Origin of the sequence: Blautia faecis, assembly GCF_027662325.1 — a bacterium.
Taxonomy (GTDB): Bacteria; Bacillota; Clostridia; order Lachnospirales; family Lachnospiraceae; genus Blautia_A; species Blautia_A faecis.
Window position 1 is genome coordinate 1 of record NZ_JAQDKY010000032.1, and the last position, 52133, is coordinate 52133.

The 52133-nt window shown below is 42.6% G+C and carries 41 protein-coding genes; 38 read left to right on the forward strand and 3 right to left on the reverse strand.

Going from position 1 to position 52133, the window contains the following annotated elements; genetic code table 11:
• The coding region (locus tag PGQ38_RS13915) for an LPXTG cell wall anchor domain-containing protein (protein ID WP_270432185.1) at positions 1-282 on the forward strand (282 nt) is incomplete at its 5' end.
• A gap of 67 nt (positions 283-349) precedes the next feature.
• The gene (gene srtB / locus PGQ38_RS13920; protein WP_270432188.1) at positions 350-1078 is read left to right on the forward strand and encodes a class B sortase; all 729 of its coding nucleotides are present in this window, start codon (positions 350-352) and stop codon (positions 1076-1078) included.
• A gap of 82 nt (positions 1079-1160) precedes the next feature.
• On the opposite strand, the gene PGQ38_RS13925 is transcribed toward srtB, so the two are convergent.
• On the reverse strand, positions 1161-1532 hold the full coding sequence (locus PGQ38_RS13925; RefSeq protein ID WP_118580600.1) for a type II toxin-antitoxin system RelE/ParE family toxin: 372 nt from the start codon (positions 1530-1532) through the stop codon (positions 1161-1163).
• Positions 1529-1837: a type II toxin-antitoxin system RelB/DinJ family antitoxin gene (locus tag PGQ38_RS13930; protein ID WP_118580603.1), complete on the reverse strand. Its 309-nt coding sequence runs from the start codon at positions 1835-1837 to the stop codon at positions 1529-1531. The genes PGQ38_RS13925 and PGQ38_RS13930 overlap by 4 nt, the downstream gene beginning before the upstream one ends.
• 204 nt (positions 1838-2041) lie before the next feature.
• Here PGQ38_RS13930 and PGQ38_RS13935 point away from each other — a divergent pair, with 204 nt between their 5' ends.
• The 15 genes from PGQ38_RS13935 (at position 2042) to PGQ38_RS14005 (ending at position 18920) form a co-directional block, all read left to right on the forward strand.
• Positions 2042-2191 (forward strand): hypothetical protein, encoded by a 150-nt coding sequence (locus PGQ38_RS13935; RefSeq protein WP_226855071.1) that lies wholly within the window; start codon positions 2042-2044, stop codon positions 2189-2191.
• A gap of 408 nt (positions 2192-2599) precedes the next feature.
• A complete protein-coding gene (locus PGQ38_RS13940; RefSeq protein ID WP_177968736.1) occupies positions 2600-3190 on the forward strand; it encodes a single-stranded DNA-binding protein in 591 nt (196 codons plus the stop codon).
• 17 nt (positions 3191-3207) lie between these two features.
• Positions 3208-3600 carry a hypothetical protein gene (locus PGQ38_RS13945; RefSeq protein WP_177968737.1) on the forward strand — a complete coding sequence of 131 codons (393 nt, stop codon included), beginning with the start codon at positions 3208-3210 and terminating at the stop codon, positions 3598-3600.
• Complete coding sequence (gene recD2, locus PGQ38_RS13950) at positions 3597-5819, forward strand: SF1B family DNA helicase RecD2 (RefSeq protein WP_270432234.1); 2223 nt, start codon at positions 3597-3599, stop codon at positions 5817-5819. The genes PGQ38_RS13945 and recD2 overlap by 4 nt, the downstream gene beginning before the upstream one ends.
• Positions 5820-5884: 65 nt before the next feature.
• Entirely contained in the window at positions 5885-7666 is a 1782-nt protein-coding gene (locus tag PGQ38_RS13955) for a P-loop NTPase family protein (RefSeq protein ID WP_270432236.1), read from the forward strand.
• Between the two features lie 16 nt (positions 7667-7682).
• Complete coding sequence (locus tag PGQ38_RS13960) at positions 7683-10238, forward strand: cobaltochelatase CobT-related protein (RefSeq protein WP_270432239.1); 2556 nt, start codon at positions 7683-7685, stop codon at positions 10236-10238.
• A 13-nt stretch (positions 10239-10251) separates the two neighbouring features.
• Positions 10252-10716, forward strand: a complete 465-nt coding sequence (locus PGQ38_RS13965; RefSeq protein ID WP_118580618.1) for a hypothetical protein — start codon at positions 10252-10254, stop codon at positions 10714-10716.
• Positions 10717-10782: 66 nt separating this feature from the next.
• On the forward strand, positions 10783-10983 hold the full coding sequence (locus PGQ38_RS13970) for a hypothetical protein (RefSeq protein WP_270432241.1): 201 nt from the start codon (positions 10783-10785) through the stop codon (positions 10981-10983).
• Between the two features lie 46 nt (positions 10984-11029).
• Positions 11030-11212, forward strand: a complete 183-nt coding sequence (locus tag PGQ38_RS13975; RefSeq protein ID WP_173718716.1) for a hypothetical protein — start codon at positions 11030-11032, stop codon at positions 11210-11212.
• Between the two features lie 17 nt (positions 11213-11229).
• The gene (locus tag PGQ38_RS13980) at positions 11230-13440 is read left to right on the forward strand and encodes a hypothetical protein (protein ID WP_270432243.1); all 2211 of its coding nucleotides are present in this window, start codon (positions 11230-11232) and stop codon (positions 13438-13440) included.
• Complete coding sequence (locus PGQ38_RS13985; protein ID WP_270432246.1) at positions 13440-15857, forward strand: hypothetical protein; 2418 nt, start codon at positions 13440-13442, stop codon at positions 15855-15857. Before PGQ38_RS13980 ends, PGQ38_RS13985 begins: the two co-directional genes overlap by 1 nt.
• Entirely contained in the window at positions 15854-16534 is a 681-nt protein-coding gene (locus PGQ38_RS13990) for a hypothetical protein (protein WP_270432249.1), read from the forward strand. The genes PGQ38_RS13985 and PGQ38_RS13990 overlap by 4 nt, the downstream gene beginning before the upstream one ends.
• 22 nt (positions 16535-16556) lie before the next feature.
• On the forward strand, positions 16557-16832 hold the full coding sequence (locus PGQ38_RS13995; protein WP_195379816.1) for a hypothetical protein: 276 nt from the start codon (positions 16557-16559) through the stop codon (positions 16830-16832).
• A 169-nt stretch (positions 16833-17001) separates the two neighbouring features.
• Entirely contained in the window at positions 17002-17919 is a 918-nt protein-coding gene (locus PGQ38_RS14000) for a tyrosine-type recombinase/integrase (protein ID WP_270432251.1), read from the forward strand.
• 212 nt (positions 17920-18131) lie between these two features.
• Positions 18132-18920, forward strand: coding sequence for a class I SAM-dependent methyltransferase (locus tag PGQ38_RS14005; protein WP_118580645.1), 789 nt, complete (start codon positions 18132-18134; stop codon positions 18918-18920).
• Here PGQ38_RS14005 and PGQ38_RS14010 read toward each other — a convergent pair.
• The gene (locus PGQ38_RS14010; RefSeq protein ID WP_118580642.1) at positions 18887-19654 is read right to left on the reverse strand and encodes a hypothetical protein; all 768 of its coding nucleotides are present in this window, start codon (positions 19652-19654) and stop codon (positions 18887-18889) included. The two genes, PGQ38_RS14005 and PGQ38_RS14010, sit on opposite strands and share 34 nt — an antisense overlap.
• A 904-nt stretch (positions 19655-20558) precedes the next feature.
• On the opposite strand from PGQ38_RS14010, the gene PGQ38_RS14015 reads away from it, so the two are divergent.
• The 21 genes from PGQ38_RS14015 to PGQ38_RS14115 all read left to right on the forward strand — a co-directional run.
• Positions 20559-21236 (forward strand): hypothetical protein, encoded by a 678-nt coding sequence (locus PGQ38_RS14015; RefSeq protein WP_195700027.1) that lies wholly within the window; start codon positions 20559-20561, stop codon positions 21234-21236.
• 17 nt (positions 21237-21253) lie between these two features.
• The gene (locus PGQ38_RS14020) at positions 21254-23605 is read left to right on the forward strand and encodes a leucine-rich repeat protein (RefSeq protein WP_195700026.1); all 2352 of its coding nucleotides are present in this window, start codon (positions 21254-21256) and stop codon (positions 23603-23605) included.
• 67 nt (positions 23606-23672) lie between these two features.
• Positions 23673-28913: an Ig-like domain-containing protein gene (locus PGQ38_RS14025; protein ID WP_195700025.1), complete on the forward strand. Its 5241-nt coding sequence runs from the start codon at positions 23673-23675 to the stop codon at positions 28911-28913.
• Between the two features lie 271 nt (positions 28914-29184).
• A complete protein-coding gene (locus PGQ38_RS14030; protein WP_270432259.1) occupies positions 29185-30795 on the forward strand; it encodes a hypothetical protein in 1611 nt (536 codons plus the stop codon).
• Between the two features lie 163 nt (positions 30796-30958).
• Positions 30959-31480 (forward strand): DUF4430 domain-containing protein, encoded by a 522-nt coding sequence (locus PGQ38_RS14035; protein WP_270432262.1) that lies wholly within the window; start codon positions 30959-30961, stop codon positions 31478-31480.
• 336 nt (positions 31481-31816) lie between these two features.
• Entirely contained in the window at positions 31817-32701 is an 885-nt protein-coding gene (locus tag PGQ38_RS14040; protein WP_177968197.1) for a leucine-rich repeat domain-containing protein, read from the forward strand.
• The gene (locus PGQ38_RS14045; RefSeq protein WP_270432264.1) at positions 32694-33734 is read left to right on the forward strand and encodes an energy-coupling factor transporter transmembrane component T; all 1041 of its coding nucleotides are present in this window, start codon (positions 32694-32696) and stop codon (positions 33732-33734) included. Before PGQ38_RS14040 ends, PGQ38_RS14045 begins: the two co-directional genes overlap by 8 nt.
• Positions 33731-35491 carry an ABC transporter ATP-binding protein gene (locus PGQ38_RS14050; RefSeq protein ID WP_204454522.1) on the forward strand — a complete coding sequence of 587 codons (1761 nt, stop codon included), beginning with the start codon at positions 33731-33733 and terminating at the stop codon, positions 35489-35491. Before PGQ38_RS14045 ends, PGQ38_RS14050 begins: the two co-directional genes overlap by 4 nt.
• Positions 35470-36378 (forward strand): ECF transporter S component, encoded by a 909-nt coding sequence (locus PGQ38_RS14055; protein WP_226855066.1) that lies wholly within the window; start codon positions 35470-35472, stop codon positions 36376-36378. Before PGQ38_RS14050 ends, PGQ38_RS14055 begins: the two co-directional genes overlap by 22 nt.
• A gap of 52 nt (positions 36379-36430) precedes the next feature.
• On the forward strand, positions 36431-37408 hold the full coding sequence (locus PGQ38_RS14060; RefSeq protein ID WP_204454520.1) for a prenyltransferase/squalene oxidase repeat-containing protein: 978 nt from the start codon (positions 36431-36433) through the stop codon (positions 37406-37408).
• A 52-nt stretch (positions 37409-37460) separates the two neighbouring features.
• Positions 37461-38399 carry an AAA family ATPase gene (locus tag PGQ38_RS14065; protein WP_270432271.1) on the forward strand — a complete coding sequence of 313 codons (939 nt, stop codon included), beginning with the start codon at positions 37461-37463 and terminating at the stop codon, positions 38397-38399.
• Positions 38396-39562, forward strand: coding sequence for a DUF58 domain-containing protein (locus PGQ38_RS14070; protein WP_270432272.1), 1167 nt, complete (start codon positions 38396-38398; stop codon positions 39560-39562). Before PGQ38_RS14065 ends, PGQ38_RS14070 begins: the two co-directional genes overlap by 4 nt.
• Positions 39487-41820: a transglutaminase TgpA family protein gene (locus PGQ38_RS14075; RefSeq protein ID WP_226855064.1), complete on the forward strand. Its 2334-nt coding sequence runs from the start codon at positions 39487-39489 to the stop codon at positions 41818-41820. The genes PGQ38_RS14070 and PGQ38_RS14075 overlap by 76 nt, the downstream gene beginning before the upstream one ends.
• A gap of 18 nt (positions 41821-41838) precedes the next feature.
• Positions 41839-43236, forward strand: a complete 1398-nt coding sequence (locus tag PGQ38_RS14080) for a DUF4430 domain-containing protein (protein WP_204454513.1) — start codon at positions 41839-41841, stop codon at positions 43234-43236.
• Positions 43237-45078, forward strand: coding sequence for a hypothetical protein (locus tag PGQ38_RS14085; RefSeq protein ID WP_270432275.1), 1842 nt, complete (start codon positions 43237-43239; stop codon positions 45076-45078).
• 24 nt (positions 45079-45102) lie between these two features.
• Complete coding sequence (locus PGQ38_RS14090) at positions 45103-49065, forward strand: cadherin-like beta sandwich domain-containing protein (RefSeq protein ID WP_270432278.1); 3963 nt, start codon at positions 45103-45105, stop codon at positions 49063-49065.
• Positions 49066-49158: 93 nt separating this feature from the next.
• Positions 49159-49902, forward strand: coding sequence for a sugar phosphate isomerase/epimerase family protein (locus tag PGQ38_RS14095; RefSeq protein ID WP_270432280.1), 744 nt, complete (start codon positions 49159-49161; stop codon positions 49900-49902).
• A gap of 360 nt (positions 49903-50262) precedes the next feature.
• Positions 50263-50724 (forward strand): hypothetical protein, encoded by a 462-nt coding sequence (locus PGQ38_RS14100; RefSeq protein WP_195700016.1) that lies wholly within the window; start codon positions 50263-50265, stop codon positions 50722-50724.
• A 24-nt stretch (positions 50725-50748) separates the two neighbouring features.
• Positions 50749-51033, forward strand: coding sequence for a hypothetical protein (locus tag PGQ38_RS14105; RefSeq protein WP_270432283.1), 285 nt, complete (start codon positions 50749-50751; stop codon positions 51031-51033).
• Positions 51034-51171: 138 nt separating this feature from the next.
• Positions 51172-51735 (forward strand): RNA polymerase sigma factor, encoded by a 564-nt coding sequence (locus PGQ38_RS14110; RefSeq protein ID WP_270432285.1) that lies wholly within the window; start codon positions 51172-51174, stop codon positions 51733-51735.
• Positions 51725-52133: DUF4179 domain-containing protein (locus PGQ38_RS14115; protein ID WP_270432287.1), on the forward strand; the 409-nt coding region annotated here is incomplete at its 3' end. The genes PGQ38_RS14110 and PGQ38_RS14115, both read left to right, overlap by 11 nt.

Genomic DNA, 52133 nt, shown 5'->3' on the forward strand with positions numbered 1-52133 from the left:
AAAGAAATCGAGTACATCCTGGTGGAAACCAAAGCGCCGGATGGCTATGTGAGAAGCGAAAAAGAGGAATCCGTTGTATTTGAATACAAGGACGGTAAGACGAAAGAGATTGAAATTACCAAAGAGCTTACCAATGAGCGGATCCCGACTGGCGGCTATGTAAAATCCCCGAAAACAGGAGATGACACTAACATTTGGCTGCCAATCCTTCTTCTTGTTTTATCGGTGGGCGGAATTGCTGGAATCTTCTGGTACACCAAAAAGAAAAATCACGAGGAATAAGAAAACTGGACTGTCACGTTTGTGGCGGTCCTTTTTTCTTGCAAAAACATTGGAAATGGAGGAAGTTATGAAGCAGGTAAAAGAAATGGGGATTGTAGCGGTGTGCCTTTTGCTGCTTGGCTTTGGTATCTGTATGGGAATCGGAACTTATCTTATGTACCGGGATGGAGAAGAGGAATATGACAACCTGCTGGAATACGTTGCCGTGGAAGAACCAAAAGAAAGGAAAGATGGAGAAACACCAGAGGAAAACCAGGAAGAAACGGTTACCGTGGATTTTGAAGCTCTAAAGAAAATAAATCCAGAGATCATTGCCTGGATACGGATCCCGGACACCAGGATTGATTATCCGGTTGTGCAGGGAACTGACAATGAATATTATCTGAAGCATACCTTTAAAAAGACGGAACATGTGGCAGGAAGTATTTTTCTGGATAAAGATAATAGTCCGGATTTTACCAACCGTAAAACTATTCTATACGGGCATAATATGAAAGATGGCAGCATGTTTCAGGGGCTGCATAAATATGAAAGTGAATCGTATTTACAGGAGCATAATAAGGTATATCTGTATTTACCAGATGGGGAAGCCTTAACCTATACAGTCATAAAATGTGGCTATGTAAAAGCGGATAGTGATACCTTCTGGCTGGGAGAACAGGTGGAGACCAGGACACTTTTGTTATCCACCTGCGGCTCTGATTCTTTAAAACGGCTAGTGCTTTTTTGTGAACTGCCAGAGAAAGGTGAAGAGTCAGAGACAAATGGTGAGGATATAAGTATAGAAGTCTTTTAATTGCAGGAAGTTAAAATGCCATCTTTGATAGCAAAATTATCAAAGATGGCATTGTTTAGAAAGTGAAACTTAATTCGAGTTATTATGGCGTTTCCATATTTGCAGAAAAGGAAGTTATGGTCTCTGATTGCTTTGTGTGAAATTTTAACTGATTTTCAATATCACGTCCAGCGTACATTACTCTAAGAATTGTTACGACTTTCTTATTGGAATCAGGAATATAAAATATCACATAATTATCTACAGGTAATACACGAAGTCCACGACTTTTCCATGGTTCATTTTCATATTTTCGATACCGTTCTGGCATAATATCCAGACTTAAAATCTGTTCTTCAAGACGATCAAGCTGTCCGCTTGCATTTTCAGGGGATTGCAATTCAAATGCAATATATTCAAAAATCCCTCTTAAATCGTTGTCAGCCTGTTCAGATAATTCAACCTCATAGATCATATGCCATAATCATTGCGGATATCTGCAAAGGCTTTTTTCGCATTTTTAGCCCGTCCAGCTTGCATATCCGAATATCCTTTCTCCAATTCTTCATTGAATTCTGTTTCAGATAATGTATGAATGTCAACTGGTCTTGAAGATGGTAATTTCACTTCAAATGGAAGTCCCCTCTGTAAAATAATCTGTTTATAAAACATATTAATAGCACTGGAAGCTGGAATTCCAAGCGTAGACAAAATGTTTTCTGCTTTTTCTTTTACATCTGGTTCGATTCGTGCATATAAATTTGCTGATTTTGCAGCCATATAGATCCGCTCCTTTCAAGAGAAATAAGATATCTATAGTTATTATACACAAATGTCAGTACAATAGCAATACAATCTTGGGATTGAATCAGGTATAAATGGTGAATAGCTACTGTTCTGGAGACGATAAGATATATAGCAGAATATCTTCTTGACTATGATATATATCGCGATATGTACTAAACATAGAAAAGGAGCTTTGCTATGATGACAGCAAAATTGTTTGAAGATGCAGTGCAGAGTGCAACGGTGGAATCTGTTCATGCAGATTATATCATTACAAGAAATTTGAAAGATTTTACCAAAAGTAAAGTTATGGCATTTACACCAACCGAACTTTGGGCAAGAATTTGACTCTTGTGGTAAAAATGAAAAACATATTGTTTATAACACAAAATACAGAAAATGAATTGTTGACGCATACTATATCTTGTGTTATTATGATTTTGAGATTTGTATTTGTACCTGTAAAACAGGTAAGAATTTTTGGTTTCGGAGAAGCCCGAAAGAAAAATATGAGGAACATGGTTCCTGCCTTTTGTGAGAAATTAGGTCATTTAGAATGAAACGTTCTAAGTGGCCTTTTTTTATTGCAAAAAAACAAATACGAATCAACATCTTGAAAGGAGGAAAAATAAAAAATCCAAAAGAAAGGAGACTGGAAGAACTGGTAAGAGTAAAAGAAGGAAAATGATAACGGACATTTGGGATTCATTCTGAATGTTTTTTGTTATCGAATCAAAAACAACAAGGAGTGTGCACATGAATAAGTCTATATTTATCGGACGGATGGCAACGGATCCAAAGGTGATGTCTTCAGCGGGAAAAAAGACAGTCGCGTATTTTCGGATTGCGGTTGAGCGAAATTTCAAGCAGGAAGGAGCTCCGAATGCTGATTACTTTAGCTGTGTCACATTTGGGGAAAGAGCTGAGTTTGTAGCAAAGTATTTTTATAAGGGCAAAAAAATCGCTTTAGAGGGCGAGATGCATAATGATAACTATACAGGTAATAGTGGCGAAAAAGTATATGGTATGAGACTGCTTGTAAACGACATTGAGTTTGTAGACAGTAAGGACGAAAGTGAAAATGTGAGCCAGAACGGACGTACCAATCGGAATTCCTCACAGCCCTCACGAAATAGTGAATCAAATTCCAATGGACGATCCAGCCAGAATCCAGGAAATTCCTATCAAAATTCGCCATACTACAAAAACACGAACCAGGGGAAAACAAACCGTACAGGAAGTAAACCACAAAGAGCCCAGTCTTCACGCCAGAATTCACAAAACCGCTACAACGTAGATGAGAAATTTATGAATATGGGAAATGAAGAGATGGGAGATTTTTGCTGATAACAAAGGAGAAAAAAATGGAACGAGTAAAAAAATGGTGCCAGGCACACCAAAAAGCCTGCCTGATAACTGGAATTATAGGAATGCTTTTGTCACCCTTTTTATGGCCGCTGTTTTTAGCAGTGATTGTACAGAGTCTGACACTGGGCCTTCCAATTGCAGCAGGTATCTATTGTTACAAATATCTGAATGAAAAAAAGGAGAATCCGAATGAGAATGATGAACAAAAACGCAGCCACCCTGAAACCAAGAAACCAGCTCCCGGTAAAGTACGCGGTCATGCTGAAGCGCCCGGTGGCGTTCAAAAGAGTCCGGATGAAACGCGGTCAGAATCGGTAAAACAGAGGAGAAAGCAAGGAAGAAAACAGGGAAGAAAAAGAGGTGTTTCCGGAGGTGATGGACCAAAATGAAATGTAAAGCAGTCCGGTGTATCTATTACAATGCAGGAAATGGATACACCGTTGCCTCCTATGTGACGGAAGAAACCCTTCCCAAGGAAGTAAGCAGCCAGAAAAATGGCAGATATGGCATGTTTATGGCAATTGGAAATGAGCTTCCGACTGAGGATGGCCTTGAAGTAGAACTGAACGGAACCTGGAAAGACGGAAAATTTGGAATGCAGTATAAGGTTTCTTCTTTTCAGATTGTATTACCCACGAGCACAGAAGGAATCAAGGCATACCTGGCCTCTGACATTATTAAGGGAATCGGGCCAGTGCTTGCCGAGCGGATTGTAGACCGTTACCAGGAAAATACGTTTGAAGTTCTTGAAAAAAATCCTGAGAAGTTACTGGAAATCAAAGGCATTACCCGAAAAAAGCTCTCAGAGATTCTGGAAGGATACCGTGGCAGCGAGACTTTGCGGCAGTTAATGGTGACCTTATCTCCCTTTGGGGTGACACCAAGGAAGGTGGCGCAGATCCAGGAACACTTTGGAAATGCAGCCCCACTCATCATTCAGAACACGCCATTTCGTTTGTGCGAGATTCCTGGGTTTGGATTTCTAACGGTGGATCCGATTGCGGTAAAAGCAAAGAATTTTAAGCCAGATGAGCCTATGCGGATCAAAGCAGCGATTCTTCATATTATGTCGGAAGCAGAAGGCGAAGGCCATCTATACCTGACTTGTGAGGAAATCTTAAAGCGGACAGCCCTGCTTTTAAATCATAAAAAGGAAACCGGACTGGTGCCAGAAAGAGCCATCCGGGATGCCGGAAATGAAATGATCCGTAAGGATGGGACCCTGGTGTGTAGTGATGGCGGATTTTATTTAAAGAATAGTTTTCGTGCAGAACTTGGAGCCGCTACATCTCTGGTTAAACTGATCCTGCGAGGTGGGACACAAAGTTATCAGGTGGACTCCATTATAAGCAGCATTCAGAAAAAAGAGAAGATTCTACTAAATGTCAGGCAAAAAGAAGGAATTTTAAGAGCATTTCAATATCCGGTTACCATCATTACCGGAGGACCTGGACGTGGAAAGACGACAGATATCAGCTTTATCATTGAGGTAGAGAAAATTCTTCATAAGAACGCGGAGATACTGTTATGTGCTCCAACTGGTCGTGCCAGACGAAGGATGAGTGATTGTACTGCTTATCCCGCTCTGACGATTCATAAAGCAATTGGGTTAAAAGGAGAAGCGGGTGAGGAAGAATGGGACGAAGAGAGTATGCTGGAGGCATCTCTTATCATTGTGGATGAGTGCAGTATGATCGACATGCCACTTATGGATAAGTTTTTGTCTCGGGTGCCTATTGGAACCCGCCTGGTATTCTTAGGCGATAAAGACCAGCTGGAATCAGTGGGACCGGGAAATGTATTTAAAGAGATGATCGAGTCCGGTGTGATCCCAGTTACAATACTAACAGAGAGCTTCCGTCAGGAAGGAAAATCCACGATTATTCAGAATGCGGATAAGATAAACGAAAGGAAAACCAATCTGTTTTTTGATGATACGTTCCAGTTTTATCCGGCAAAAGATGATGAAGAAGCAGCTGAAATTATCCAGAAGCTCTACCGGGAAGAACTTCAAAAAAACGAAAACCGGGTAGAAGGGGTTCAGGTGCTCTCCCCGCTTCGAAAGGATACGAAGGTAGGTGCAGATGCATTAAATCCTGTCCTTCGGGATATCGTGAATCCGAAGCGGTACGGTTATCCGGAAATTAAGAATGGATCGACTACATATCGGGAGAGAGATCTCGTTATGCAGCTGAAAAATGAGGAAGATGTGGCAAACGGTGACGTGGGAGAAGTCCTAAATATCTATAAAGCAGACGGGAAAAGCAGGATGCGTGTAGATTTTGGGGATGGAAAAATCATGGAATATACCGAAGGGGATATATGGCCGTTAAATCTGGCTTACTGTATCACCGTCCATAAGGCACAGGGCTCGGAATATCCAGTGGTGATCCTGCCGATGCTCACCTGTTTTTATCGGATGCTGCGGAAAAATCTTTTCTATACCGCAGTCACAAGAGCAAGGCGTGGGGTGAAAATAGTAGGAAGTAAAAAGGCAATGGTAATCGCAATCAATAACGATACGGTGAGCAAACGAAATACCATGTTTGGTTACCGGATCAAAAAGATTTACAAAGCTTACCTGGAACAGGAAAAGAAATCAGCATAACAAAGATCAGCAGGATATGAGACGCAAAATGCTCATACCCTGCTTTTCCATATGGAGGAATCAAAATGCCAGAAATCTGTTTTTATGAACCATGGACCTATCAATTGGCATTGCCGGAAAAAATTGAGGCATATTTAAAGTTTGAAAAGAAAAAAAGAATCAGCTATGAAGCGGAAGACTGCTCCAGATATAATACGCGGACAAATGGAAAATCTGCAAAGCTTCATCCGCCTACTTTGGCTGCTATTTTTAAGCTTTTTGGAATGAAAGAGAAAGAAGAAGGTGCTGCCGGAATTCAGCTGGCAGAAAAGTCTGTTCGTTATTTTTGCCTGGAATACCCGGTGGAGAAGGAACTTTGTGTCATGACATACAATTATCAAAACGGAAGATTCTGTGGAATTAGAAAGAAAAATGATCCCGCAGGAGAAACAACAAAGATGCCTGGCGTTTTAAAGGGAAAATCTACCGGGGAGGAGTATCTTGCAATGCTTGTCTATGCAAGTATAGTTCCCGAAAGCCAGTATTACGACGATGAGTTTCATACCTGCTTTGATGAACTGAAACGTGCTATAAAAGCAGGACTGGCGGGGCAGGCACTCAAAATGTCTTTTCGCTGCTGCGATAACCTGTATCTGCGGATGACTGCCACAACGGAGGATGCCATTTCTTTTGACCGGAACCAGTTTGCGGAAGGAAAACTGAAGGATAGTTTTCACCCCTTTGACCTTAACTCCGGAATTTATGCGCCAAATGCCTGTATAATTGGTACTTTTAAGGTGCTGGGAGTAAAAGGGAGGAAGAAAGGTGCTGCTATTTCGGAGTTAAAGATGGAGTATGCAGGACATTTTAATTGCCGGCATAGTGAAAAAGAGAGGATTCCCACGCTTCCAGAGGATTACATTGTGAGCCAGGAGGTGGAAGAAATCCTGGAAATGGTCGTTCATACCCCGGCAAGGCTTTTTATGATGACGGGGGAAGCGGGAACTGGAAAAACCACAGATGCCAGGATGATCGCACAGATATTAGGTCTTCCCTATTATGTATTTACCTGTGGGCCTGGTACAGACGAGCTGGAGCTTCTTGCAAGTACGGTTCCAAACATGGGAACGAAAAAGAAAACGCTTCCAGTGCTTCCAGTCTTTTACGACCTTCAGATGGATCCAGCTTCCGCACTTTGTGTACTTAGCGGAACCTATGAAGAGGGCATTTCAGAAGAAGCTGCATTTGAAAAACTTTTGCGCCTTGCTTATGAAAAAGGATATGAAAGTGCAAGGGCAGAGAAGGATTTTTTGTTGCGGGAATCAGAGATCATAAAAGCGTGCCGTCTTCCTTCCGTTTTGGAAATTCAGGAGCCGTCCATGATTGAAAAACCAGGGACGCTTACAAGACTGAACTCTCTTTTTGATGATGGAGCGGTGACAGATCTGATTAATGGGGAAAAAATAAAGAGAAATAAAGATACCATTGTGATTATGACTACAAACCTGGATTATGTGGGCTGCGGAAATTTTAACCAGTCGGTCTTATCCCGTATGAGCCTGATCCAGCCCAAGCAAAATCTCACAGAAGAGGAAATGAAGCGGCGGGTTATTGCACGTACCGGATATGGGGATGAGAAAGGCTTAAACTTTATGGTTTCGGCCATTCAAAAAATCCATGCTTATCTGAAGGAAGAAGATCTTCAGGATGGTGTGTGCGGCTATCGGGAACTGGAAAACTGGGTGCGTACCTTTCAGGCAATTAAAGATGTCAGGCGCGCGGCACAGGTTGCGGTTATCAGTAAAGCCACAATGGATCCGGAGGAACAGGAACATCTGATGAAGACCTATGTGGAACCGTATTGTTAGAAACAGGAGAATCGAAATGAAGGATACTTATAGAGAGCGGATCAAGGAAGAACAAAAAAAGTTAAGCCCCAGTCAGGTCTTTTTTTCAGAAGGTTATCGGAAACTTTTTCGGGACCTTGCAAATGAAGTGGCAGGGGAAAAACTGGAGCAGCTGCTTTTGTACCAGAGTACAGAAGACGGACTGGCAGGCTGGAATGATGGGAAACGAATCGGCATCAACATTGGCAATCTCATCACAGGCAGCTTTTTAGAACTGGAACAAAAAAGTGACAGCCTGATCGGGATATTAGGACATGAATGCGGCCATGCCAGATTTACGGATTCTGTACTTCGGAAAGTCTATGTGCAGAACATGCTGGCAGGCGTCTGGTATCCGGATACACCAGAGCCGGAAAACGAGGACGAAGAAAAAGCCCTGAATGAGATGGATACCTGTCTGGCCGGGAAAAATCCAGTGGTGGTTCCCCTTCTGACAGAATGTGCGTCTTATATCAGCAACCTTTTAAATGATGTGTACATAGAGGAAAAGATGTGCAGCCTGTTTCCTGGAAGTATCAAAAAAGGAATTCTGATCAACCGGAGACGAAACGTGGAATGGATTCCCCCGTTAAAAGAACTGCTAGAGGGAAATTCAGATCCGGTTTCTGTTTTTTTAAAGGTACTTGTACAGTATGCCCTCCGGGGATATGCCAATTCCTGGAATATGGAAAGCTGTGAGATGCTGGATACCTTAAATGAGGTGAAGCAGTTTGTGGATCTGTCGGTGACAGCGGACAGTGACCTTATCCGTTACCAGGCCACCAACCAGATCCTGCTTAAGATGTGGAAGTATTTTCGGAATCTTTTGGAAGAACTGAAGCAGGAATGTCAGGAACCAGAAGAAAACGAGGAAGAACGACCACAGGAAGAAGAACCGCCGGAAGCAGAAATGCCTCAGGAAGAACCATCAGAAAAAGAGCCGCCAGAAGAGGACGAGCCACAAGAGGAACCGTCGCAGAAAGAACCACCGCAGGAAGAACCGGAAGAAGAAAAATCAGCAGGGGAAGAAAATTCTACAGAGGAAGATAGAAAAGAGGCATCCCAGGGAGAAGGAAAATCCGTGGGAGAAGATGAAGAGGAAGAAACAGAAGAATCCTCCACAGGAGAAAAGGAATCCAAAGAAGAGGAACCTGTAAAAGAAGGTGATACTTCTGGGGACAACAACCGGGAAGCTTCTAAGCAGACCGGGGATGAGGAGTCTCCAAATTCTTCAGAGGAGGAAAATAAATCAGAAACGGTATCTGAGAAAGCTTCTTCAGAAGAGAAATCTAAGGAAGCTGTAGGAGGAAAAGAAGATCCAAAAGATTTTTCTTCGGATTCCTCTGATGAGGATTTTCCGACAGATGCATCCGGAAATGGAAAGGATGAGGCGAAAACAGGGGAACAAAAAGAAGAGCTGACGGAAGAACAACTAAAAAAGCTGGAAGCAGCCATGGGGGAGTATCTAAAAGAACTGACCGAAGATCTTCCAAAATTTATTCAGGAATCGGAAGTGGATGAGACTGCCTTACCGGAACTTGAAAATGCCACTGTGGTCCAGGTTTCGAAAGAGGATAAGGAAGAAAGGGAAGGCGCAGATGAAAAATCCGACCTGATACTGCAAAAAATCCTTTTGGATTTAGTATCAGAAACCGTGGATCAGGACATGGGAGTAGAAGCCCAAACCCGTCTGCAGGAGGAACTGGACGGGATGGAATTTGAAGCAGCCCATAACATGGTAAAAAAAGAGGTCTTGTATAAGAATACCTTCACAGAAACAGAAAAAAGCTGGCTGTCTGCATATGAAGCTTCGGCAAGAAAGGTAGAAAAAAGGCTTCGGACCAGGCTTCTTCCAATCCTGGAAAACCAGAAGGAACGGACGGAACGTCGGATGTATCTTGGAAAAAAGCTGGATATGCGTGCCATTGCTGATCCAGGCGGTGCCGTATATAAGCGGATATTTCCCGGAAAGAAAACAGATGCGGTGGTCTGCGTGTTAGTGGACAATTCTGGCTCCATGATAGGCCATCGTATAGAAGCAGCCAAGGTAGCAGCCCTCACCTTATACGATTTTTGCAGACAAGCCGGAATCCCCATTCTGGTTTACGGACACCATACGGATGGTTACGAACATTGTGATCCAAGTGAGGAAACCGTTTATTTTCACAGTTATGCAGAATTCGAAGAAGACAGAAACGACCGTTTGCGGATCGTCACTATGGAAAACGATGGCAGTAACCGGGACGGGGCAGCCCTTCTATTTATGGCAAATAAGCTTTTAAAACGTCCGGAAAAACAAAAACTGTTATTCCTTATCAGCGACGGACTGCCAAATGCAACCCGTTATTTTGGAAGCTATGCCACAGCAGATTTAAAAAAGATCAAGGAAAAGCTCGGAAAGAAAGGAATTTTGTTTCAGGCTGCGGCGATTGGCTGGGATAAAGAAGCTATCCGGAAGATTTATGGAAATGCCTATCTTGATATATCAAGCTTAGAGCAGCTTCCCATCCGACTGACAAAGCAGCTGGCAAAATTACTTCGAAGAGTAAACTAAAAGGAGGAGCACGATGCAGCATAAAAAAAGAAAAAAGATTTATTCCGAACAGTTGTTACAGATCCATGAGGATTCAAAAAAGATACATCCGGGAAAGGAAATCTACGCAACCGGGTATGTGATCGAGCTGAAAAAAGATTGTTATTTTGCAGGCTTTCAGGATGGAAAAATTCTGTGCCGCTCATTTGAGTATGCCCGTTATTTTTCTAACACCCACAGTGCGGAACAGTTTGTAAAAGAATATCTTGGATATGCAGGATTAAGATGCAATCTTTGCAAGGTGGCCTGGGGGCTTGCCGTTCACGGATTAGAGCCCGGATGGAAGGAAAACCTGAAGCCCTATAAAAACCAGGGGCAGATCCTTCAGTTTTCGTCTTATCACGATGGCGTAAAATATCAAAAAGAAAACCATCTGGAACAGACAACCTATGTTCTGCCTCTTGTGGACAGGGAAAAAGAACTTTATATTGCAGCGTAACTTTTTGGGGGACAAGTCGTCCCCCTTAATTAATAGGAAGAAATAATTTTAAATGGAGGCAATAACATGACCGTAAGGAAAGCTGGAAAAGGAATCGTAAGAAGCGGAGGCGGAACTTACCAGATTGGATATACCGACCTGTATGGAATGGAACAGGAAACGGAACTTAGTGCATTCGGGATGAAGGATCTGGAAGAATTGTGGAGTTCCTTGTGTCCGGAATTTGAATGCCAAAAAAACAGTATCCGCTATATAGAAAGAGCATGAAGATAAAAACGCAGGGTTTTGTACCTACAGAAATGGAGTGAAAAATATGGGAATGTATCATAAAAATCACCTGGTGGGACCTGGTTTTAAAAGAATGGCAAAACGCCAGACTTCAAAAGGCATGAGAAGGGCAGCGAAAAAAAGCTGTCAGGAACATTTTGAGGACAGTATTACATTGACCAGAAAAAGCCATAACCTGCATGGGATTGATGCATTTAAGTTTAGTTGAAAAAGGAGAGGCAAAGAATGGAATGGAACATCTATAAAGACTGGCTGGATCCCGTCTTGTACCGGCAGATGGTATCCATGATCTATCAGCTGTCCTCAAATGCGGACAAAGAAGCATTTTTAAAACAGGAGAGAGAAAACAGCCTGTTTTATGGAATCTGTGAGCACAGCATGGAGGAAGAATATAATCTTCACTATCCCGGAGAAGTATTAGAGCGTATGAAAGAGCGGAGAACCATGACAAAACCGGTTTACCGGGCTCTTGGGCTTGCGCTTGCAGGGACATCCTGCATTCAGGAGACCTGTATGTTTAATGGTACCCAAAAAAGCGGCTTCTGGAAACAGTTTGGCAAGGTACTTGGAGAAAAGGATTTGTGTTACCTTGCAGTCCGGTGTCTGCTTGCAACAAAAGATCGCAAGCTCTGGGTGGATGCCCTGCACCAGTATCCATATGAAAAAGTGGAGGAAATGATCTTTATCCTTTCCGTTTTTCCAGAGTCGGATACGTTATGGCAGAAATTAAAGGGAAAGATCGCGGCCTGCTTTGGAAGGGAACGCAGGCTGTCTGTTTACGAAGACTGGCATTTTTATGCCTGGATTGCCATGAAATATGAGAAACGGCTGAAAAATGACCGGACCAAAGAAACTGCGGTGTTAAAACAGGTGATAAAACTTTCCCAGACAAATGCGGCGAATGCAAACGGGGCGTTGGAGGAACAGCTTATAAAAAATGGATATCAAAAAGAAGAGGTAATTTTTTTAAATGGCATATTGACAGGGGCACGAAGATACCTGAATCCGAACTCATTGACCGCGGAGAAGATTGCAGTAAGGGTATTGAAAACCTTTCTGCCAGGAGAAAAGATGTATCCGGATGTGGTGTATGAGTTATGTGAAACTCTTTTAAGAAAATACGACTGTTTTCCAGTGCGTCTTGGTGGACAGGAAAAAATCCAAAATTGTTTGTATGGAATGAAGGTGGAAAATGTCAGAACCTTCTTAACGCTGTTCCCTTTTCGGAAAAATGGGATGAAAGAGTGGCATTATATTAATTTAAACCAGGAAAAATGGCACTGCCTGGCTGCACAGCTTAAGGAGGAAGAGTTTGAAAAGTGCGTAAATGATACCCTGCGAAATGGGACATTTGAAAAACCAGAGCTGGAATCCTATCTTGCAGCCTATCAAAAGCTGACCGGACGGGAGTATGTGGAAATCTTCTGGAAGAAAATGGATTACGATCTTCGTCATGTCTTTCATCTGTTAAGCGAAAATGGGATCCTGGATGCCGTCGGTCTTATGAAACAATTTTTAAAGGGATACCGGGAAATGAGAAACAAAGAACCAGATCCAGATGCTTTTGAAACGGTTCCCTTTATGGGAGAGCCTGATACCAGGGAGGATCCAATCGGGGAGGCAGAAAAAGTATTTGGGGAGAAATGGGATAGCATGCTGTATTACCTGAAAGCAGATATGGAAGATATAAATACCATGACCAGTTTTTCCATGTTAAAGCTCGTCATTACCCAAATTGGAATAGAGGGAATCCCGGGAATTCTGGAACCATGGAGCATGATCCAGAGAACCTTTTCGTTGTATCCGTATGGAATTAGTCGTGGAGAATGCGAGATCTGCCGCCCGCTGTTGGAAAGAGGTGTACATCAGGAATTATTTATGTGGATCGAGGAACATCTGTTTTTAACAGATGTTGGAAACTACATCAGCTTTTTGAGGAGCATCCTGTTAAAAGACAGTACAGGACTTTGGATGGAACCAAAGGAAGCTATGCAGATGGCAAAAGAAATCCTTCCCTATCTGGAGGACAGTAGTGGGAAAGAAACGCTGCGAAGAAAATACATGTCAGAGGAAGAGCTGCGAAGCCTTGAAAGGGAAAAGGAGTGGAAACAGGTGCAGGAAACAAGGATGAGAAAGCTGGAAGAGGAAAAGAAAATCAAAAAGGAATTTAATCTTCTGCTTCGGAAAAATAAGGGGACAAATCAGCTTTTCGAACAGATCTATAACTTTTATTACTATGGAAGATATACGGAAAATTCCTTACGTGCCAGGATCATTCTTTCCTATATGCGGGATTATCTGGACAGAAGAGGAAAAATTGTAACCAGCAAAGAGGAAATAAAATATCTGTTGTTGCTGTTTCAGAACCTGTATAAAAATGAACAGATAGCGTTAGAGGGCATCAGGCAGATGATAGATTTGATGGAGGTTGCATAATGATAGAAGTGATAAAAAGACATTTAGCGGAACGAAATATGCTAAAAACGGCGGGCCTGTCTCTTTGTTACCTGGCAAAAAAGGGAGAAGAAAAATGTGTACGGGCAGCAGAAGCCATCATTCAAAATGAGGTTATGGATGTGATCCCGTCCTTGTGGGAACAGGTATGTTTGTACATGATGGAAGATCCGGAAACGATTACCTATCTTGGAAACCTGAAAAAAGAGGGATGTGAGCTGAATGCATACCGGTTCCAGCGGATCCTATTGGATGCAGGGATAGATAAAGTTTCAGATTTTTCCTATGAACAGGTAAAAGCCGTGTATTTTGATCCGCTGGTAACCGATGGAACCGCTTATTCTTATATGAAATATTATGGAGAGCAGAATGTAAGCAAAGAAGAAAAAGAACAGCTGGTAAAAAGCATTGCCATGTGTATGGATGTGCTGGACTTTGAGAAGGCAGGGGAAAAAGACCGTATGCTGCTTGTGAATCCGGTATTTTCTTCAGAGCTGCTGCTTGATCTATTGGAAAATGTAAACAACCTTAAAATTCTTCAAGATCAAGATCTGATGGAGCTTGTTAACACGCTTGCCGGGTATGAAGCTGAGATCCGGTCTCTAAATCAGAATCAGTTCGATCAGATGAAGGAAAGACCTGTTGAGATACTGGAAAAGTTAAGGATTGTGACCAGGTACATTGAAAAAGAGAATCTGACAGATGGATTAAACTTATGGCTGTGGAATGAAGCTCTGTATGAGGATTTGTGTAAACTGGAACGGGCATTTACAGATGGCGCGGATCCAGCCGAGGTATTTTCCAGCAAAGTGTCCTATGTGAATACCCTGTACCAGAATCCCGTATCAAAAATTTCCCTGTCCAGTCTAAGTGAAGAAAAGTCCGAGATTCTATTATATGCCATCACACAGAAAAAGAAGGCATTCTTAAATCTGATCAATGAGGAAGCGGAACTTTTTTATGATCTTCCAAATGCTTCCATGCTGTTAAAGAAAGAGGTGTACCAGGAGTATATAAACTTAAATACCCTTAATCGGAAGAATTTAAAAGATAGTGCGGATCTGATTTTATTGCGTGACAGATTTGAACTTTTGGCAAAACGGGAGCATACATTTGAAGAGTTAAAGCTTCTTTGTACTGCAAAAGAGGCGGTGATCCGTTTGTATGAACAGCTGACCTGCAAATGTGATGAAAGACTCCTGGTTCTTCGGGAACTGATAAAACGGGAGTGTGTGCCGTATTCCTTTTGGAAAGGACAGATAGAACCACTTGCAGCTGCGTTATCCCAAAAGCCGTTATCCAGATGGATCCGGGAGGACTTTTGGAACATTCCGGATTTAAGCTACGGAACGGCACTGTGGCTTCTTGTTTACCGGGAGCAGCTAAAAGGCATGGAAAAAGAGATCACCATGGAACAACAGGCCCTCTATCTGTTAAAAGATCTGGCACTGGTAAAAGAGTGTGATTCGTTAAGTGAATTAAAAGAAAAGCTGATCTTAGGGGATGTTTCCTGGGGGCTGCTAAAAGAAAAACTGTCGTTTTCAGAAGAATTTGTACAAAATAATGCTGCTCGGATTGGCAACTTTCTATTTGTAGGCGGGGCTGAGATCATGGAAACTTTTCTGGAACGGCAGCCCTCCAAAATCGAAGAGATCCGGAGGCTGGTGACAGCAGAGCTTCTTGGAAAATTTGACGAACTGAAATATCCATCCGGGGATCTCATGCGTGAGATTGATTTTGAGGTATCCGAAGAAGCGGAAAAAGAATGGAAAAAAGACAGGACTTTTACTAGAGGAAACCTGGTATTAAAAGAGGAAACCGGTCTTCTTCCAGTCATGCAGATTGGAGAGATTCCAAGCTATTCCTGCCTCTCCTACCGTTCAGGGTTAAACAGCGATTGCCTGCTGTCCTGTTTTGATTCGAATAAAAAGTTTTTCTTTATCCGAAAAAATGGACAGGTGGTATTTCGGGCGATGATAAGGCTGACCAAGGGATCCTACGTGGGTGACAGAATGCGAAAAAAGATCCAGTTTGCAGATCTGTCAGGAGCTGGGAAACCAAAAGAAGAGGAAGGGGAAGAACTGGTATTGTTCTTGGAGCGTTATTACGAGAAAAACCTGGCGTATGAGGAACAGGATCAGGCAGTATACCTTGCATTTGTGGCTGCAAAAGAAAAAGCCAAAAAGCTGGGAGCCAGGTTGGTTCTTAGCTGTTACTACCAGGATGATGTGAAAACAAAGGAATATATAAAGAGTAACTACTATTTATATATTTCCAAATCCAAAAACGGCAGCCAATACCTGGATAGCCTATACGGGGAAGCGTCAGTATCGGATTCCGGAGACTATAGCAGCAATATCTTTTTGCTGGAAAATAAAGAACAGGAGGTGGCTGCGTGAGCATTCAGGAACTAAGAAAAGAACAGGCAAGAAATTTAAGGTACAAGAAGCCCATTGCAAAAGGTCTGAACTGGCAGGATATTTGGGATGACCTGTATGAAATGTACGAAGGGTGTACCCTTGTGATCTGGTTCATGGATGATGATAAGGAAACTCTTTTAGAGTCTTTAAATGATGATGAATCCGAAGTTGAGGAATATAAAATTGCATTTTCTACCTTAGAAGCAGACTGTGACCAGCTGATGGCAGCTCTTCAGGAAGAGTGGATTCCCGAGTGCTTCAACCTGTTTTTTGTGGCTGCACAAGCCGGGGATTATCTTGGTTATGATATTTTTGAGCGTGATTATTTCGGAATCAACGGAGAAGAGGCCTGGGCGGAGGATGTGGCAAAAGAAAAGCTCATGCGTCTTACCAAAGAGGAACTGATCGCATCAGTACGCCAGTGCTTTAATGTTTATCGCTCCTACGTCGGGCTTCGGTACCGGTATGACAATCTGACTGCAGCCATGAATTTTATAAAGGGAGAGCACACAGACTATCTGGGAATCGTAAAGCGAATTGAAGATTTATATGAAGGAGCTTGTAAGGAAAAGGGAGCTTATGCGAAGGATACAAAAGCCTGGCGTGACTTTGACAGCTTTGCAAAAAAAGTTCCAAATGAAGTGTGGATCGTATAAAAGGAAAAGTGGGGAAGTGTGTATGGCAAAGGCATTATATGATTTATGTAGAAAGGACGGAACGGTGATGGTTTATTCCATCACCGGACCGGAAGTGGCAGCAGCAATCGGCTGTAAGCTGCAGGATGTTTATAATTCTGCGTGTTATGGACAATTGATCCAGCATACCTATTATGCGGAAGTGATTGACCGTCCGCTTAGCAGGCGAAAGGATATTACCCTCTTAACGGAATATGATCGTGTCCGCAAGGAATTTCTAAAGAGACACAAAAACAGAAGAAAATTGTTTGTTGAATAGGAGAAAGTAAGGGGCTGGAAACAGTCCCTTACAAAAATACTGAGAATTGTGACGTGAAGTGTGTTGTTGGGAATGGCAACTCTTTTGGAAAATCGATCGGGTATTTTATGCATTGGTTTTGACAAAAAATATATTTTACAGTACTGTGATAGAAAAAGGAGTATTGGAAATGAAGCTACAGGATAGATTGGAACAATATTTAGAATATTGCATTTACAGAAAAGAACTGGACTCAAAAACGGTAAAAGCGTACCGGATCGACTTGAATCAGTTCTTTTCTTTTGTATGCTGTGATGCGCCAGAAAAAGAAACGATTGAGTGGTATATTACGGAGCTGCATAAAAAATATAAGCAGAAAACGGTGAAAAGAAAAATTGCATCGGTAAAAGCCTTTTATAGTTACCTGGAAGAAGAGGAACTGTTAGAACAGAATCCGTTTCGAAAAATAAAAGTTAAATTTAAAGAAACAGTAGTTCTGCCTCGGATTATCCCAAGAGATGAGATAGAGAAGCTCTTAAATTATATGTATACTTACCTGAATGGTCTTTCTGGCATGGGATATAAATATGGTTTGCGTGATGTAGCAGTTGTAGAGCTGTTTTTTGCCACTGGAGCCAGAGTATATGAAATATCAAATATTCGAAATGAGAGTATGGATTTGAATTCTGGGCGTATACGAATTATGGGAAAGGGAGGAAAAGAACGGTATATCCAAATCAGCAATAAAACAGTTTTAGAAATTCTGCGGAAATACTATGTAGAAAATGAGAGGGAAATAAAGAAGTGTGGATATTTTTTTGTGAATAATAGAGGAAACAGATACACAGAACAATCTATTCGTTTTATGTTAAAGAAATACACGAAGAATGCTGGGATTGAAACAAAAATTACACCCCACATGTTCCGACATTCCTTTGCTACATATTTGATTGAGGAAGGCGTAGACGTGAGCTGTGTGCAGCAGATTTTGGGGCATTCCTCAATAAAAACAACTCAGATCTATATTCACGTAGCAGCCAAAAAGCAAGCGGATATTTTGCGAGAACGACATCCGAGAAATAATATGAAAATTATGGATGCTGCGTGATATTAATATTTAGAATATTGGAGCAGTAGGCCAGCTGAAAGCAGGTGGCCTTTTTCATGTGCATAAATGTGAAATGCTGGAAATCATGTAATAGCATTTTTCAAAAAATAATTATATAGTATTAAAATATGGAAAATTTGTATGAAATTTGATATAATCTTTATAGATAATTCTTAATTATCTTAATAAATAAGACATTAGGAGGCAGTGAAATGATTTCACAAGAAAATTCGACAGGTAGACCATTGGCAGATGCAAAATGGTTAGAAAATCACCATCGTGCAAAACTACCTGAAAGAACTGCTTTTGCTAAGAAATTAGCAAAATTGAATCCGAAAAATATTGTTGACTTAGGCTGTGCAACTGGTTTATGGCTTGAGCTTTTGAATGATATACTCCCGTCCGATTGTGAATTTATCGGCATAGATAGTGATAAAGAATCTCTAAAATTAGCAACTGAACGAAGCAAATTATGGGACAGAAAAGTTAAATTTCTTCATTTAGATTTGGAAAAGGAAGTTGACAAAATACCTCCCAGTGATATAACTTTAGCCTTTAATATTTTTCCATATATTGACGATCTGGATTCCTTTATAAAGGCGTTATGGAATAGATCTCCACATGGAGTTCTTGCAGTACGGCAGTACGATGGTGCTTCAATTCGTTTTGGTCCAATGGATACAGCTATAAGACAAAAGATGGAGTTGGATTTAAGAATAGCAACTGAAAATAGTCAAAAATTTCACCATTATGATATGGACAGGACATTTTCAGCTTTGCATAAATCCAACTATAATAATTTTGAATATAGTTTCGAATTATTTGAACGAGTGAGTCCGTTTGATGAAAACTTTATTCCCTATTATCAAGGCACGCTCATCTGGACCATTCAGCATTTATCTGAAGTATCTGCAAATAATCTAAAAAAATGGATGGAAGCTGACGCGCTTATGAAAAATCGCTATTTTTATGAAGTTGATTTAGTTGCTCTACTGTCATAATCTTCGACCGCAACACGCCACAGACCTTTGTATTGCGCAGCAAACATATTAAGTATTTCAGTATCTCTAGATAGCAATACAACTGGGTCTTGTGGTATATCTCTAAAATCCCAGTTAAATAAAACTTCTTTAGTACCATCTTTATATGTCAGAATAACAAAACCGATTTGGGGTTCTGATTGTGCAATCAGTTTATATTGGTAATTGCCTTTATGCTTTTCAGATACTTGACTGTCTATTTTTTTGAATCGTTCAAGTGCGGATTTATCTCCAATATCTTTCCAAGTTAGACCTTGATTTACATTTTTGGCAATTTTAGCAAATGATTGTTGATAAGAAGTACCATCATATAAGCGTTCATTCGTTTGAATCTCTTCATCTTCGAAATTAAAAGAAGTATTTTGTACATAATCTAAAACAGGCAATCTATTAATAATATATTCCCAAGCGTATTTTGGGGTTCCCATTTTTGTTACATGTAAATAGTTTTTTACGGTTTCACAAATAAGTTCAGAATCCTCAGATACTTTTTGCACTTCATTGTGAGTAGTTATATTTTGCCCAATAATCAACACAATTATAGAAAGTAAAAATGCTGGCACAGCTGCTAATGATGATTGCGAAGTGTATTTTAATGGATCGATATAATAAGTTATTACAAAAGTTGCAATAGTCAAAACCGAATTAAATATCAACAGAATCAATTGTTTTGTTGATGAATTCATTTTTTTCATATGAGTCCTCTCTCGTATAATTATAGCAGATAATTAAGAATTATCCTGTATTCAGTTCCAAAATATAAAGTATTATGAATTTTGAGGAGAAGTAGACGAAAAACGATCAAAAAAGTCAGAAGGTGAATTATAAAAAAACAGCACAAATTTTCATTTCTCCATATAAACTACATAATATTGTCAGGGAAATCCTGGAGCAGCATAATGCCTGGTATGAAATGACGAATACAAAGGAGGGCGTTTTGTTCCAGTTTAAAATAGAAAACGGAACCTGCACTTTATAAAAAGCAGAATTTGATAAATTGTTTTATATTATCAGAAGAATACGGAAATTATAGGATAATCGGTTTGATAAAATGGTGGATAAGCCCCCGATAGTATGGATCTATATAACTATGCTGTCGGGGCTTTTGTAGTTGCGGATGTATATAAGACATTAAGATACAGATTATAAAATATTTTATCAGATATGCAAATGGTTATTTAGAATTACAGGATCTAAGTAGATTACGAAAAAATGAATCAATAGGTTAATCAAACAAGAAAGTGATTTTCATTTATATGTAAAAATTACTGAAAAGTAAATTAGAGATGTTATAAATATAATAAATTTTTAAAAAATCTTTTAGAATGATTGACAAAATTATAGATAAATGTTATGATTTTAACAACAAGAGAATAATTATGTGGTCGGCTCCTAAAGAGCCTGTTTAAGACAATCCAGTGGAATTCTGGAACTAGACCTTTGTGTTTACCTGTGTATAGCATTTTGTATCATGAGTGCTTAAGTCAGACCATACTACACGTAGCGAAGACTCCTATATCTATTTATAAGGGGACTTCGCTTTTGTTATCTAAATGTGATTTTTCACGGTCAAGATCTGAGTTATAGGCAGACCTTGATTTGGAGAATAAAGAAACAGGAAGGAGGGCCACAGGTCGGATTAGCAACAAAATGATAACTAAAAATTACAAAAAGAAAAATGGTTTTAAATTGAAAGGAGACAACACCATGAAAAAGAATTTTAAACGAGTATCCGCTATTATCTTAGCAGCAGCAATGTCAATGAGCTCAAGCGTAATCGCTTCCGCAGCAAAGATGAATATCTATGTTAGAGATTACGATCAGAAAGTAACAAATATTTATCAGGAAACTTCAACTACCCCAACAATTGTACTTGATACGAATCCTGGTGAGTCTATCTATGAAGCTATTGCAAAAGGAAAAGTAGCAAGCGATTCTAATAATGCGTTAACAGCAAGCATTAGTTCTGATTGGAATAAAGTAACCAATAAAGATGGCTCAATTGACTGGTATTTGATTTCTATGGGAATTAATAATCGTGCTAAGACATCGTTTGCTACAAAAACAAATGACAATAACTATTCAGATTTGGAATACGATGATGAAGGCAATATCATTCATGGCGTATGGAGCGGACATTCTTGGATGTGGCTGGAAGGTGGTATGGAAAGTATTAACAGTACAGCGTATCCGGAATATACAATGAGTGATGCTGTGTGCCCGGCAAGTGATTTTTCAATCATCTTAAGCTATGATCATTCTGAATTAAAATGGTAAGTAGGTGACAGTGAGAGATGAAACGTAAACAATTTTTTTTCATTCTTTCTACTTGCTTAGCCTTATCTGCATATAGTCCAGTAAGTGCAGCAGAAGCTACATTTAGTAGTTTTGAAGAAGATGAGACATTTGTATCAGAAGATGAGGACTCTTTTTGGGATGAAAATTATGATATTATAGATGATGAAAATGATGACTATAATTTCGTTGATTCTGAAGAATGTGGAGAGACTGAACAGGCTGAAATATTTGCTGATGAAGCTGATACAGGATATACAATAGTAAAAAATGGGGTACCAATCGAGTTTAAATATGATGGGACAACATTATATTTTAGGCTAACGGAGGGTGCAACAGAAGGAAAATTACCAGATTGGGGATCTGTTGCTGGAGCAATGTGGTGTCGTGGCAAGCTACAGACAAGTGCACAGAACGTAACGAAAATCGTTATCGGTGAAGGAATAACAGCTATTGGCAAGAATAATTTTTGCAAAGGCGGAAATAAGTTATTTGAAAACTTAACAGAGGTTGATGTGCCGTCAACACTTTCTGAAATCGGTTTCGGAGCATTTCAGAATGACACTAAATTAGTGAAGTTTGATTTTAATAATATAAAATCAATTGGTGATGTTGCGTTTGCTGGCACTGGATTTACTGACGTTACAATTCCTTTAGATGGTGTTATTCTTGGAAGCAATGCTTTTTATAATTGCAAGAATTTATCATCAGTTTCCATTGGTGATTCTGAATTATCAGATGGAATATTTTCAGATTGTAATTCTTTAGCTGATATTCATTATGCGAGTAAATTAGTGAATATTCCAGCAAATGCATTTCAAAGAACTGCACTATCCTCTTTTAATTTTGATGGAGTTGAATCTATCGGTAAAACAGCATTTCAAGGAACAAAATTAGAAACAATTAGTCTGCCAAATGTAAAAGATATTAGTTCTTATGCATTCTTAGGATCATCGGTGAAAAAGATTTCATTCGGCAATGCAGAAATAAATGTTGCTGAAGATGCATTCTCTAATTGTAATGATTTGACAGCAATTTGTTATGTTGGAAGCAGAGAACAGTGGAAAAATCTAGCAATCAGCGCATCAGTTTCTGAGAATGTTCAAATTCATTGCAAGGCAGATAGTGTAGAACCTAAAGTTGCTACTTGTACCGAAACAGGATTGAAAGAGGTTGGTGTTTGCGAAGTATGCGGTGATCATTATTCATATGCAGACGATGAAAACGTACTTCCTGTAGACACTGTGAATGGACACAACTGGTCAGAGGATTATGTGGTGGATCAGGAAGCAACCTGCACAGAGCCTGGCTCCAAGAGTAAACATTGTACAAGAGAAGGCTGCGATGCGAAAAATGATACCCAGGAAATTAAAGCTCTCGGACATGATTATGTTTCCAAAGTAACAAAAGAAGCAACCTGCACAGAGAAAGGAATTCTTACTAAGACTTGTAGCAGATGCAACGACGTTGTAACAGAGGAAATTCAGGCACTTGGTCATGATTTTGCGAAAGACTATACCGTAGATGTGAAAGCTACTTGCACAACTGACGGTAAGCAGAGCAAGCATTGCTCCAGATGTGATGCGAAAACAGATGAGCAGAAAATTCCAACACTTGGACATGATTTTACATCTAAAGTTACCAAGGAAGCTACTTGTACAGCTGATGGCGTGATTACCAAAACCTGCAGCAGATGTGATGCAACTGAAACAGAAGCAATCAAAGCAACTGGACATAAGTTTGGTGACTGGAAAGTAGCTGCTGACGCAACTGTTTTCGTACCAGAGCAGCAGGAGAGAATCTGCGAGACTTGTGGAGAAAAGGAGACAAAGACAGTAGGAACTGCTTTAAAAGCGACAGCCACTGTAAATGCTTCTACATTAAAACTGAAAATAAAGCAGTCCACATCGGGTCTTAAAGTTACTGGTCTTGCAAAGGGGGATTCCGTAAAGACATGGAAATCCACCAATACTAAGATCTTTACTGTAAAGGGAAGTGCAAACGGTACCTGCAAGCTTACAGCAAAGAAGGCTGGTACTGCAAAACTTCAGATCACTCTTGCAAGCGGCCTGAAAAAGACTGTAACTGTGAAAGTGCAGAAAGCTGCTGTAAAGACTACAAAGGTTACTGTAGCAAATACAAAAGTAACAGTTAAGAAGGGCAAAAAAGTTACCCTGAAACCAGTGGTAACTCCATTTACCTCCAAACAGAAGGTTACTTACACAAGTTCCAATAAGAAAGTGGCAACGGTTTCCACTAAGGGCGTTGTAACTGGAAAGAAAAAAGGAACAGCAAAGATCACAATTAAATCTGGTTCCAAATCAGTAAAAGTTACTGTTCGGGTAAAATAAGTATTAGGATCAAGGCTCTTCTTCCGTGAGGAAGGGGAGCCTTTTTTAGAAGGAGTGGCTGAAAAAAATGAAAAAAATAGGACTATGGAAAAAAATAGCCAGCTGGCTGCTTGTTTTTTTATTGGTACTGCAAATTCCAACCGACGTATTCGCAGAAGGTTGGATCAGTGAGAATGATATTTCTATATCTGTAGATTCTGTAGAGAATGAAGACGCTGATTATAATGAAGAGGAAGAAAACACTGATTTTTATAGTGATGAAAATATAGAAGAATCAGAAGGTGATAGTTTTACTGATTCAGAAGAGTTGTCAGAGGCAGATATTGCTTCCTTTAGTGATGAAACCAGTCTGTCTGAAGATACAGAGACACAGGAAATTCAGGTTACTGTGAGTGTAAGCAAAGACGGTAAATTTTTAAATGACAAAGACGGTAAGCCTATGGCTGGCCGTACCGTATTGCTTAGTGGCAAGGCGTCTTACACTATGGATGATGCCCTAAAACTAGCGCACGACTTATATTATCCAGGTGGTTCTGAAGCGGGATATGATTATCATGCAGATGATAGTGGTTTATATTATGGGCTTATTTACAAATTATGGGGAATTAATCGCGATGCTGTTCCGTTTATAAAATCGGTATTAAACAATGATAGCGCAAATTATCAAACTTCTTTAAATAGATTGATTCATGACGGTGATGATCTTTGTTTCTTTATTCAAAAACGAAAAAGTGTGGATTCTTATGCATATTTTACAAGGAAAACACAAACGGTTTTTGCAGGGCAGGATATAACGTTACAGCTGAAAGAAACAAGTGATGCACATATTTATAGTAATTGCCAAAGCGCATCTATTTATATTGACGGAGAAAAGGCAGAAGGTTTAATTACAGATGAACAGGGTAAAGTAACTATATCAGGATTGGAATCACGGGAGAAACCATATTTTATTACGGCAGAGAAAATGGAAGAAACTGCTGATGGTGATAGAGCTACTTTAATATCAGCAGCTTATTCCTATATAACAGTTATTCCAAATGAAAGTGTTAAACAATCTTGCATAGATACAGTAACACTTCATTTTGAGACGGAAGAAAAAGAAAAAGATATTGCTCTTAGTGTATTAGATGGAAGCCAGGCATTTATTGTTCCAGCGGAAATGACATATGTAAATACGCATACTAACAAAACCGATATGTATGTTAATGTAGGCATGAAAGATGTAGTGAGTGATGACTGTCATGTTTATGCTGTTTATACAAGTCCGCGAGATCAAGCGGAACATAGAGTAAGCTTAATCCAAAATAAATATGTATATTTAAGCCAGGCAATTTCTAAAGATGCTATATTGGATCAAGGAAAAGGATATAATTTGGCTATTCGATCAATACGGATAGAAGTAAGTAAGAATGGCAATGTTATTGATTCTTGCGATCTTGAAATTCGTTATCGTAATCATTTAAAAGAAATAAAAGTTATTGACCCAAAAAATCACGAAATCCCGTCCAATCTAGAAGATTCATTGGATAACCAAGAACTTATTGTCAATATGCCAGAGAATATTGAACATATTAATCTTGAACTAGAAGCATACGGATATAACTCTTCTCTTAAAGTAATGTTGGAGAAAGAGGAAATTAAACCGGATTATTTAGGCAAATACTGTATTGTACCAAATTGGGATAATAAAGAAGAGTATATAGCGACAATAGAAATTATTGAGGGTAGCGACGTATATTGTCAGGAAACAGCCAAATACTCTTTGATTATAAAAAAGAGTGGAATTGACTATACTCCAGATGTTACATTTAAAGAACCATTTACTAATATAAAAACATTACATTTGGGAGATACACCTTTAACGATAAGTGTGCAAGCGTCAGTGCCAGGCAATGGAGAGGGAAAATTTACTTATCAATGGTATTATTTACAGAGTACAGAGCGGTATTTTAGAGCATGGAATTATCCAAAAACAGCTTGTAAAATCATAGAAGGGGCTACAGAACCTACTTATACTGTAGATACAAATGAAGCTAGTTCAGAAAAATGTTATTGCTGTGAAGTTACTTATGAACTGAATGGAAAAAAATATAGTGAATGGAGTTCGTTTGGTCAGTATGAAGTACTTCCGGAAACTGTTTCTTCCCCTGTAATAACAAAGCAACCTGAAAGTATTATATATGTAAAAGGTAAGCCGATAACTTATCAGCTCAAAATAGAGACGGAAAAATCGCAATGGTTTACAGAAGACACTTTATATCAATGGTATAAAAACACTGAAAATAATTCCGAAAATGGAACTTTGATTCCAGGTGCTACAAAAGATTCTTATATACCACCAATTCCAGACGATGGCACGATGTACTATTACTGTAAAGTAAAAACAAAAAGACTGGAAAATTGGTTTGACTCGTTTTATAGTGAGGAAATCTGCTCTGATGTTGCAGCTATGACTGCAGTGGATGAACCACTTCCGTGGGAAGGAAATGGCACTGAGGAGTCTCCTTATCTAATTCAAAATCTGTCTGATCTGGAAGCTTTGCAAAAGAAAGTCAATGTAGATGGATTTGATTTTTATGGAAGCTATTTTTCTTTAAAAGAAGATATCAATCTTCCGTCAGACTGGAAACCAATTGGTACAATCCAACCTGGAAATACCAGCACAGGGAATGGAAAATATATTTGGCCATTTTCTGGCATCTTAAATGGCGAAGGTCACACGGTCACAGTCGCGACTAATGGAAAGCCGCTGTTCAATTATGTCCGTGATGCAGTGATTGAAAATCTCAATCTTTTGGGAGAACAGATTAATGGATATGGTCTGGTTGACCGTTATACGGTTGACTATGGTCCTGATGGTGTCTATAATACAGGATGTCCGGATGCAGTTACGATTCGGAATGTTACGTTAAAATCTGGCATGAGTACCAAAAAGGCAGGACTGATTGGAGGATATGCTTCCGGAGCCAACTCAATTGTAATTGAAAACTGCAAAGCAGAGAGTGGTGTCCTGATCGGATATACAGGTCAGGAATCCAGTATTGGAACTTTTGCTGGTACAATTAATGGAATTATTCGTAACTGTAGCAGTTCAGCAACTGTAAGAGGATTAAACAAAGCCGGAGGGTTAGCAGGTGCTAAAGGCCAATCTATGGGTTCCTGTACCATTGAAAACAGCAGCTTTACTGGAAGGGTAAACGCTACTGGCAAATGGGTAGGAGGAATCCTTGGAAGCGGCTATGAGGCAGATTCTGCTCCGAATACTCCGGTTGCTTCCGTGAAAAACTGTTATGTAGCAGGAACCATCAGTGGTGTATCAAACGTTGGCGGAATCTTTGGTGGGGAGCCAAGCTGCATGCAGTGCTGGGGAAATGGAAGCGGATCCGTTTCTAACAACTTCTTCTACGGGACTGTTTCTGGAAAATCAAATGTAGGGGCTATTGTCGGATATTTAAAGAGCTTCGATAAATTCCAGGGGATTTCAAACAACTATTATTTGGATTCCTGTGGGGCATCTCAGGGAATCGGTGAAGTAGAAAACATCCTGACCGTAGAAAATGATTCCAAATATGGAATCGACTACGAGTTTAACCAGAGCGATTACTGCTTTGCAAAAACCGCCGGGGAATTCGCCGATGGCACCGTAAAGGATGGATTAAACAGCGGCAATTACCATAACTGGGAGCAGGGAGAGCGTTATCCGGTTTATGGAGCTGGCGCTTACCCGACAGGACTTACCCTTACCGGAGATTACAAAACAGAGTATTACATCGGAGAAGAATTGGATCTTTCCGGCGGTATCTTTACCGTTACCTGGAGTGATGGAAGCAAGACCAATCCATCTTTTGAAGAGATTACAGTGATCGGTTATGATCCCCAGACCAGGGGTAGCCAGATGCTTCAGTTAAAGTATGGGGCTGTTGAAACAACTATTACGGTGAAGGTTTTGGTAAAAGCAGAGAAGATCACCGTTTCCTTTAAGCTCCTTGGAGATAAGGCCCATGACAGTGATTCGGACGGTGAGGTGCATACCTTAAAGGCAGGAAACCTGGAGACCTGGATCCAGGAGACCAGTGTAGATACTGACAGCAACGCAACGGTACTGGATGTACTGGAAAAAGTGCTTGCAGACAATCAGCTTGAATACAGCAATCCCAAAGGCAACTATATTGATTTTATCACCAAAGATGGGGAAAAGCTTGGAGAGTTCACCAATGGAAAGAATTCCGGCTGGATGTACACCTTAAACGGAATCCATTCCGATCTTGGTGTCAGTGAGCAGTTTTTAACAGATGGAGATGAAATTGTCTTCCATTATACCGATGATTACAAACAGGAGCACGACCATAAGTGGGTGGAAGGCTGGACTTCCGACGCAGAAGGCCATTGGCATGAATGCAAATCTGATTATGGAACCTGTGATATTACCGATAATACGAAAAAGGGCGGTTATCAGAATCATACCTACGGAGATGGAAAGGTAGTAACCGCAGCCACCTGTAAGTCAGAAGGCCAGATGGAATATACCTGTCTGGTGTGTGGCTATACAAAGACAGAAGTTATTCCAAAAACCAGTCAGCATTCTTATGATACTGGAACCATCACTAAAAAGGCCACCTACACCGCTGCCGGGGAGAAGGTTTATACCTGTACTGTATGCGGGGCAACCAAGACGGAAGTGATCCCGATGCTTACTCACGCCCATAACTTCACCTGGACGGTCATTTCCAAAGCGACTGTTTTTTCACCAGAGAAACAGGAGGGAATCTGCTCCATCTGCGGTGCGAAACAGAGCCGTGATAACGGAAGCAAGCTCGTCGCAACCATGAAGTTAAATGTAACCTCCATCAAGCTTCAGAAGAAGCAGACTACAACGAAAGTAAAGGTTACTGGTCTTGCAAATGGCGATTCCGTGAAGTCCTGGACTTCCAGCAACAAGAAGATTGTGACCGTGGATAAAAACGGCAAGATCAAGGCTGGTAAGAAAACTGGAAGCGCGAAGATTACCATCACCTTAAAGAGTGGCAAAAAAGCAACCCTGAAGGTGAAAGTACAAAGCGCGAAAGTAAAAACGACTAAGATTACCGGATTAAAGACGAAGCTCACCCTGAAAAAGGGCAAAAGCCTTACCTTAAAGCCTGTGGTTGCGCCAATCACCTCCCAGGAGAAGGTGACCTACACCACTTCAAATAAGAAAGTGGCAACCGTTACGAAAAAGGGTGTGATAAAAGCCAAGAAAAAAGGTACCGCAACGGTCACAGTGAAATCTGGAAAGGTTACAAAGAAAATAAAAGTAACAGTGAAATAGCAATCGGAACATCCACCAATGCCGGACAGAGATTATCTGGTGTTGGTGGATCTTTTTATAGGAAAACACAGAGTTCATCCTCACATTGGAATTGCCGCAAAGAAAAAAATGTCTTAAAATATGGGAAAATGTAAAGTTTTGTTATTGCATGAATATAATAGAAATGCAAACACATTATCACTTTTTTATACTGCTAGGTTATGAATTTAATTTGTGCGGAGGGAAAAGAAGCCGCTCATATATTTTGGGTAGAGAAAGAGAGGAAATTTACATGGAACCAGAAAAGATGGTTTGGGATTTTAAAACTAAAATCATAAATGAAGCCAGTGAGAGTAAATGTCCGGAAAAACTGCTTAGTAGGCGTTCTCTAATAACTGCTTTTTGGCGATTTGCAAGAACGTGGGGAAAAGAAGAAACCGAATACTATTTAAGACAATACGAAGAAAAAAGCAAACATGATAGAACATTAAAAAGGAGTGATTATACATATTACTTTGTTTTACATTTTGAACATAATAGTGATGTGGCAAAAGAATATCTGAAGCTGAAAGCGGCTAAGGAAATGAATGAAAGAACGTTACAGGATAATCAAAGAAAATTCGAGGAAAAATTACAACAAATAGGTGGAAATAGAGAGCAGAAGAAAGATAATAAAACTGTATATTTAAAGAACAGAAATAAAGACAAATTAAAAGCTCTGAAGGAAAAAGATAACAGATTTTTAATAAAAGCAGCATGGGAAAATTGTGATGTTTTATGTTGGCCCTCATTTTTTAAATTTCTGTTTCCGATATATATGGCTTGGGAGGAAAATTCACTTATGGACGAAGTGGACAAGATTCTTTTATCGGAACTGCCGGGAAGGGAATTTGAAAACAGGCTGTTGTTGAAAGAAGAACATGCAGATGAATATGCAAGAGCTTTAATGAACGATGTTATGAATTTACATATTGCAGAAAATGTTTTGAAAATTGTTAGGGAAAATATATATGTAAACGATAGATGGAAAATTATATCTACAGCAATTGAATTATTCAAAAAAGGTGAATATTTTCTTTTTGTGTATTTGATTACCCCACAAATTGAAGGACTTTTTAAAGTTTTATTGAGATCTGTACTAAAAGATAATTCAAAGAAAACTGATTTAAACAATATAGTAAAAGAGATAAATAAGAAAAAGGAACTGTGGGAATATGCTTATTTCGCATATGATTTTCCACAGATTAGAAATCATATTGCACATGGAGACATAATCGAAGTGGATACAAAGCTCGCCTGTGAGATCCTGATGGACCTTAACTGGGTTTTGAAAGTAATTGATTCAGAGGAACAGGACTACAAGAAATTTATGGCGTTTTTAAATGATGTCAGTACAGCTGAGTTGGAAACTCTGGCAAGTAGATTAAATTATTACTTCAGTTTCCTAAATAATGAAGAATATTGTGGCTTGCTTGAACGATATTTAAAAGGTGAGTTTGATGATGTTATTCAATGGTACCAGCTTTCTGACAAAGATTGTGAATTTAAGAAAATCATTCAATCGGATGAATTTTATCAATCCATATGGAACGAGGATCCTCTGTTTACTACGACTGTTGAGAAAGTACAGGTACTGGACGGATCTGTAAAAGATATAACGGTAAATCATTATTCGGAGTCTTTACAGTATGAAGGAATGGTACAGTTATTATATAGGCTTTTGAATGAGAGGGGTAAAAGCCATAAATATAAGCCCGTTCCGTTGAACTGGTATGAAAAATACAGTGCGTTTGTTAAGCAGGCGAATGAGGCAAAACACGATACTTTGAAAAAAGTCGGAATTGATCCGGATGCAATAGAAGCAGAAGTTGACAAATTAATGGAGCAGAAGCCAAAAGATTAAATCTACTTAGTGTCTGTGTAAGCGTGTGTGTTTGTAGGGAAACAGGATTAAGGCATAAAATTAACTTCCGTTGGTGGCTGATCGTTCCTTTGATTCCAGATGACAGTCCCCAAAAACAATGCTACAATACCTGTAGAGAAAGAATAAAAAGAAAGGAAAGCGTATGAATCCAAAACGAAAAAAGTGGTTGACCTTGTTATTAAGTCTGTTACTGCTTCTATGTGGCAGCGTGTTTACTGGCTGTGGGGGAGAGTCCTCTTCCGGGGAGACTGCGACCTGTACGATCGAGATCTCCTGTGAGACGATCCTGGATCACATGGAGGAGTTAAAGGAAACCAAAAAAGAGTTTGTCCCGAAGGATGGACAGATCCTAAAAAAGACAACGGTCTCATTTACCACAGGGGAGAGTGTCTTTGATATTTTAAAAACTATCTGTGGGGAAAAGGGGATTCAGATTTCTTCGAAATACACCCCATTATATAACAGCTACTATGTGGAAGGAATCAACCAGCTCTATGAGCTGGACTGCGGAAAAAATTCTGGCTGGATGTATAGTGTCAATGGGACATTTCCAAATTATGGGGCATCTGCGTACAAGCCAAAAGACGGGGATGTGATCTTGTGGGTGTACACCTGCGACCTTGGAAACGATGTGGGAAATCCCTATCAGGGAGACGAAAAATAGCCGGGTAAGCCCAACCGGTTCTAAACCACTGATCCTGCAAAAAGATTCATAGATTGCCAAAATTTGACAGATGCCATTTCAAATGCTATAATACTAATATTTGATATAGGTAGAAATATCAGAGAACGAAAAATCAAATAACCAGACATGGTTCAGCCAGATAAGGCTGATTTAGGAAAATTCGGTGCGATTCCGGAACCATAATCACTGTATGAAATCAGCGGTACATAACAGCGCATTTTAAGTCAGCATATTCCACTTGTCGTAAAGGACGGAGGCTCATCGAAGTAATGGGGCTCTGTTTTTGTTACCCTAAAAAGCGGAGGAAAGAAAAGAATGCGTGTTTATAAAGATGAAGAAATGCGCTGGAGTATGTTGCGGTATGACAGCCGGACATTTACAGCACAGCAGGCAAAAATGTTAAAGGGGGATGTTACAAGGAAGGAGATCCCGGAAAAATATATCTACATTGACGATGGCTGTTTTCGGGCAGATGGACGGATGCGGGAAGTCATTCTCCCGCCAAATTGTAAGATCATTGGACGGGAAGCCTTTTTCCAGTGCCAGATCCGAAAGGAAGTTGTTCTTCCTAAGACAATGAAGGAAATTAAACGGCGGGCGTTTTCAGAAAATCACAGCCTGCGTGCAGTCCATTTTCCAGCGTCTTTAAAAACCTTAGGACCAAAAGCTTACCGTGATTGTACCAATCTATTAAGAGCCGTGTTTGCAAAAGACTCAGAGTGCCGGGAAATTCAGGAGGGAGCATTTGATTCCTGTTCCAAGCTAAAAAGACTGGTGCTGCCAGACCACGTTGAAGTGATTGGAAGTAAAGCGTTCTTTCGGTGCAAGGAGTTAAAAAAGGTAATTTTCCCAGATACCTTGAAGGTAATCGAGGCAGAGGCGTTTCGGTTTACAGGCCTTGAGGAATTAAACCTTCCGGAAGGTTTAGTAGAACTTGGCGATAGTGCCTTTTTCAAATGCAACAACTTAAAACATGTTGTGATCCCGGAGAGTGTGGATGTGATCGAACGCTGGGTATTCCATGGCTGCAACCGGCTGGAAAGTGTGGAAATCCGTCACGATCCGGAGTATGTCGGTCCGTGGATCGTTAATAAGAGCTGTACCATTCGCTGTTATAAAGGCAGCAAGATGGATGCCTATTGTGATGAGTATGAACTGAAGAGGGAGTATATCGGTGCCGAAAGCGTTGTCAATGAATAAAGAAAAAAACAACAGAACGTGTGCAAACCTTACGGTAATGGATACCTTTTCTGCCTGTCATCCTTTTTTGAATTTTTTCTATTTTACAGTGGTACTTTTTTTTACCATGTTCAATCAACACCCGGTGTTCATCGGGATCTCTTATATTGGAGCATTTTCCTATTCGTTTTTATTAAACGGATGGGAAAAGACTCTGAAACAAAGCTTTCTTCTTACTCTGCCAGGTCTTCTCATTGTGGCACTATTAAATCCCATGTTTAATCATTACGGGGTTACCATGCTGTATTATGTAAAAAGCAGCGGCAACTGGATCACCCTGGAAGCACTTGTGTACGGTGTGGTGCTTGGCGCTGTGATGTTCGTAGTCATCCAGTGGTTTTCTTGTTACAATAAAGTGATGACAACGGATAAATTTATCTATCTGTTTGGGCGGATCATTCCGGCGCTTTCCCTGATCTTATCCATGGCGCTTCGGTTTGTGCCAAGGTTTACTGCACAGTTAAAAGTAATCCGAAGCGGGCAGAAAGCCATGGGACGGGATGTATCAGAAGGAAGCCTTTTTGCGCGTATCCGCCATGGGCTTAACATGCTCTCCATCCTGGTTACCTGGGCGCTGGAAAACGCCATTGAGACCTCTGATTCCATGCGAAGCAGGGGATATGGTCTGAAGGGAAGGACTGCGTTTTCCATTTACCATTTTACAAGAAAAGATAAGTATGTCCTGGGAATGATGATCGGACTGTCTGCTATATTTACAGGGGGCTGTATCAAAGGGGCTGCCTATGCAAGTTATGATCCAAGGATCCTGTTAGCTGGCTTTACCATCCAGGGATACGCGGCACCAGTGGCGGTTTCTCCGTTACTTGCGATGCTTACCTATCTTTGTTTTGCAGCTTTTTGTTTCCTTCCGGTGCTGTTGGATGTGACGGAAACCATCCGCTTTTCTTATAGCCGGAGAAAAGAAACGGCAGACCTTGAAATGACGTATCAAAAAATTTACCAGACTCTGGAACAGGAAGGAACAGACAGATGAATCTTGTAGAAATAAAGGATTTCGGGTTTTCCTATCCGGAAAGTTCCAGAAAAGTTCTGGAACATGTAAACCTGAATATAAAAGAAGGAACCTTAAATGTTATCATGGGAAGGAGCGGTTGTGGAAAAAGCACCCTGCTTCGCCAGTTAAAAAGCGTGCTTGCACCAGCTGGAGAAAAAGAGGGGGAGATCCTCTACCGGAATATTCCGCTTAGGGATACCGACCACCGCACCCAGAGCCAGGAAATCGGGTTTGTGATGCAAAATCCGGACAACCAGATCGTGACCGATAAGTTGTGGCATGAGCTGGCGTTTGGACTGGAAAGCCTTGGGTATGACAATGCCACCATCCGCCTTCGGGTGGCAGAGATGGCAAGTTATTTTGGCATTCAGAAGTGGTTTTATAAAAATGTATCGGAATTGTCAGGCGGACAAAAACAGCTTTTGAACCTGGCTTCCGTGATGGCCATGCACCCATCCTTACTGATCCTGGACGAGCCAACCTCCCAGCTGGATCCCATTGCAGCCTCCGATTTTTTGGAGACCGTGAAGAAGATTAATCGTGATATTGGGACTACTGTACTGCTCACCGAACACCGCCTGCAGGATATCATTCCGTATGCCGACCAGGTGTTTGTCATGGATGAGGGTACCCTGTTTATGGAAGGGACACCCCGGGAGATTGGAACCAAATTAAAGGAACAGCACCACGGCATGTTTTTATCCATGCCAGTTCCCATGCAGATCTATGCAGGGACAGACAGCGCCCTTACCTGTCCCCTTACCGTAAGTGAGGGCAGGCAGTGGATCCGGGAATATATAAAAGAAAAAGGAATAAAAAAAGAGAAAATCCAGCAGGCAAACCAAAGGCTGGAAAAACAAGGGGAGAAAAACGAAAACGAAACGGCAGGTTTTTTCGGGCATATAAAGCGCCAGAAAGAAAATACGCCCCCAGCCATCCAGATGAAGGATGTCTGGTTCCGATATGAAAAGGACAGCCCCGATGTCATTCAGGATCTGTCCCTGGAAGTAAAAAAAGGAGAATTCTATGCCCTGGTAGGGGGAAACGGAACCGGAAAGAGTACCACCTTATCCTTACTTGGACGAGTACACCAGCCGTATAGCGGCAGAATCTACCTGGATGGAAAAGATCTTCGTTCTTTTTCCGACCAGGAGTTATACTGTGGGTATCTAGGCGTTATGCCGCAGAATCCCCAGAGCATCTTTTTAAAAAAGACCGTACTAGAAGACCTCTATAGCGTGATCGGCGGAAGAAAAGAGAAGCCGTCTAACGAGTACCCCATTTCCATGAAAAAGGAAAAAGCCATTGAGGGGATTGTAAGCCTTACCCATTTGGAGGGACTGCTTGAACGCCATCCCTATGATTTAAGCGGCGGGGAACAGCAGCGGCTTGCCCTTGCAAAAGTGCTTCTTCTTCGCCCGAAGATCCTTCTTATGGATGAACCGACCAAGGGAATGGATGCGGAATATAAAGAAGAGCTTGGGAGCATCTTAAAGAAGCTGCAATCCCATGGAATGACGATTTTTATGATTTCCCATGACGTGGAATTTGTAGCCGAGTATGCGGACACGACTGGCCTGTTTTTTGAGGGAAATGTGGTGACAAGTAAAAAGACAAGAGATTTTTTCGCTGGAAATAACTTTTATACCACTGCTGCAAACCGTATGGCAAGAGGGCTGTTTCCAGAGGCAGTTACCGGAAAGGATGTGGTGTCATGCTTGACGAATCCCAGTTAGATAAATTTCTGGATGAATTCTTTGGGGAAGAAGAATCAGCTTCGGGTGCTGCATGTTTAAAGAACTCTGAAAAACAAAATCCTTTCCATCGAAAAGAAGTTCCTTCTGAAGAACTGGAAGAATACACCCTTCCGTCCGACGGAATAATTATCCGCCAGATGGAACGCCAGGGAAAGGTAAGCCGCCGCACCTGGTTTGCATTTGCGGTCATGCTGATCGTGGTACCGATCCTTCTATTCTTCTCTGTGAAGATATGGGGAGGGCGAAAATACCTGCTCTGCAGCCTGATCGTGGTAGTGGCTGCCATGCTTCCCTTTTTTATGATGTTTGAGGGCAGGAAGCCAAAGGCAAGGGAGATCATGGTGATTTCGGTATTAGCTGCCATTGGCGTAGCAGGACGCGCCGCCTTTTTCATGGTGCCAAGCTTCAAGCCTGTGGCTGCTATCGTGATCTTAACCGGGATTTCCTTTGGCGGGGAGGCTGGATTTTTAGTTGGCAGTCTTACCATGCTGATCTCCAACATGTTTATGGGGCAGGGCCCCTGGACACCCTGGCAGATGTTTGCCTTTGGTATGATCGGATTTCTGGCAGGAATCCTGTACCAGAAGGGGATTTTAAAAGCCAGGAAGTTCGATCTTTGTATCTATGGATTTTTGAGCGTGTTTTTAATTTATGGCGGTATTATGAATCCTGCCAGCATCCTGATGTCCTACGGGTACATTACAAAAAGCAGCCTGATCGCTTATTACATTTCAGGTGCGCCTGTGGATCTGGTACATGCAGCCTCCACCGTGATCTTCCTGTGGTTGCTTAGCCGCCCGCTTCTGGAAAAGCTGGAGCGGATCAAGGTGAAATATGGGCTGATACAGGAATCAGAGAACCGGTAATAGAAAATAGATGTAAGTGGAATTTGATTTTTAAAAGAAGGAGAAACGAAAAATGTTAAATCCCAAAATGAAAAGGAAGGAATGCTATCTTGCCGGAATACTGGCGGCGGCAGCTGCCAGCAGCCTGTTATCCGGGTGTGGAGGCGGTACTCCGTCCTTAGAGGAAGCATTAAAGAAAACTGCTTCCTATGAACAGACAAGTATTCCCTCCCCAGCTTCCGATTCCCTCGGCGGTGAGTGGACGGTGATCGCACTGGCGCGCTCCGGGGAAGAGGCAATAGATGGTTATTACGAAAAATACAGGGCAAACTTAGAAAAGCGTGTCAAGGAACAGGAAGGGGTATTAAGTGAAAACCGCTATACCGAGTATGCAAGGGCTGTCCTGGCTTGTAAGGCCATCGGGATCGATCCTTCCGATATTGGCGGGTATGACCTTGGAAAGCCTCTGGAAGATTTTGAGACTGTAACCGCACAGGGATTAAATGGAGCCGTGTATGCCCTTCTTGCCTTAAATGCAGACCGCTCGGATATAGACGGGGAACTGGAACAAAAGTATCTGACCTACATTGTGCAGCAGGAAAAGCCATCCGGCGGCTTTTCCTTAGATGACAGTTCTGATACCGCAGATGTGGATCTGACTGCCATGACCTTACAGTGTTTAGAGCCCTATGCCACAGAGGAAGAAATCAGTGCCATCATTGACAGGGGCGTGGAATTTTTAGCAGATGCGCAGGCAGAGGATGGCGGTTATGAGGCGTATGGGGATAAAAGCTCTGAGTCCGTTTCCCAGGTAATCCTTGCGCTTAGCACGTATGGGATCGACTGCAACAAGGATGCACGTTTCCAGAAAAAGGAAAAAGGGCTTTACGACAACCTGATGGAGTATTATAAAAAAGATGGAAGCTTTTCCCATTTATTAGACGGGGACAGCGATCCCATGGCTACCGACCAGGCGTTTTGTGCAATGGCGGCATACAGCCGGTTTTTAAATGGCAAAACCAGTTTTTATGATATGAGCGATACCAATTGACACATAAGAAAAAGAACCTGGATCAGCCAGTAAAAAGGGCAGGAGGAAAGAAATGGCAGATAAGATCACACAGCTTCAGAAGGAGCTTGGAACCATTATAAAAGGAAAAAAAGAAGTTACGGATAAGATTATCATGGCAGTGCTGGCAAGAGGACATGTGCTTTTGGAAGACGTTCCTGGTGTTGGAAAGACAACCACAGCTTTGGCACTTTGCCGTCTTATGGGAATGGATTTTAACCGGATCCAGTTTACGCCGGATGTAGTTCCTTCCGATGTAACCGGATTTACCATGTACGAAAAACAGACGGGCAGATTCATCTACCGCCCAGGCGCGGTGATGTGCAACATGCTTCTGGCGGACGAGATCAACCGTACCTCCAGCAAAACCCAGGCAGCCCTTCTGGAAGTCATGGAAGAGGGAAAGGTAACGGTAGATAACGAGACACATCCGGTTCCGCAGCCCTTTGTAGTCATTGCTACAGAGAACCCTACCGGCTCTTCCGGAACCCAGATGCTGCCGGAATCCCAGTTAGACCGATTTATGATAAGCCTTTCCATGGGCTACCCGGATCACGAAAACCTGGTAGAGCTGCTTCGGGACCGGCAGACAAAAAATCCGTTGGAGAACGCGAAAGCAGTTATTACCAAAGAAGAAGTTGTTATGCTTCAGGATCAGGTACAAAAAGTATATATGGCAGATTCCATCCTGAACTATATTGCAACCCTTGCAGAGGCAACCAGAAACCATCCGATGATCACACTTGGTCTTAGCCCCCGTGGAACCCTGGCTTTATGCCGTATGACAAAGGCGGCAGCCTTCATGGAAGAACGGGATTATGTGATTCCGGAAGATGTAAAAAGAGTATTCACAGATGTAACCGCACACCGCATGATCCTAGATTCCAGGGCGAGATACCAGGAGCAGAGTGCGAAGGACATTCTGGAAGAAATTTTAAAAGATACACCGGCGCCGAAGGTAGAGGGAGCATGAAAAACAGGATTTTACTACTTATATGGTTTATACTGCTTGCCCTGGCTGCGGTTTTTACCGGAGTCTGGGTATATGCCGTCCTTTTGCTTTTGTCCGCCCTTGCGGTAGTGGCGTTTTTGCTGCTTGGTTTCTTTTGCGGAAAAAAGATCACTATGAAGCTAAAGCTCCCCAAAGCTGCGGAACAGGATGGGATCTGGAAAGGAAAGCTTCAGATTGCAAATGAGTCTGTCCTTCCGGTATTTCTTGGAAAAGGCAGCCTGCATCTGGAAAATCATTTTACTGGGGAGCAGATGGAGCTTCCGTTTTCGTTTTCCCTTAAAGGAAGAGGGAAAAAAGCCATTGACTTCCAGGGAAAAAGCCAGTGGTGCGGCAGTATTTACGCCACCTTACACACCTGGCGCTCCTATGATTTCTTTGGTCTGGCAGGGCAAAAGAGGAAGGCGGGGCTGTCCGCTTGTACGGTGGTGATGCCCTGTGAGCAAAAGGAAGATTTTCAGTTTCTCACAAAAGAGGGCTTTGACATGGAGAGCTTCCGCTATTCGGGAGCCCGTCCTGGGGATGATCCGGGGGAGACCTTTGATATCCGGGAATACCAGGAGGGGGACAGCATTCGTCAGATCCACTGGAAGTTGACCGGCAAGTTAGATAAAATGATGATCCGCCAGAGAAGTTTCCCGGTGGATGATACGGTCCTGATCCTGGCAGAGCCCTATTTAAAGGAAAAAGCTCCAGCCGTAGCACAGACGCTTGGTGAAGTGTTTGCCGCAGTTTTAAATAGTTTTATGGAACAGGGCATTTCCTGTCAGGCAGGCGTGTTTGACCACAGCACCGGACATTTTTACATTGAAAAAATACGCATCCGCGAGGATTATGAAAATATTCTCTATTTATTCCTCCGCCACGGAGGCGAGGGGGAAAAGCCCTGCACCATCACAGAATATCTTCACACTCCGGGACAACAAAGATTTGCAAATTATATTTATATTACGGGCGCACCAGAGGAAGAAGACCTTAGAAGGCTTCGAACCCGGGGCGAGGTAACCGTTGTAAGCTGTGGAACCACAGCAGATAAAGGAGAAACCATCACATGGAAGTATGGATCACAAGACAAGAAGAAAAACATAGAAGATACCTGCCCGGTATCCTGCTGGAAAGTTTCCTGATTTTTCTGGTAAATGGCGTTGGTACCTTTGCGCTTTTGCATACCCTGATTCCGTCTGTGAATGGGATTCCTTTTTTGGTGAGCGTCACTGTGACCGCCCTTCTCTGTGCCGTTCTTTTCAGGCTTCGGGAACATTTGGTTGCTGCGGTTTTCTCGTTAAGTGCAGCTGCCGGGATCTGCCTGTTTGCGTTCTCTGGCATGCTTTTAAACGGATTTCTTTCACTCTGGAACCAGCTTGCAGAAGTTCTTGGGAAAAAAGCAGGGATCTACCTTACCATCTACCAGCTGAAGGATTCTGGAAAAGCAAATGGGGAGCTGGCAGTTCTTATTTTCCTTGGCATTGCCTGTGGGCTGTTTGGCTTCTTAATCCTGAAGCTTCGGTGGTATGTGCTGCTCCTTCTTTTTGCGGCAGTCCTTCCGGTGGTTCTGGTAAAAACAGAACTGCTTCCAGATACCAGGCTTTGTCTTGGCTTTTACGCTGGAACCCTGTTAGAATTAAACTACATGACGAAAAATAAAGGGGGAAACTTAGGTAACGCTGCCGACGTGGCCGCTTTTATTGCCGGGGCATTTGGTCTTCTTCTGGTCTCCGTTTTCGGGGGCATGTTTCTTCAAAGCCTGGTGCCAAAGAATGAGTACCAGGACTCCCAGCTTGTGGCAAATGCCAAAGAAGAGGCATTAAGTGGACTTTCCAGGCTCCGCTACAAAGGGCAGGGGGCAAATTCCCTTCCAGATGGAAAGTTAAAGCAGATCGGAGCCTGGAGTGCGTCATCGGATACGGCACTTGAAATTACCATGGAGCACCCGGCTTCTTTGTATCTGCGTGGTTTTGTGGGAAGCGTTTATGACGGCTCTTCCTGGACGGAGATTTCCACGGAAGAGGCCTATGAAGAAAAAGACTTGTATTACTGGCTTCACCAGGAGGGCTTTTATGGAGAAACCCAGCTTCTAAATGCAAGAAATCTGATCCAGGACGATTCCCTCTCCAGTGAAAAAGGAATCATTTCGATAAATAATAAAACGGCAAGCAGTAAATACCTTTATACCCCGTATGAGCTCTCAGGTCTGCCAGACGGCTACACAGGCGAAAACGCCCAGGCGGACAGCACCCTGTACGCCAGAGGACTGTTTGGAGAAAGAACCTACCGCATTTCCTCCCTTGGAAATCTGGTAAGTGATTTTACCACCCTTGGGGCAAAGGTCTATCAGACATTGACCGCTGGAAATAATGCAGGGGATGGCGGCGCGGATGCCGTCAGTTCCTACCGAAGCCAGGAGAGTTATTACAATACCTTTGTTTATCAGAAAGATACCGCTCTTCCAGCGTCCTTAAAAACCCTGTTTCAAAAGGAACTTGGAGACGGCGGAAACCGTGACGAGGGACATACCGATTACTATACGGCCATCACCAGGATTCGTTCCTATCTGGAAAAGAACATGACCTACAGCTCCCAGACCGATGTATTTTCAGAAGACGGGGATTTTATAGAGAATTTTTTAACCACCTCCAAGATCGGACACAGTGTTCATTTTGCGACAGTAGCGGCTCTGATGTTCCGCTACTATGGCATTCCGGCACGTTATGTAGAAGGGTACTTAATTACCCCACAGGATATAAAAGGAAAACAGGCTGGGGACACCATTGAAATCCCAGGCACCAACGGACATGCCTGGACGGAGATCTATGTGGACGGGCTTGGCTGGATCCCTCTTGAAATGACACCTTCCTATTACGGGGTCATGGAGGAAGCCAACTTAAAAACCGGTCTGGAAGCCAAAGGAAAACTGGCGGCTTCGATCCCGGAGACAGAATCACAGCCTCCAGTGGAAGAGAACATCCGTACCAATTTCAGCCTGAAGCTGGCATTGTTTGGAATCGAAAAATTCCTTCTTCTGTTTTTGATCGTATTTGATACGTTTATGTTTCTGTTTATCCTGACGGTGATATTCTTAAGAGCGTTTACGAACCGAAAGAGAAGAAAGTGCTTTACCTCCCAGGACACCAAACTGGCAGTCCGGGCGATGGCTGGTTATGCCAGAGCGTTATACGAGCATGGCACACAGTATTCAGATGAGACCACATTACTCTATGAAAGAGTAAGAAAGATTGGACAAAAGGCAGCGTTTAGCCCCCATCCGGTATCGGCCTCCGAACGCCATGATACGGCAAGCTGTATCCGGCATTTAAAAAAGGAATTAAAAGCATCTGCAAGCTGGTATGACAGATGGATCATGAAATACATTGAAAGACTTTATTGACAGGAAAGGAGGCTGTTTATGAAAGAAAAAAAGAAAAGAAAAATACTGGCAGCGCTCATTCCTGTGGCAGTGCTTTTTCTGGCTGCTGTCGTTTTTGCACAGGGCGTATTAAAAAGTGAGTCCGAGGCAGTACCAAACCCGGTGCAGGGAATCAGTGCAGACAGCTCCTTAAAAGGGTATCTGGGAACCGGTTTTGCCTATGCAGGATCTAAGACAGATGGAAACGGCGAGGAAGCGGAAGAGCAACAGGAACAGGCACAGCTTCTTCCGGAAGAGACACCGACTCCTACGATCACACCGGAGCCGACAAAGGAACCGGTACCCCAGACGGTGACACCAACGCCTAAGCCGGAGGAAAGCGTAACGCCCACCCCACAGGCAACTGTGACAGAAACGCCGCCAGAAAATAATAACAATACTGACCAAAATCAAGAGAATCAAAGCAATAAGATAGAATATGATAACCAGGATGATCCCGACAATTCCGAGCAGCCCTCAGAAACCCCAGATACTGATGATAACCGGAACCAGGACGGAGCGCAGACTCCGGATGAGGATCTGCCACCCGTTACCCCGGCACCGGAAGAGCCGCAGATCACTGCGACACCTGCCCCTACGGAAAGTCCAGAGGAACCGGTAGAAGATAACTACCCGAAGATCGCTACAGACCTCACCGATGGGGAGACAGTCAATGCTTCTTATCGTACCTTTTACATCCAGGCAACCGATCACTATGGAAACAGCCTGGGTGCAGCGTCTGTTTCTGTAACTGGAAACGGACAGCAGCTGAGCTGTCAGGGACAGCCGGCGGAAGGCATTTTGGCTTATCGCCTGGAACTGGCAGAGGGTGCCAACACCATAGAAATCAAGGCAACCGATGAAGAGGGATATACCACCACACTTCCTGCGTTTACCTTATATAAGGGCGAAGATGCAGGACCACAGGTGGCAGGCTCTATCACCATCAGCATTGAAGCGGGTACGGTAGGACTTGGAACCATTCTTCCGGCAACGTCCATCGAATATTACCAGGGAGAACAGTTATCTTCGGTTCTGCTGCGGCTATTACAAAATACAGGTTTTGATTGGCGCAACAATGGGGATGCCACCAGCGGCTTTTACTTAAAAGCAATCGGAAGGGGCGGCATTTCCGCAAATGCAGCTATTCCGGATGACCTGATGGCGCACTTGCAGGAAGTGAACTGTCAGTTATCCGACCACGATTCCAACTGGCTTGGAGAGTTTGATTTTACCATGGACTCTGGCTGGCTGTATTCCGTGAACGGTGAATACATGAGTGTTGGAATGTCTTCCTATTTCCCGGCGGACGGGGATGAGGTAAGGCTTCGATTTTCCCTTTATTCCGGTGCCGACGTAGGCGGCGGAGTAAACGGCGAGACATGGGGGGACTGGTAAATGAAAAAAAGATTGGTAATGGGAACCCTAACGGCAGCTCTGATTGCTGGAAGTGTTCCTTATGAGATACATGCACAGCAAGAAGTGATGATACAAAGCGAAGAAGGAGGACCAGAAGAGCCTTCGGAACCGGAACAGCCGGAGCCTGCTCCAAGTGAGGAACCACAGCCGACCATGGAGCCAGAGCCCACTGTGGCACCACAGCCGACCGTGGAGCCAGAGCCTACACAGGCACCAGCTCCAACTGAGACTCCACAAGAGCCGACTGCAACACCGGTTCCGGAGCCAACTACGGCACCAACAGAAACTCCGGCTCCAACCGAGATTCCACAGCCGACTGCGACTCCAACCCCGGCTTTGGTGAGCGTGGGACTTCAAATTGAGCCGGGAGATGCCAGTGTGGTGATCCTGGATGCAGAGGGAAACCCGGTTTCCGCAGAAGAAAATGGACGGTATTCTCTTTTACAGGGACAGGCGTATGAACTTTATGTCCGTAAAGAAGGGTACCAGGAATTCTACCAGAAGATCACGGCAGATCCTGCGGTGACGGAATATACTATCACCCTTCTTAGCGGCAACACAGCCTTAAAGGGCTTGTATGTTTCCAGTTCCGACAAGTACGGAAAAGGGATCTTAAAATTAAGCCCGGATCTGGCTCCAGATAAGGAAAAATTTGAGGCTTCCTACGATGGCGAACGGCAGAGCCTGAACATCTGGCCAGAAGTGGAGGATGAAAAAGCTTCTGTTAAGGTTTATGCCATCAGCGGTATCAAGGCAGGAACTGTAGAAAAAGATGAGACCATCACGGGAACGAAAGACAACAAAGACCGCCTCTACTGGAAGATCTTTTTTGCCGACCAGGAAAAAGAGGCGAAGGTCCGCCTGGAGGTAAAAGCAGAGGACGGGACAACCAGAGACTATTATATTACCCTGAAACTTACCGATACGACAGCTCCGGTACTAAAAAAAATCAGTGCCAGCCGTATCTCCACGGACACTGCTTCTGCTGTCTATAAAACTTCCGAAAAGGGAACCTGTTATTACCAGGTGATTGAGGCAGGGGCAAAGGTACCCGCCCTAGATACAAGTGGGAAAGGAACAGAAGTATTAGCCGGAACCAATACCATTACCCTGACTGGATTATCCTCCGGGGAAAAAGACCTGGTGATCGTGGTAAAGGATGCAGCGGGAAATGTAAGTGATTCTTTAGTCATGGGGATCCCGGATATAAAAACAGCCGGTACCCCTGGAAACCTGGTACATGGCTCCGACCATGGCGGAAATAAGTCCCAGGCCACTATCCCAGGACAAAACGGCGAGGGTTCCTTATCCAATTTAAAACAGGTGGAGGGAAGCAAAGCTGGAGGCAAAGAGGGGGAGAAAACCACTGGGGAGATTAAGGCTTCCTTAAAGCTCCAGGGGGAGAAACAGACTTCTTTGTTTGGAAATATGAAGACAGCTGACACCAAAAAAAATGAGTCCCCGAAGTGGACAGACCGGACAGGGAAGAAATATGCAAAAGATTTAAAGCCCGGTTATACCATAGCAGGGGAAAAGGTGGTGGAAAAAGTCACTCCTTCCCCGGTGGTGGAAGAAAAAAGTGAGGTATCAGACCGTTTTACAGAAGAAACCAAAACCACAGTTACAAATACAACTGGAAAGAACCAAGCTCAGGAGGAATCTTTTGCGGGAAGTGTAACAAGAGGAATCAAAAAAGCAAGTCTTGCAACAAAATTTCTTCTGGTGATTGCAGTATTGGAAACTGGTTTTGCCGTCTTTTTTGTAACGGCGAAGAAACGGTTTAAAAAGAGAAACAATAAAAAGCCAAAAATAACGGCGTAAGCAAAGAAAAGAAGGGAGAACTGAATGAAACCAACAATGAAAAAATGGCTGACCGGACTTTTGTCTGCGGCCCTGTTAGCTGGAAATCTTCCGGTGTATGCGTTAAACACGGCTTATGCCGCAGAAGAGGATGGATTTTTTACAGATGAGACGGATTCTTTTGAGGGTGGTTCCCAGAAATCCGAAGACACACAAAGTGAGGATTCTTTTGCAAGCGTTTCTGAATTTACCGGGTTTACCTCCGGGGAAGCAGAAGAAGATTTTTCAGGAGAAGAGGACTTTGAAGCCTCTGATTCCCAGGAGGGATTTGAAGGGGAGACAGATCCTATCATCATGCCAGAAACCGATGCGCAGGATGAGGGTGGCTACCTTCAGAACTTGACCTTATATACCAGCCAGAGCGGTGCTTCTACCGTAGGATTAAAGCGTATGTCTGATCTTGACGCAGAGTTTGGCGGCAAGGTTTATGTGGCAGAATATGGTTCCAACATGGATTCCGCATCCTTCTGGATCACAGCGGATCTGGCAGGGAATGCACCGGAGGGATCCGTCCTTCAGCTGGAAACCACGGGACTGGACGGAGAAAAACAGAATGCGGAAATGTCAAAAAGCGGATACACAGATGGTATCCGTTACAATATAGCTGCCTCCGTTTTTGCAGCCGGAGAAAATGGCTCCAAAAGAGCACTTTATACTATCACCGCAGGAACAGAAGGGGACAAGCAGGTTTACCAGATCCTGGTAGAACGCCGTCTTGACCTTTCCGATCTCAAGGCCTGCCTGCCGGATGACAAGGACCTGGCAAAAAATATCCTTCCGAAATTTGACACCACAGGAACTACAAGGGACTACGAGGCAACGGTAGTAGTTTCTACTGCTTCTTTACAGGTGGTTCCAAAAGCGTTTTCCGGCAACTGGTATCAGCTTGCCATTTCCAGTGAAAATGTAACCACAGGCGAAGTAAAAGAGGTTCCGTTTTCTTCTACAGATACGGCTGTGAGCGTTCCACTGGCAGACACCGGTGATACCAAAGTGACGCTCTCCATGTCAGAGGCAAACACCTATGCGGATCCTGCCCTGGCAGAAAAGACTTATACCTCCACAGGAACCTACACCATCCTGGTGCATAAAAGCACAAGTGACAAAGTAAGTTTCCAGGTAACCCCGGAGGATGCGGTCATCAGCGTATATGACAAGGATGGTGAGCGCCTTACCCCTTCCGCCGATTCCCTGATGATTTATGAGAATATCCTCCAGGGAGAAGCTTATACCTGGAACATCTCCAAGTATGGCTATATTTCTAAACAGGGCAGCTTTACCGGAGGCGAGGTTTCCGATATTACCGCAGAACTGGTAAAACAGGATGCCACGCAGCCGGAGATCACGGACAATGACTGGATCAATTTCCGAAATAGTGATACGAATAACGGCATTACCGGAAGCAGTACCCCGACCAGTGCGGATTCCACCCTGTTAAAATGGAACACAAGGATCGGAGTGGGCTGGGAGGCTGCCATCACACCACCACTGATCCTGGGCGGAGCAGTTTATGTAGCGTCTGGACAGTTTATCTATAAGCTGGATAAAAACACAGGGGAAATCCTTCAGACCAGCGAACAGCTCTCTGGAAACATGCAGTATGCCATGATTCCCCTTACCTATGCAGAGGGAATGCTGTTTGCACAGATCGGAGGCGGTCAGATCCAGGCAGTCAGTGCCACTTCCTTAAAGTCCTTATGGATCAGTGAGTCCCTGGGTGGTCAGACACTTTCCCCGATCACGTATAAGGATGGATATATTTACACGGGAACCTGGAACTCCGAGACTACAGCAGGCTCTTATTTCTGTCTGTCTGTTACAGACGAGGATCCATTCACAGGAACAGAAATTAAACACTGCACCTGGAAATACAACCATAAGGGCGGCTTTTACTGGGCTGGTTCCTATGCCTCATCCGATTACCTGGTATTTGGTTCCGACGACGGTTTTTCAGAAGGAACAGATACCAATTCCGCCATTTTATATTCTGTGAACACTCACACCGGACTGCTCCTGGACAAGATGACAAGCCATGGGGATATCCGTTCCACTATTGTTTATAACAATGGTTATGTATATTTCACCACCAAAGGCGGGTATCTGTACCGTGTGCAGATGAATGCAGACGGCACCTTTGGAAGCACCAGCAGCTATAACCTTGGCGGCATGGCAACCGCTTCCCCGGTTGTTTATAAGGGAAGGATCTATGTAGGTGTCTGCGGAAACGGTGGCCAGTTCAATTCCGATGGTGGTCACCATTTTGCAGTCTTAAATGAAACCGCTTCCGGGATTTCCCTGGCATACAACGTATCCATTCCAGGCTATCCCCAGGCAGCGCCTCTTCTGTCCACGGCCTACGAAAACCAGGATTATAATGGAGATGGACAGGCAGATGGAAGAGTCTATCTGTACTTTACCTACAATGCAAAACCAGGCGGTATTTATATGTTATCCGATGAACCGGGACAGACTTCCGGAACAGCCGTAGAGCTTTTCCGTCCGGCAAGTGACCAGCAGGAATACTGTATCAGTACCATCTGCGCAGACCGGGAAGGCACCCTTTATTACAAAAATGATTCCAATTACTTGATGGCTCTGGAAACCAACGGGGCCTATTTAAACAGCGTGACAGCCACGGCAGATACTGGAAAAGTGACCTGGCCTTCTGCCTTCCGAAAGGATACCTTAAAATATAACTTAACGGTAGCGGAGAATGCCAGCAAGGTAACCTTTGCTTTGAAAGCACCGGAAGGCTGTACCATAACCGTAAATGGACAGGCGTATGCAGGAAGCTTTGTGGCGGATGTAAGCAGCGGCTCCACAGATATAAAGGTAACCGTAAGCGGCCAGGGAAAGAGCCGGGAATATACCTTCCACATTTCCCAGGATATTTCTACGCCGGTTTTGGCGAACATGACGCTTAGCACCAGCAATACCTACTCCAATACGGCAAACCGGATTTCATTGTCCCCGGAATTTAGCAGCGTGACAACCAGCTACCGGGCAATCTATAAAGAGAGCAGGGAGTTTTTAAATATCTTTGCAGAACCGGCAGACAGCAGCGCATCCGTCACCGCTGTGGGAATCCGCGGTACCAGCAAGGTAACGGTACTTGGAAAAGTAACTGGAAGTGGCGCAGCACACAGAATTGCCATGTATTTTGATAAGACCAATCCAGATGCGGAAGCAGAGGTAAAGGTTACCGTTACCACAAAGTCCGGAAAGACAACCGATTATACCATTGTGGTACAGCGTACCGATACCCCATCCCCGACACCAACCGTAACTCCGGTTCCAGCTACCCCGACACCCGTTCCGCCGACTCCGACACCAACGGAAGTCCCGGAGGTATTTGGTCCCTGGACAACCGTATCGGCAGCAACCGTATTTGCCCCGGAAACCCAGAAGCGCACCAGCAACAAGGGAAAAACGGAAACCCGTACAGTGGGAAGTAAACTTACCCCCACCATCAAGGTAACGGCCTCTAGCATTAAGCTGAAGGTAAAACAGTCTACCACAAAAGTGAAGGTAACCGGTCTGGCAAATGGGGATTCCATCAAGAGCTGGACTACCAGCAATAAGAAGATCGTAACAGTGACCAGAAAAGGTACCATAAAAGGCTTAAAGGCTGGAAAAGCAAAAGTCACCATCACCCTGGCGAGCGGTAAAAAACAGGTGATTAATGTGACTGTTCAAAAGACGGCGGTGAAGACAACCAAGATCACAGGCATTGCGTCTAAGGCAACCTTGAAAAAAGGCAAGAAGCTGACCTTAAAGCCAGTCATCAGCCCGATCACCTCCCTGCAGAAGGTAACCTATACCACTTCCAATAAGAAGGTGGCAACCGTTACGAAAAAGGGTGTGATAAAAGCCAAGAAAAAAGGAACTGCCACCATTACGGTAAAATCAGGTTCCAAATCGAAAAAAATTAAGATCACAGTAAAATAAAAAGTGGAACAGGCAGCAAGGCCTTGCGGGGCTTCTGCCTGTTCTGCCATTTAAAAGAGGCAGGAGTAGCTTCGTAAAAAAGTGAGGAAAAAAATGATATATATTAGCCATTTAGTTTTAGATGATGACATGAAAGCATTGGTAAAAGAGTACGGAACCGGGATCGAAAGCATTGATTTTTCCATTTCGGATAATCTGGATCAGCTTTCGAATTCAATCAAAACGTACTGGGAGAAGATGAAAGAGATAGGGACCAGGGATCTGATTCTTCATGGCCCATTTCTGGATGTGAACCCCTGTGCATACGACAGCCTGGTGCGGGAAGCCACCATGACAAGATTCAACCAGTGCTATGAGGCGGGGCTTCAACTTGGAGCTAAGAAGATTGTCTTTCACTCTGGCATGAACCCGTATGTTTATTACAAAGAATACTGGGCGGAGCATGTCGCCAAATTCTGGAAGGAATTTATGAAAAACAAAACAGAACTTGAAATCGTGCTGGAAAATGTATTTGATGATGACTGGCGGCTTCTTTTGGATGTTTATAAGAAGGTGAACCAGCCGAACTTCAAGCTGTGTCTGGATATCGGGCACGCACACTGTTATTCTTCCCTGGATGTCAGGGAGTGGGCGAAAAATCTGGCTCCCTATGTAAGCCATGTCCATATCCACGACAACTGCGGAGACCGGGATTCCCACATCGGACTTGGAAGCGGAAACCTTCCCTGGCAGGAAGTGCTTGGCTATCTGCCAGAAACAAAAGAACGCACCTGGACCATTGAGTGCATGCAAAAAGAAGATATAAAAAGATGCCTTGACAGCCTGGCTGAAAAATAAGTTGTGGAACAGCACTATTGATAAATTGCTTTATATCGTCAGGAGAATATGGAAATTATGATGAGATGAGGGATAAGCCCCCGATAGTATGGATCTTTGGAACTATGCTGCCGGGGGGCTTTTGATTTACGGCTACTTATAAAACGCCAAGACACAGATTATAAACGGATCCTGTTTGTGTGCCAAATTAGGGCTGGAGGTTTTGAGAATAAAATAAATTATTTTTAGCAAGGATGCAACGGATACCGAAATTTTACGTGATATATAGTGAAAAAGGAATAACGAAACTTTGAAGGGAGGGCTCTAAAAATTTTTATTTACAACTTATAGGGAAAAATTTAAGAAAACGAGGTAAAAAGGATGAGTGGATTAAAAAAGTGGATGGCAATTATTATGACAAGTGTTACAATTATGGGAAATATGGCAGGGCAGGGTATCTCTGTAATGGGTGCGGAAAATGAAGCGCAGGAAGTAATTTCCAGTGGAAACATTTATGTAACAGAAACTGGTGCTAAGGAAAGAATTGTCAGAGTAAATGAAGATGGATCTTTTGTAACAGAACCAATTGAAGCGATTTCTTCCTATGCGACAAATGCGCCATGTGAACATCCGGCGAGATATTTAGAAGCTGTTGGTAAAAAGACAGATTTTCGAACAGTTGGAACAGCTGGAATCTGTTACAAAGAACGGCTGATTATCTCAAACAAATGTAATAAATGCCATCGTAGGGGGATAAAAACTTACACTCCATGGACATATTGCAGTAAACATAGTTATCCGTTTTTGAAGAAGACCTGTAGTATTTGTGGATATAAAAAATAATCACGGTTAAGAGAAAGGAGCAGCATGATGAAACGAAAAAAGTTTTGGATTGGAGCGGCAGCGTGTATGCTGATTGGAACAGCTTCAGTGGCTGCCAGTTCTGGAGTTGAATTACATGAATTTTTCAATGCAAATGGAGAGAGGGTAATGTACCCGCTGGCTACATTTGACGAAAATCCGGATTTAAGCACCAGTGGACCACAGGATCAGGCATCAGTAGGGCAGATTATTGAAACAGAAGACGGAAAAGAAATAGTTATTGCGGTAGATGGTCAGGGAGCTTATGTGACAGAAGTAATTGACCAGTAAATGGAAATGCAGAAAAGGAATTAGGAACGAAATATATTTTATTTCCTTTTCTGCAAAAAAAATAAAAAAATTACATTTTTCATGCGACCAATTGAAATAAAATACGTGATATAAGGTGAAAAGGGAGAACAGCGCAGGATGGATGATGCACAGATTATTAATTTATATTTTGCCAGAGATGAAAATGCAATTGTAGAGACCAAAAATAAATATCAAAATATGTGTTACATAGTTGCACACAATATTTTATACAGCAGGGAGGATTCTGAAGAGTGTGTAAATGATACATGGCTTTTTACCTGGAACAGCATTCCTCCGAGAAGACCATCTATTTTGTCTTCCTTTGTTTCAAAAATAACAAGAAATACAGCAATCGACCGTTATCGTAAAAGAAATGCGCAGAAACGGATGGATTCACATATGGAAGATATTGCTGGGGAAGTGGAAAAAATTGGAAGTGCAATTTCTTCTGATATTGAAATCTATTTAAAAAAGAAAGAACTTGTAAAACTATTTGACCACTTTTTATCAACGCTTTCGGAACGTGACCGGGATATTTTTATTAGACGCTACTGGTATATGGATCCCATAAAAGCGATAGCAGACCGACATGCTTGTGGGGAAAGTAAGATCAAGTCAGTTTTGGCTCGCAGCAGGAAAAAACTTTATCGTTTATTAAAGGAGGCTGGCTATGAGGGATAATAAAGGCTGGGATTTTTTAACGGTATTTGAGGATATAGATGAGAAATACATTTATCAGGCGGCGAAACCGTGGAAAGAAACTAAAATCGTAAGAGTCAAGCACTACATACGGGTAGCAGCGGCTTGTATCATATTAGTATCTGCTATTGGTGGTGGTCTTACACATCAGAATGAGGTAAAAGCAGCCTGGTATAAAATGACTTCTCTTATTGGTCGGATTTTGGGAATTGAGAAGGAAACAGATGAATATGTGAAAACAATTCAAAAGACAATCGAAAAAAATGGGATTGCGGTTTCGTTAGAGGAAGTTGCAGCGGATGCAAAAAGCCTTTGGATTGCATATTCCCTGACGGATGTAAATGGCGAAAATGACATTTCCATGAGCAGCGTTCAGACTG

Excerpts from the sequence above, each read along its gene's own strand:
- srtB (WP_270432188.1), top strand. The coding sequence starts at position 350 with ATGAAGCAGGTAAAAGAAATGGGGATTGTAGCGGTGTGCCTTTTGCTG.
- PGQ38_RS13925 (WP_118580600.1), bottom strand. The coding sequence starts at position 1,532 with ATGATCTATGAGGTTGAATTATCTGAACAGGCTGACAACGATTTAAGA.
- PGQ38_RS13930 (WP_118580603.1), bottom strand. The coding sequence starts at position 1,837 with ATGGCTGCAAAATCAGCAAATTTATATGCACGAATCGAACCAGATGTA.
- PGQ38_RS13935 (WP_226855071.1), top strand. The coding sequence starts at position 2,042 with ATGATGACAGCAAAATTGTTTGAAGATGCAGTGCAGAGTGCAACGGTG.
- PGQ38_RS13940 (WP_177968736.1), top strand. The coding sequence starts at position 2,600 with ATGAATAAGTCTATATTTATCGGACGGATGGCAACGGATCCAAAGGTG.
- PGQ38_RS13945 (WP_177968737.1), top strand. The coding sequence starts at position 3,208 with ATGGAACGAGTAAAAAAATGGTGCCAGGCACACCAAAAAGCCTGCCTG.
- recD2 (WP_270432234.1), top strand. The coding sequence starts at position 3,597 with ATGAAATGTAAAGCAGTCCGGTGTATCTATTACAATGCAGGAAATGGA.
- PGQ38_RS13955 (WP_270432236.1), top strand. The coding sequence starts at position 5,885 with ATGCCAGAAATCTGTTTTTATGAACCATGGACCTATCAATTGGCATTG.
- PGQ38_RS13960 (WP_270432239.1), top strand. The coding sequence starts at position 7,683 with ATGAAGGATACTTATAGAGAGCGGATCAAGGAAGAACAAAAAAAGTTA.
- PGQ38_RS13965 (WP_118580618.1), top strand. The coding sequence starts at position 10,252 with ATGCAGCATAAAAAAAGAAAAAAGATTTATTCCGAACAGTTGTTACAG.
- PGQ38_RS13970 (WP_270432241.1), top strand. The coding sequence starts at position 10,783 with ATGACCGTAAGGAAAGCTGGAAAAGGAATCGTAAGAAGCGGAGGCGGA.
- PGQ38_RS13975 (WP_173718716.1), top strand. The coding sequence starts at position 11,030 with ATGGGAATGTATCATAAAAATCACCTGGTGGGACCTGGTTTTAAAAGA.
- PGQ38_RS13980 (WP_270432243.1), top strand. The coding sequence starts at position 11,230 with ATGGAATGGAACATCTATAAAGACTGGCTGGATCCCGTCTTGTACCGG.
- PGQ38_RS13985 (WP_270432246.1), top strand. The coding sequence starts at position 13,440 with ATGATAGAAGTGATAAAAAGACATTTAGCGGAACGAAATATGCTAAAA.
- PGQ38_RS13995 (WP_195379816.1), top strand. The coding sequence starts at position 16,557 with ATGGCAAAGGCATTATATGATTTATGTAGAAAGGACGGAACGGTGATG.
- PGQ38_RS14000 (WP_270432251.1), top strand. The coding sequence starts at position 17,002 with ATGAAGCTACAGGATAGATTGGAACAATATTTAGAATATTGCATTTAC.
- PGQ38_RS14005 (WP_118580645.1), top strand. The coding sequence starts at position 18,132 with ATGATTTCACAAGAAAATTCGACAGGTAGACCATTGGCAGATGCAAAA.
- PGQ38_RS14010 (WP_118580642.1), bottom strand. The coding sequence starts at position 19,654 with ATGAAAAAAATGAATTCATCAACAAAACAATTGATTCTGTTGATATTT.
- PGQ38_RS14020 (WP_195700026.1), top strand. The coding sequence starts at position 21,254 with ATGAAACGTAAACAATTTTTTTTCATTCTTTCTACTTGCTTAGCCTTA.
- PGQ38_RS14025 (WP_195700025.1), top strand. The coding sequence starts at position 23,673 with ATGAAAAAAATAGGACTATGGAAAAAAATAGCCAGCTGGCTGCTTGTT.
- PGQ38_RS14030 (WP_270432259.1), top strand. The coding sequence starts at position 29,185 with ATGGAACCAGAAAAGATGGTTTGGGATTTTAAAACTAAAATCATAAAT.
- PGQ38_RS14035 (WP_270432262.1), top strand. The coding sequence starts at position 30,959 with ATGAATCCAAAACGAAAAAAGTGGTTGACCTTGTTATTAAGTCTGTTA.
- PGQ38_RS14040 (WP_177968197.1), top strand. The coding sequence starts at position 31,817 with ATGCGTGTTTATAAAGATGAAGAAATGCGCTGGAGTATGTTGCGGTAT.
- PGQ38_RS14045 (WP_270432264.1), top strand. The coding sequence starts at position 32,694 with ATGAATAAAGAAAAAAACAACAGAACGTGTGCAAACCTTACGGTAATG.
- PGQ38_RS14050 (WP_204454522.1), top strand. The coding sequence starts at position 33,731 with ATGAATCTTGTAGAAATAAAGGATTTCGGGTTTTCCTATCCGGAAAGT.
- PGQ38_RS14055 (WP_226855066.1), top strand. The coding sequence starts at position 35,470 with ATGCTTGACGAATCCCAGTTAGATAAATTTCTGGATGAATTCTTTGGG.
- PGQ38_RS14060 (WP_204454520.1), top strand. The coding sequence starts at position 36,431 with ATGTTAAATCCCAAAATGAAAAGGAAGGAATGCTATCTTGCCGGAATA.
- PGQ38_RS14065 (WP_270432271.1), top strand. The coding sequence starts at position 37,461 with ATGGCAGATAAGATCACACAGCTTCAGAAGGAGCTTGGAACCATTATA.
- PGQ38_RS14070 (WP_270432272.1), top strand. The coding sequence starts at position 38,396 with ATGAAAAACAGGATTTTACTACTTATATGGTTTATACTGCTTGCCCTG.
- PGQ38_RS14075 (WP_226855064.1), top strand. The coding sequence starts at position 39,487 with ATGGAAGTATGGATCACAAGACAAGAAGAAAAACATAGAAGATACCTG.
- PGQ38_RS14080 (WP_204454513.1), top strand. The coding sequence starts at position 41,839 with ATGAAAGAAAAAAAGAAAAGAAAAATACTGGCAGCGCTCATTCCTGTG.
- PGQ38_RS14085 (WP_270432275.1), top strand. The coding sequence starts at position 43,237 with ATGAAAAAAAGATTGGTAATGGGAACCCTAACGGCAGCTCTGATTGCT.
- PGQ38_RS14090 (WP_270432278.1), top strand. The coding sequence starts at position 45,103 with ATGAAACCAACAATGAAAAAATGGCTGACCGGACTTTTGTCTGCGGCC.
- PGQ38_RS14095 (WP_270432280.1), top strand. The coding sequence starts at position 49,159 with ATGATATATATTAGCCATTTAGTTTTAGATGATGACATGAAAGCATTG.
- PGQ38_RS14100 (WP_195700016.1), top strand. The coding sequence starts at position 50,263 with ATGAGTGGATTAAAAAAGTGGATGGCAATTATTATGACAAGTGTTACA.
- PGQ38_RS14105 (WP_270432283.1), top strand. The coding sequence starts at position 50,749 with ATGATGAAACGAAAAAAGTTTTGGATTGGAGCGGCAGCGTGTATGCTG.
- PGQ38_RS14110 (WP_270432285.1), top strand. The coding sequence starts at position 51,172 with ATGGATGATGCACAGATTATTAATTTATATTTTGCCAGAGATGAAAAT.